We start from the raw sequence: 48487 nt of genomic DNA, 5'->3' as shown, positions 1-48487 counted from the left end.
CTTTCATTGTTTTAGGTATATAAGTTATTATTTTTAGAAGAATACTGAACCATTTTCACTTCTATTGATAAGGTGCTTTTTTATTAAAGAGATAAACGAATTGACAGCCATATATGGTCAACAAAAAAGGTTTCCTCCTAAGGAAACCTTTTTAATATTATTTATAGCGTTTTGTTTTTTTGAATATTCGAATTTTTTATTTTAAAGTCGTAAAAATTGACGTTACTATCTAAAAGTAAGTATGATGCGATTATAGTAAGATTTTTTAGGGGGAAGAAAAATGACAAGTTCAAGTAATAAAGCAGCGAGTATTTATGAAGGAACAAATGTAAATGCTGGGGGATTTTTTGAAAACGTTGAAGAAACAAAGTTGTTTGATCCAATTCAAGTTGGAGCTTGGTCTCTTCGTAATCGTATAGCGATGGCACCGATGACAAGATGCTTTGCAGATAATGAGACTGGAGTAGTTGGTGCGGATGTAGTGGAGTACTACAGAAAACGTGCTGCGGATGGAATTGGACTAATTATTACAGAAGGAATTGTCATTAGTCCGAGAGCAAAAGGAAACCCAGGAGTACCAGGTATTTATACACAAGAACAAATCGATTCTTGGAAACCTGTTACAGAGGCAGTACATAAAGAAGGCGGGACGATTATTGCTCAAATATGGCATGTTGGGCGTATGAGTCATCATGAAATAATTGGTGGTCAAATGCCACAAGCGCCGTCGGCTATCGCTGCAGAGGGAAATGTTCCACGCTTTCGTAAACCGTTTGATATGCCAGAAGCAATGACGTTAGAAGAAATACAAGAAGTGATCGATCAATACGCACAAGCTGCGAAAAATGCGATCGAAGCTGGATTTGATGGAGTAGAAATTCACGGTGCACACGGATATTTAATCGATCAATTTACGTATGAGTTTGCGAATAAGCGAACAGATAAATATGGCGGTGATTTAAAACAAAGGTTAACGTTTATGAAAGAAGTAACGGCAGCTGTAATAGAAGCTGTTGGAGCTAATAAAACACTTCTTCGTTTCTCTGCTTTCAAAGGTGATAATCCTACTTATATGTGGGAAAACCCTGAGTTTGCAATTGAAACGTTCATAAATATGTTTAAAGAGGTTGGATTAACGATGATCCATCCTTCAACGATGAATTATACCCAAGAGATTGCTGACGGAAAGAATTTTCATCAACTAGTAAGAAAATATTGGGATGGTACGATTGTTGGGGTTGGTAATTTAAATCCGAAAGAGGCCGAAGAAGCGTTGCAAGAAGGAACGATTGATGTAGCGGCATTCGGAAGACCGTTAATTGCTAATCCAGACTTTGTTCATCGAATTAAACACGCTGAAAGTTTAGTTGAATATGACGCGAAAGAGCATCTTGTTACGTTAGTATGAATAAAGATAAAAGGAGAACACATCTAGTGTTCTCTTTTTATTATGGAATTTCATAGGGGGAAGCGGGATGAGTGAAACGCTACTCGTTATTATTAGTATATTACTATTTTTAATGTTGCTTTTAATCGTCTTTTTTATCATTACATTTTTTATAAAAAAACGAACACATCATTCTATTTTAAAATTACATCCGTACTTAGGAAGAATGCGCTACTTACTGGAAAAGATAGGGCCTGAATTTCGACAATATTGGTTTGATCATGATACGGATGGAAAGCCTTTCTCACGTTATGATTTTCAAAGTGTTATGTTTTTAGCGAAATATCGCTCTGAAATACTTGGTTTTGGATCAAAACGAGATTTTGAAGCTTCTGGATATTATATTGCTAATACATTATTTCCGATATTAACGGAGGAATTAAGTGTGAATCTCACGCAAGAGCGAGAAGGTAAAAAGTACGTGATTCATAAAGAAGGGTTATTTTCAAGAAGAGAAAAATTGACAGCGGATACAACGAATCTTTGGCTGTACGAAGAAGATGATGCAATTATAGTCGGTGAGAACCGTAAATATCCGTGGAAGCTACATGGCATGTTTGGTGCATCTGCGACTTCTTATGGTGCGATTGGAGAAAATTATATTTTAGCGAGTGGTCTTGGAGCAAAAATGGCAGGCGGGTCGTGGATTAATACGGGTGAAGGTGGCGTTATTCCAGAACATTTACATACAGGAGCGAATATCGTTGCGCAAATTGGTCCAGGGTTATTTGGATACCGTGATGAAGACGGTAATTTTTCAATGGGAAAATTCATGGAGAAAGTGAAAGAAAGTAATATTAGAGCATTCGAATTGAAATTTGGGCAAGGTGCTAAAATACGTGGTGGTCATTTAGAGGGGCAAAAAGTAAATGAGAAAATTGCGTTTGTTCGCAACGTCCGAAAGGGAGAGACGATTAATTCACCGAATCGATTTTCATTTTTAAAGAATGCAGCGGATACACTTTATTTTATTCAACAGTTGCAAGAAAGCGGCGGTAAACCAGTTGGAATGAAAATTGTAATTGGTCAGCAGAAGCCTTTGGAAGATTTAATAAAAACAATGAAAGAACTAAACATTTATCCAGATTTTATTACAATAGACGGTTCAGAAGGCGGGTCAGGGGCAACGTATAAATCGATGGCAGATTGTATGGGACTGCCGCTTATTCCAGCATTACTTACATTTATTGATACAGCAAACCATTATGGTGTTCGTAACAAGTTTAAAGTATTTGCATCGGGTAAATTAATCACACCAGATAAAGTAGCGATTGCTTTAGCGATTGGGGCGGATGCTGTAAGTTCAGCCCGCGGATTTATGATGGCAAGCGGCTGTATTATGGCCCTTCAATGTAATTCTGGCCAATGTCCATCTGGTGTAGCCACGACGAATCCGCATTATCAAAAAGCGTTAGATCCGTATGAGAAGAAGTGGCGAGTCATGAATTATATTATTAGTATGAGATATAGTTTATTTTCATTAGCGGCAGCGGCGGGAGTGAAGAGCCCGCGCCATTTAACTAGAGAGCATATTGTGTTTAAAGACGAGGTGGGGAGAGTAGTTCCTCTTTCGGAATTGTTTCCTATAGTAAATCAAACCTAAAAGTATATTTGATATGTAAGATTTTTTTAAGGAATAATCATATTTTTGGAAAAATTAGGAGTATAATAGGGAAGTATTTTTAAAAATGACTATTTTTAGGGAGAGATTCACTTGCAACAAGGTTCTTACAGTATTACAATTTTTTTACTCGTCATAGGGCTCGTTATATTTAGACGCATGCGCTCTATGAATCGACCAATTAATAATAAAGGAAGACGACTACTATTGCCATTATTTTTCTTATTACCAGGTTTTTCTTTATACGCAGCACCGATACAACTTGCTGGTTGGCAAATTTGTATAGCTGCTGGGATCGGACTGCTATTGTCAATTCCACTTATTATTTTAAGTGGGTATGAAGTCAGAGAAGATGGTCAAATTTATGCAAAAAAAAGTATCGCTTTTATTGCTACATTTTTAGTTATCGTTCTTTTACGTGCTTATTTTAGAAGACATTTACAAGGTCTAGATCCAAAGTCAATCGGCATTCTTTTCTACACTCTTGCGGTTTGTTATATAGTACCTTGGCGTATTGGATGTTATATGAAATTTCGTAAAGTATATGTAGAGAAAGAGAAAATTGAGACGTCAATAAGCTAAAAGTCATACATTTGTATGGCTTTTTTCTTTTAAAATTTATCGGGTAAACGAATGAAAATAAGGTGTGAAAAAACACCGTTTAATTTTCTGAATATTATTACTTTAATTCCTTAAAAAATCATTGTAATCCACTGGGATAAAGGCGTTTATAAAGGTTTTCACATGTAATAAAAAGTGCTCGTTCACTTGAAAGAACAAAAAATGTTTGTTAAGGTAGGGAACCATAAGCGAAAACAAGAAAATAGAAAAAGTCATTTTTCGAAATTTTGAATGGCTTATGGACTAAGGGAGAGATTTGGTGAAGATTGAAATTATGGTATCGCTTGCTATTTATATGGCAGGTATGTTGTATATCGGATATTGGTCTTATAAGAAGACATCCGATTTATCAGATTATATGTTAGGCGGGAGGGGACTCGGTCCAGCAGTTACAGCTTTATCAGCTGGTGCTTCTGACATGAGTGGTTGGATGCTAATGGGATTACCTGGTGCGATGTATGCAACAGGATTATCAAGTGTATGGATTGCGATAGGTTTATTAATAGGTGCGTATGCAAACTATTTAATCATTGCCCCGCGTTTACGAACGTATACAGAAGTGGCAAATGATTCAATTACGATTCCAGACTTTTTAGAGAATCGGTTTAAAGATCGTACGAAAATACTTCGTTTTGTCTCCGCTATCGTCATTTTAGTATTTTTCACATTTTATGCGTCGGCTGGTTTAGTTTCAGGTGGACGTTTGTTTGAAAATTCTTTTAACCTTGATTATAAAATTGGTTTATTTGTAACAGTGGGTGTCGTTGTTGCGTATACACTATTCGGTGGCTTTCTAGCCGTAAGTTGGACGGACTTTGTGCAAGGTTGTATTATGTTTATTGCGCTTGTATTAGTGCCAATTGTTGCTTTTACGGATGTCGGTGGTGTAACAGAAACATTTAATACGATTAAGCAAGTCGATGCATCGCATTTGGATATGTTTAAAGGGACTACAGTATTAGGGATTATTTCCTTTTTAGCATGGGGCCTTGGATATTTTGGTCAACCACATATTATTGTCCGCTTTATGGCAATTACCTCTATTAAAGATTTAAAAACTTCTCGTAGAATCGGTATCGGTTGGATGACGATTTCAATTATAGGTGCAATGCTTACTGGTCTAATTGGTATCGCCTATTATGCTAAAAATAATGCGATATTACAAGACCCAGAAATGGTCTTTGTAACATTCTCAAATATTTTATTCCATCCATACATTACAGGATTTTTATTATCAGCTATTTTGGCTTCGATTATGAGTAGTATTTCCTCACAATTACTTGTTATTTCAAGTGCAGTAACGGAAGACTTTTATAAAACATTTTTCCGTCGTAACGCAAGTGACAAAGAACTTGTATTTATCGGTAGATTATCAGTATTAGTAGTGGCTATGATAGCAGTTGTTTTAGCGTATCATCCAAGTGATACAATTTTAACACTTGTAGGTTATGCTTGGGCAGGATTTGGTTCAGCATTTGGACCCGCTATTTTATTAAGTTTATATTGGAAGAGAACGAACAAATGGGGCGTTCTTGCTGGTATGATTGTCGGTGCAGTAGTTGTTATAGCATGGGTACAAATTCCAAGTTTAAAAGCAATTATGTATGAAATGGTACCTGGATTCTTCTGTAGTTTATTAACTGTTATCGTTGTAAGTTTATTAACGAAAGAACCCGTTAAGGCAGTTCATCGTGAATTTAATGAGATGGAAGCAGTACTGGAAGAAGAAACGAAATGATTTGAAAAGAGAGTAGACGGTGAATAACGTTTACTCTCTTTTCTTTTTAAATGAAATAAGTAACTTATTGACAAAGAAAAGTAAGTAACTTATAATAAGTATTGAGGTTGAGATAAATGACATTCTAAATCAAGTTTTATTATGATTTTAGAGTGAGTAAATGTTTTTTGGAAACTATCTTGAAATCGAGATAATCCCGATAAGTTAGACGCTAATGTGTAATTTTGTAATTAATATCTCGAATTCGAGATAAAATTATTATAACGGATTTTACTTTGTAGCATGGACAAAATGAATAATGAATTTAAATGTAAAAGAATTTTTATAATGAAATAAAAAAGGAGTGGAAGAAATGGAAAAGAAAACAATGGGAATCCATCACATTACAGCGATTGTAGGGCATCCACAAGAAAATGTAGACTTTTATGCTGGTGTATTAGGGTTACGTTTAGTGAAACAAACAGTGAATTTTGATGATCCAGGTACGTACCATCTTTATTTTGGAAATGAAGGAGGAAAGCCTGGAACAATTATTACGTTTTTCCCATGGGCAGGTGCTCGTCAAGGTATTATTGGGGACGGTCAAGTAGGAATTACGTCTTACGTTGTACCAAAAGGTACAATGGAGTTTTGGGAAAATAGATTAGAAAAATTCGATGTTTCGTATACAAAAATGACTCGTTTTGGAGAGCAGTATTTAGAATTTGATGATCCGCATGGTTTGCATATAGAATTAGTTGAAAGAGAAGCAGGCGAATTAAACAATTGGAGTTTTGGAGAAGTTACACCAGAAGTAGCAATTAAAGGGTTTGGAGGTGCTGTTCTTTTATCTGCACAGCCTCAAAAAACAGCTGAATTGTTAGAACATATTATGGGTCTTGAAAAAATTGGAGAAGAGGGCGAATTTGTTCGATTCCGTTCTTCTGCTGACATTGGAAATATTATTGATTTGAAATTATCAACAATCGGTCGTGGCCAAATGGGCGTTGGCACAGTTCATCATATTGCCTGGAGAGCGAGTGATGATGCTGATCAGCTAGACTGGAAAGAGTATGTGTCGCGTTTTGGATATCACGTAACTCCTGTACAAGATCGAAATTATTTTAACGCGATTTATTTTAGAGAACATGGTGAAATCTTATTTGAAATTGCAACAGATCCTCCTGGTTTCGCTCATGATGAATCGTTAGAGACGATGGGTGAGGAATTAAAGTTACCGGAACAATATGAACAACATAGAAAACAGATTGAACAAACGCTTTTACCATTTGAAGTGAGAAATTTAGATTAAAGTGATTGGAGGGGGAACAGGATTATGATGAAACATGTTTTTCAAAAAGGAAAAGATACGTCAAAACCAGTGTTGTTATTACTTCATGGCACAGGTGGTAATGAATTAGATTTACTACCACTTGCAGAAATAATTGATCCGGAAGCGTCGGTATTAAGCGTTAGGGGAAATGTGTTAGAGAATGGGATGCCGCGTTTCTTCCGCCGATTAGCAGAGGGCATTTTTGATGAAGAGGATTTAATTTTCCGTACGAAGGAATTAAATGAATTTTTAGATGAAGCGGCTAAAGAATATAAATTCGATAGAAATAACATTGTAGCTATCGGTTATTCGAATGGGGCAAATATCGCAGCAAGCTTATTATTCCATTACGAAAATGCATTGAAAGGTGCTGTGCTTCATCACCCAATGGTACCAAGAAGAGGAATTCAATTAGCAAATTTAGCAGGGAAATCTGTGTTTATTGCTGCTGGGACAAATGACCCAATTTGTTCATCAGCAGAGTCAGAGGAATTGAAGGTACTATTAGAAAATGCAAATGCGAATATAACAATGCATTGGGAAAATCGAGGGCATCAATTAACGATGGGTGAAGTAGAAAAAGCAAAAGAGTGGTATGACAAAGCATTTTAAAAAAGAAGCATCTGCTAACGATTAGCAGATGCTTCTTTTTTATTTAAGACTGGATTGCAAGATGAGATGAAGAAAGTGGTAGCTCAATATCAACAATCGTACCTTTATTTAATTCGCTTGAAATGTGTAATCTACCATGATGTTCTTCAATTATTTTGTAACACATCATTAATCCTAGTCCTGTGCCTTTTTCTTTTAAACTATAAAAAGGTTCGCCTAGACGGGAGATACGATCTTCAGGAATGCCGCAACCTTCATCGATAATTCGTATTAAGATGAAATTATCCTCTAATGGTTTTGTTTGGATGAAAATATTTCCGCCATTTGGCATTGCTTCTATCGCATTTTTTAATATGTTTATAAAAACTTGTTTTAATTGGTTACCGTCACATTGAATATCATATACGTAATCAAAATGATCCATGATGATATGAACGCTATGCATAATTGCAGTCGGTAAAATAAATGTAACTACCTCTTCAATTAAAGTTTGTATGTTACAAGTTTGGATAGATAATACTTGTGGCTTAGACATCGCCATAAATTGACTCGTGATGGATTCCATTTGTGAAATCTCACTTAACATAACATCGATATACCATTTCTGCTCCTCACTTATTTCAGGGAGGAGCAACGTTAGAAAACCTTTTAGAGAAGTGAGTGGATTTCGAATTTCATGGGCAATTCCAGCTGTCAGTTGTCCGACTACTGCGAGCTTCTCTGATTTTCGTAGTAACTTTTCAGTTTCTTTTAGCTCAGTAACATCTCTCCCCATCACGATAAGACCTTTGCGAGAACCATCAGGATGATAAAGCGGAACTTTTGATATACTTAAGATTAGATCGAAATCATCTCTATGTATAATAAATTCCTCGCCATGAAGAATTTGTCTTTGTTGCCATGCTAGTTCATCGATTTCTTCACAATGTAAAAAAGCTTCTCGGTATGCTTCATTATATTGAATGAGTTCGCTATCTTTTTTCCCGTGGTAAGGTACATGATGGAAATTGAAGCAAGAAAGTGCGTAATCATTTGCCTCAAGCCAGCGCCCTTCATGATCTTTAAAAATAACAAACGCAGGCATGGAGTTTACTAATGTACGTAATCTCTTCTCACTTTCTTTTAGCATATTCTCAATTCTTTCTGATTTTTCAAGCGGCTTCATAATAGCATATACGCCAGTAAGACGATTTTGAACAAAAATAGGAACTAGTTTTGTCACAACATCTAATAAGAATCCATTTTTATGATAAATAGATAAGATATACTCTTGTTGATTATCCGCTTCAGTATTCTTTATATTTTGTAATACTTGCTCAGAAATATGGGCTTCTAAAATAGAGGTAATATTTTTCTGTTCTAATTCTAAAGAAGTGTAACCTAATATTCTTTCGGCAGAAGGATTTATATGTAGAATAACTCCTTCTAAATTTAATGAAATAATACTATCAGGATTGTGTTCGAACAGAGATGCGTACATTTCTGTTAATGAACGATCTTGTATATGGTTTCGCAAACGTCTAGAAATGTTCGGATGACGTTTGTTTTGAGTTGGTGAATATTTTTTACGACTCATAATAGTTCCTCCGTACAAATAGCATCTAAAAAGATTTGTCTATTCATAACTATAATATAGATGTAATGTGTATTTCTATAAAAAATGGAAGTTATAGAATAAATTTTGTTTTTTTTATTTTTTGCAAGGTGAATGCAGGATGGTAATAAGGGGAGCTTATCTTGTTTTATAAACCTTTTGTAAGTTACAGACGGCTGTTTTCCGTATAACATTAGGGTAGAGGAGGGGGAGAGAAAATGAAAAATTATATTCAAGGGATTGATCACGTGCAAGTAGCTGCACCTGTAGGGTGTGAAGAAGAGGCGCGTGATTTTTATGGGAATACGATTGGTATGGAAGAAATTCCAAAGCCAGAAGAGTTGAAAAAACGAGGTGGATGTTGGTTTAAATGCGGAAATCAAGAAATCCATATTGGTGTCGAGCGGAACTTTACACCAGCTAAAAAGGCTCATCCAGCTTTTTATGTGAATGAAATTAATGAATTTAAGCAAACACTTATAGAGCAAGGTGTTAAAGTGATTGATGATTATGCACGGCCAGATGTAATTCGATTTTACGTGTCAGATCCATTTGGAAACCGAATTGAATTTATGCAAAATAAAGACTAGGTGGATTCCCACCTAGTCTTTAACTTCTTCTGAAAAGTCCTAACACTTCTACAGTTTCTGTAATATTAACGAATGCATTCGGGTCGATTTCAGAAATTGTTAGTTTCATACTTGCTAATTCTTCACGAGAAACGACGGTCATAAGTACACGCTTTTTCTCGCTTGAATAAGCACCTTCGCCATCAAGTAACGTTATTCCACGTACAACAGTTGAAAGAAGTTGTTTTTTCATTTTTTCTGCTTCATTTGTTACAATCATAAGTGTAACTTTACGATGTTTTGTATGAACAGCATCAATTACTTTACCAGTTACATAAATTGAAAGTAAGCTTGTAAGTGCAACATCCCAGGTGAAGAAGAATCCTGCGATTATTACAACGACTGCATTTAAAATAATAAGGAATCCGCCAAGTTTAATGTCTCGCTTGCGGGATAAAAGCATACCGATAATATCAAATCCACCAGTGGATCCATTACAGTTAAAAACAAGACCAATACCAGCTCCAGCGATTACACCTCCGAAGATAGAAGATAACAATGGATCTGTTGCTACGACTTTTACTGGAACGTAGTATAATGCAACAGATAATACAACTACAGAGACAACTGTGTTAAAAATTACTTTTTTTCCAAGACCTATGTACCCTAAAATAAGGATAGGTAAGTTTAATACAAAGTTAATAATGCCTGTGTTTACAGGGGTTACAATCCCTAAAATAATAGCAATTCCGCCAATTCCACTACTTAAAATTTTGTGGGGGATAAGGAAAAGATTAAAGGCAACCGCAATAATAATAGAACCGATAATAACACCAAGGAATCTGACCATTTCTTTCCCGTCCTTCACTGAAAAATTCATATTATTTCAAGATTATATATGATATTGAAAGTTTTGGGTAAAAACAGTTTATTTAGGTAAATTAGATTAATCAAAAGAATTTGAGTATTTTATCATTTGAAAGGGGATACAGTTGTGAAGATAAAAACATATCAACAGAAAAGCCCGTTGAAGCAAGAATGTGAGGATTCTTATTTTTGTAATAAAGAAAAAAAGATTTATGGTGTATGTGACGGTGCAACACCACTTGTCCCGTTTCGTGATGAAAAGGGACATAATGGAGCATACATCGCTTCGCATTTATTTGCAAGTTATTTTACTGCATTACGAGAGAATCATAGTTTACAATTTGCAGTTGCCAAAGCAAATGAAGCATTGCAAAGCAAAATGTTAGAATATGAAGTAGACACGAGAAAAAAAGAGCATTTGTGGTGCACATGTATCGCGGCAGTCCAAATAGTTGGTGAGAAAATTGAATATGCGCAGCTTGGGGACTGTATGATTGTCGCAACTTTTCAAAATGGAACGATGCAAGTATTAACGAAAGACACAGTTGAAGGAATTAGTAAAAGAGCAAAAAAGAAGAGGGAAGAAGATCGTAAAAAAGGGTTATCTGTACCAGAAGAATATGTTTTTCAAGATGTTCGAGAACAGTTAAAATACAATCGTTATCTTGCAAATATGCCAAATGGTTATTCAGTTGCAAATGGAATGAAAGAAGCGATACATTATTTACAACATGGTGAATTACATACAGATGAAGTGAGTGGGATTTTTATTTGTTCAGACGGGTTATTTCACCCAGATTGGTCATTAGAACAAACTGTTGCATATATAAGAAAGAATAGTATAAACGAATATATAGCAATTATTGAAGAGCTAGAAGCGGAAAAGAGAATAAGGCCAGATGATAAAACGATTATTATGATTGATTTTTAAGAGGAGGCAGTTCAAATGGAAATTAAACGTGTCAATCTAACATTTCAAGATGAATTAGTTCCTTTAGAAAAAGTAAACAAACTGATTATTCACCATACAGCTGAAGATGGATGGGACGTGTATAAAACGCATGAATTTCATCAAACTGTAAGGGGGTGGAGCGGAATTGGTTACAACTATTTTATCGAAAAGGATGGAACTGTAGTGGAAGGGCGAGGTTTACATATTGGAGCGCACGCGAAAGACCATAACCGTCATACAATTGGAATATGTATGACGGGAAATTTCGATAAATACGATCCCACTCCCCCGCAAGTGAATGCATTATATTCTTTATGCAAAATGTTTATGAAGCAATTTGCTATAAAGAAAGAAAATATACTAGGTCATAGGGAGTTAGAAGGAGTTACAAAAAGCTGTCCTGGTAATCGTTTTTCTATGGTAGAGTTAAGGAAGATATTATCTTAAATATAGAGGAGTAACAACGATGATGAATATAAAAATACCAAATGATAAAAAAGAAGAGCTTGTAGCACAAATTCAGCAATTTTTCATGGAAGAAGATCTAGATGAAATTGGACGTTTCCAAGCAGAGCGTTTAATAGAAGAAATGATTAAATTAGTTGGACCATTTGCATACAATCAAGCAATTGGAGATGCAAGAAAGCTTGTAAGTGAGAAATTAACGAATATGGAAGAAGATTTATACGTGTTAGAGAAAAATGAAGGGAAATAAAAAAAGAGCCGATGGGCTCTTTTTTATTTTTCTTTCTTATGTTCCTTATATTCATGTACTTTTTCTTTCACATTACCAACTGTATCTTTAGCAGTGCCTTTCACCTTATCCCATTTTCCTTCAGCTTGTAATTTCTTATTGTCAGTTACTTTCCCAACAACTTCTTTTACTTCACCTTTTACCTTATCAATGGCACCTTCTACTTTTTCTTTTAAACCATGATCATGTTTAGTCATACATTTCTCCTCCTTGTAGTTTGATTAGAATTCTCTTTTCATATTGCAAGTTGAATGATGTATCTAGTAATATCGTAACAAATCTAGTTTGAATATTCAAATGATTAATAGGATAGAAAAGGAATTGTCATAAAATGTTTAAAAATGTAACGGAAGGAGAAATAAAGTAAATTATAATATGTCTTTTGCGGTCCATATTGATTTTGTATAAGCGATTTTCATGTGAGCACGTTCCATGTTATTTTGACTGCCGCTACCGAACCTTGCTTGTCCAACTATTAAAGTACAATTGGATTCAATAGCTGTCTTAATTCGTTTTTGAATTAATGCAGTATGACAGCCTTTACGCTGAAATTCTGGCAAAGTAGCAGAAGCAGCTAATGATGCGACACCCTTATTTATATACAGGACACCAATACCAGCAGGGATATTTTGAACTTCAGCTATGAAAAAATGCCACCCTGGTTCATTGTAAAGAATTTCATTATTTTGGCGCACGCTATCTTTTGTAAAGGATGGCATATTAAATCCACGTACATAAATGTCTGCAAAAATATCAAACTCATTTTCTTTTAGTTTTCGTATTGTAATATTAGAAGGAAGAAGTGATGAACCCTCTCTCGGTATACTATACAAAGCAGTATGGAAGCTAGATTGATAAAACCCTTTTTGAGATAAGTATTGAAATAATTCAGTTGTACCTTGTGCTGGGGTAATTTCAAAACGACAAGGGATTTGTAGTGATTCATAATAAGAAATGATTGCATCAATCGCATCTGCATTTGTAATACCTTTTACTGTATTAAAAGCAGGACCAGCAATTATTTTTGATGAAAAGGCAGTGGCGCTACCGAATTTTTTCATTTGCACTTGCATTGGGTTTCCGCTTATTGTTTGTAGTCTCTCTAATCTAGAAGAGAGCATGTCAATTTCTGCATTTTCAATTTCTGTTGCTATATCGAGTGTCATAACAGTAGTCATAAAATTCCTCCGTTAATAAATATATTTCATAGTACATATACGATTTTTGTTTTGAGATTCCTGTTGAAATGTGAGAAAATAAGAGTTTTTTTGGAAGGGAAATGGAAGTGAGCTGTCGAAGGGAGTGGAAACAGATTAAAGGTGGTGCTCTCATGAAACAAAAAACCGTGCAGACATGCTCTAATTGTGGTTCTCAAAACATAGGAGAAGGTGAGTTTGTCGGATATGCACAAATACGGAAAAAGGAAACGATGTTCACATCTTCACCGGTGGATGCGTATATTTGTACAGATTGTGGGAATATCCTTCTATTAAAAGTACGACATTATGAAAAGTTTAAGCAGAAGCCGTTATGATCATTGAGAAATGGTCATATCCAACGTTGTATACGAAACGACTTATGTTAAGGAAAATGAATATGAGTGATAGTTTACATATATATGAGTATGCTACAGATAAAGAGATGACAACTTTTACTGTATGGGATGCTCATCGATCGTTATGTGACACATATAACTATGTAGAAGAGATTGTGGGGCAATATAATGAAGGGCAAGTAGCACCTCTTGGAATTGTATTAAAAGAGGAGAAAAAACTTATAGGCACGTGTGGATTTATAAAATATGATTTGGTCACACATACAGCAGAAATTGCATACGCCTTATCTCGAAAATATTGGGGAAGAGGATTAGCCACGGAGGCTGCATTAGCTTTTTTCTACTATGGTTTTCATGAGTTGCATCTTAATAGTATTGAAGCGGGATGTGATTCAGAAAATGAAGCATCTGAAAAATTAATGAAACGTTTGAATATGGAGTACAAATATACAATTCAGAAGGATATGTTTATTAAAGGTAAGAATCGCGATACAAAAAGATATTGTATATCTAGAGAAGGATATATGAATCAATGAAATATCTTACATTGAAAAACTCCTTTAAATAAATCAAGGAGTTTTTTTATTTTGATAACAACAAATCGGAGTTTATCTTTTTGTTCGTGTGTTAGGAGTATGGGAGATATATCGAATTTTAGTAGAAAATAAGGAATACAGTAATCGTTTTATTTTTAAACTGAAAAAGAAAGTAAGAAAAAAGGTAGATAGTTTATCGTTCTGAATTATTTCCAAAGAAATAATTCAGAAAATACAGAAAAATGTCGTAATCATTTGCGGAAGTCTGTTATAATAAACGAAAAAATGAAAACGCTTTAAAGGGGGATGTAACCAATATGATGATGAATGTACCGCTAACAATTAGTTCTATGATGGAAAGAGCAGAAAAGTTATTCTCAAAGAAAGAAATTGTTTCTCGTACACATGATACCATTACGACATTAACGTATAAGCAGCTAGGAGAAAGGACGAGAAGACTTTCTAGTGCGTTAAAAAAGCTTGGGATTAAGGAAGGCGAACGTGTAGGAACGTTAGCGTGGAATCATCATCGACATGTGGAGGCGTATTTTGCTATTCCTGGTATTGCTTCCGTTTTACACACAATTAATATTCGTTTATCTCCTCAACATATTTCATACATTATTCAGCACGCAGAAGACCGAATTCTACTTATAGATGAAGATCTCGTACCGCTTGTTGAAAATATTCAATCACAATTATCAACTGTACAAGCTTACATTATTATGACTGATAAAGATGAACTCCCAAACACTACGCTGAAGCCTGTATATCATTATGAAAAGCTATTAGAAGAAGGCGATCCCAATTTCCAATTTGTAAAAGATATTGATGAAAATACACCAGCTGGTATGTGTTATACGTCAGCGACTACAGGAAATCCGAAAGGTGTTGTATATACGCATCGTAGTACTGTACTGCATTGCATGGCACTCGGTTTAGCGGATACAGCTGCTTTATCGGAAAGTGACGCGGCGATGGCAATTGTACCGATGTTCCATGTGAATGCTTGGGGACTTCCTTTCGCTGCTACTTGGTTTGGATCAAAACAAGTTCTTCCAGGACCGATGTTTACGCCGAAAATTTTATTAGAAATGATCCAATCTGAAAAAGTGACGTTAGCTGCCGGTGTGCCGACAATTTGGCTCGGTGTATTACAAGAGTTAGAAAATAATAGTTATGATTTATCTAGTATGACGAGAATACTATGTGGTGGTGCAGCCGCACCGAAAAGTGTTATTAAAGCATTTGAACAGAAACACAATGTTCCTTTCATCCATGCATATGGTATGACCGAAACAAGCCCACTCGTAACACTTGCACGTTTAAAAAGTTATGAAACAGAATTATCGTATGAAGAGCAATTAGAAATTAGATCAAAGCAAGGGTATCTTGTCCCTGGTGTAGAGATGAAAGTAGTCGGTACAAATGGTGAAGTGAAGTGGGACGGTACGGAGATGGGAGAACTATGTTTACGAGCACCTTGGATCGCTGAAAGCTATTATAACGATGATCGTACTGTCGAAGGTTTTCGCGATGGATGGTTATATACTGGTGATGTTGTCACAGTGGATGAGGAAGGTTGCGTGAAAATTGTTGACCGTACGAAGGATGTTATTAAAAGCGGGGGAGAATGGATTTCTTCGGTCGATCTTGAAAATGCTTTAATGGCACATGATGCTATATTTGAAGCGGCTGTCGTTGCAGTTCCTCACCCTCAGTGGCAAGAGCGACCAATTGCCTGCGTTGTTCAAAAGAAAAATAGTACGGTTACAAAAGAAGAAATATATGAGTTTTTAAAACCACAGTTTGCGAAGTGGTGGTTGCCAGACGATATTGTCTTTATGGAAGAAATACCGAAAACATCTGTTGGGAAGTTTTTAAAACAGGCGCTTCGGAAAGAACTGGAGCATTTGCATAGAGAGAAATAAGTGAACTTCTATTTGTAAACTCTAATACATTAATGGTTGACAAAAGAAGAATGGAAAGATAATATGATTTTTGTGATATGTTACCTAAAATAAATTTTAAGTTTACAAATAGGAGAAGCAAATATGAATACAAAAAACTTAGTTTTTGTCGCTTTATTTAGTTCTATTATGGGAGTGTTAGGGTTAATACCTCCGATTGCTCTTTCTATTACACCAGTTCCAATTACATTGCAATCACTCGGTGTTATGCTTGCGGGTGGGTTGTTAGGATCACGTCTAGGTGCGTTAAGTCAGCTTATTTTCTTACTTATTGTAGGAGTTGGAGCACCATTGCTTGCTGGTGGACGCGGTGGCCTTGGTGTATTTGTTGGACCAAGTGCAGGATATTTACTTGGTTACATCATTGGGGCGTTTGTTATTGGTTATTTAATTGAGCGTTTACGTGAAGTTTCTATTATAAAAGTATTATGTATTAATATAATTGGTGGTATTTTCGTAGTTTATGTATTTGGTATTACTGTACAAGCGTTCTTAATGGATGTTTCTGTATGGGAGACAATGAAAGTGAGTGCTGTGTTTTTACCAGGGGATTGTATAAAAGCAATTATTGCGGCAGTTCTCGTAACAAAATTACATCGTTCATTGAAACATATTATTACGCCCGCTTTAAAGAATGGAAAATATACAAATGCGGGATGATAAAGGGAAGAAACACGTTAATTGCGTGTTTCTTTTTATTATTATTGTAAAGAAAGGACGTCTCATATGGGGATTACAAAAGAATATAAAAAGCATGCCTCTTTACAACCAAATAAAATAGCGATAAAGGAAAATGATAGAGTTTTAACATATAAAGAGTGGTTTGAATCAGTTTGTAAAGTAGCAAGCTGGTTAAATGAAAAAAAATCGAAGAATAAAACGATAGCAATCCTATTAGAAAATCATATAGAGTTTTTACAACTATTTTCTGGTGCCGCTATGGCCGGGTGGGTTTGTGTTCCGTTAGATATAAAGTGGAAACAAGATGAGCTCAGAGAAAGAATTGAAATTAGTAATCCGGATATGATTGTGACAGAACGATATAAGGTGAATGATCTATTGGATGAAGAAGGAAGAGTAATTGAAATTGATGAGTGGAAAAGAATGATAGAGAAATATCTTCCTACATATTCCACTGTAGAAAGTGTACAACATGCTCCTTTTTATATGGGATTTACATCAGGATCAACAGGAACAGCAAAAGCATTTTTACGTGCACAGCAATCGTGGGTTCATAGTTTTGATTGTAATGTACATGACTTTCATATGAAAAGGGAGGATTCAATTTTAATAGCTGGGACGCTCGTTCATTCTCTTTTCTTATACGGGGCAATAAGTGCATTATATGTAGGACAAACAGTGCACATTATGAGAAAGTTCTTTCCAAATCAAGTATTAGATAAGTTAGAAACTGAAAATATATCAGTTATGTATACAGTTCCGACAATGCTTGAATCTTTATATAAAGAAAATAGATTAATAGAAAATAAAGTGAAAATTATTTCGTCAGGAGCGAAATGGGAAGCTGAAGCGAAAGAAAAAATAAAGAATATATTTCCTTATGCGAAAAGATATGAATTTTATGGTGCATCAGAGTTAAGTTTTGTAACAGCACTAGTCGATGCAGAAAGCGAAAGAAGGCCAAATTCAGTAGGAAAACCTTGTCATAATGTGCAAGTTCGAATATGTAATGAAGCAGGCGAAGAAGTACAAAAAGGTGAAATAGGAACTGTTTATGTGAAAAGTGATCAGTTTTTTATGGGATACATAATAGATGGGGTTTTAACACGGGAGTTGAATGCAGAAGGTTGGATGACAGTGCGAGATGTAGGCTATGAAGATGAAGAAGGCTTTATATATATTGTTGGTAGAGAGAAGAATATGATTTTATTTGGAGGAATCAATATTTATCCAGAAGAAATAGAAAGTGTATTACATGAACACCCAGCTGTTGATGAAATAGTTGTAATTGGTGTGAAAGATAGTTACTGGGGTGAAAAGCCCGTCGCGATCGTAAAAGGAAGTGCTACGAAACAACAATTAAAGAGTTTTTGCTTACAGAGATTATCCTCTTTTAAAATACCGAAAGAATGGCATTTTGTAGATGGAATACCTTATACAAATAGTGGGAAAATCGCTCGTATGGAAGCAAAAAGTATGATTGAAAACCGGGAGAAAATATATGAATAGGGCAGTCATTGTAGAGGCGAAAAGAACACCTATTGGTAAGAAGAATGGGATGTTAAAAGAGTATGAAGTTCAGCAATTAACAACGCCGCTTCTTACGTTTTTAAGTAAAGGGATTGAGAGGGAAATAGATGATGTCATATTAGGTAATGTTGTTGGGCCAGGAGGGAATGTTGCGAGACTATCTGCTTTAGAGGCGGGACTTGGCTATCATATTCCTGGTGTAACGATTGATCGGCAATGTGGTGCTGGTTTAGAAGCAATTCGAACTGCGTGTTATCTCATTCAAGGCGGGGCAGGTAAGTGTTATATCGCCGGGGGAGTAGAGAGTACAAGTACGTCACCTTTTCAAAAAAGAGCACGATTTTCACCTGAAACAATTGGTGATCCTGACATGGGAGTAGCGGCTGAATATGTTGCAGAACGTTATAACATCACGAGAGAAATGCAAGACGAGTATGCTTGCCTCAGTTACAGACGAACACTGCAAGCATTAGAAAAAGGATTTATATATGATGAAATATTGTCTTTTAATGGAGTATTAGATGAATCTATAAAGCTAGAAATGAATTATGAACGAATGATTAAAAGAACAAAACCTGCATTTTTACAAAATGGTACAGTAACGGCGGGGAATTCATGTGGTGTAAATGATGGAGCATGTGCCGTTCTTGTAATGGAAGAGGGGCAAGCCCGAAAATTAGGATACAAGCCTGTACTTCGTTTCGTTCGTAGTGCTGTAGTGGGAGTGGATCCCAAGCTTCCAGGGACTGGTCCGATATTTGCGGTGAACAAATTATTAAACGAAATGAATGTAAAAGTAGAGGACATCGATTATTTTGAAATAAATGAAGCATTCGCCTCAAAAGTTGTTGCTTGCGCAAAAGAGTTACAAATTCCGTACGAAAAAGTAAATGTAAATGGTGGAGCAATTGCGCTCGGTCATCCGTACGGTGCATCTGGTGCTATGCTTGTAACACGTTTGTTTTATCAGGCACAAAGAGAGTCTATGAAATATGGAATTGCTACATTAGGAATTGGAGGCGGGATAGGGATTGCGCTATTATTTGAGAAAGTAGAAGACTAGCGAGGTAATTAGTTTTCTACTTTTTGAGGAACATAAATATTGCTACCAGGCTTCGCTTTCATTTCGTTCCAAGCAGCAATCGCATCAGCTTTTGCTTTCCCTTTATTATTTGGATCTTCGAAAAAGTCACGAGTAAAGCGATTGTATTCAAATTGTGTACCGATAGTTGTTTTGTATGTAGGGTCTTTTTTTCGTTCGTTTTCTTCATGCCAAAAAGCTATCGCGTCTTCATATGTTTTTCCAACATTCTCTTTGAAAAATTTTTGAAGAGCTACTGTAAAGCGAAAGTTTGTTCCGATTTTTTCTTTGAAAAAAGCACGAACATCTTCGCTACAGCGGTGATTGTTAGTAATAATCGTTTGAAGAGAAAGGTCTTTATAGGATAGGGAAGCTTTACTCACCTTTTGAACAGAGCTGTTTTTTAATATTTTACCAGTAGTTAAATAATGTGAGATACGCTCGGTTATTTCGATCTTAGAGCCACTAGCTGGCAACTCATTCTCACGACAAAATGTTTGGAGTTCTGCTTTTAACCAATAATAGTTTTGGAAATCTTCAAGTGATATAGACTTTGTTAAAGGTGGACGCATGAATGTAACAACTACTTTCTTCCATAATTTTCTTTAATTATAAAACATATGTTCTTTTTATGGAAGGGTTAATTTGTAAATATAATGGGAAGAGGAGATTGCATATGGAAAATGTAATGCAAGTTCGTGTTACAGGAATTTTAATTGAAGATGAAAAGGTATTGCTAGTAAAGCAAAAAGTGGCTAATCGAAATTGGTCTTTACCTGGAGGAAGAGCAGAGAATGGCGAAACGTTAGAGGAAGCAATGATTCGAGAAATGAGAGAAGAGACAGGGTTAGAAGTTAACATTCAGAAGCTACTCTATGTTTGTGATAAACCAGATGCTCGCCCGTCTTTATTACATATAACGTTTTTGCTTAAAAGGATTGAAGGTGAAATTATGCTACCTTCTAACGAGTTTGATCATAATCCAATTCATGATGTGCAAATGGTGCCGATTAAAGATTTAAGTCATTATGGTTTTTCGGAAACTTTTATCAATCTTATAAGTGAAGGTTTTGTAAATGCAGGGAGTTATCAAGGTTTGAAACAAAATATAGGTCTGTAAATATAGGGGAAGGATAGCCGTTCGCTATCCTTCATAACATGTTTTAAACTGCTGACTGTAAAGAAGAAACAAGCTGATTTAAAAATTCATCTCCGCTCATAATTGCTTTCCCGCCACCGCGAGCACTCTTCTTATTTCCGCCACCTTTTCCTTCGATTGTAGGAAGAGCGTCTTTTAAAAGAGCATTCATATCGAGTGATACTGATTTTCCGCAAGCGAGAATACATTGTAGTTTGTCATCATTTTCGATGACGAAATACGTAATTGCATGCTCTTGTTGTTCTGTAATAATAGCGGAAAGCTTTGCGATTTCTTGCATAGAACGATTTGTAAATACTTTAGAAATAAGTATGCCGGCATGTATTTCCGTAGGGTGTTGAAGTAGTTCATTTGCCTCTGCAAATAATAATTTTTCATTCATTGTTTGTATTGCTTTTTCGTTTTCTTTTTGAGAAGTAAGCAGTTGCGCCACTTTTGTTGGAATATCAGTTTCGCTACTGTTTAATTGTTTGGAAACATTCTTCATAATTTGTTGTTGCTGCCCTATTAATTTAAGTGTGCGCCAGCCAGCGATAAACGTTAGTCGTATGCCACCTTTATTGCGTTCCCAGCTAAGAACTTGAATAGGACCTACTTCACCAGTACGTTTCGGGTGTGTTCCGCCACAGCCGTTATAATCAAAGTTTTCGATCATAACAACGCGTATATTTTCTGTCATAGTCGGTTCTTTACGAAGGGGCAACGTTTTCGCTTCTTCTAAGTTCATCCACTGGATGCGGATTGGATGGTTTTCAAAAACAATTTTGTTTGCAATTTGTATTGCTTTTTCAACCGTTTCTGCATGAAGATTTTCTGTTTCTAAATCAATTGTTACTGTTTCTTTACCAAGATGGAATCCAATTGTAGGCATGTTAAAATGGTCCCAAAAGGCAGCAGATAAAATGTGCTGAGCCGCATGTTGCTGCATATGATCAAAACGGCGCTCCCAATTGATTTTACCTTCTACGTCTTCTGTATGTAATTGTTCTGCAATGTAATGACGAATTTCTCCGTTTATCTCTTCTACATTGATTACATTGATATCATTTAATGTACCAGTATCATATGGTTGTCCGCCACCTGTCGGATAAAATGCTGTTTCATTCAAAACAACGTATAAGTTACCGTCTTTATCATAATCTTGCTTTATAATTTTAGTAGTAAAGTCTTGCTTATAAGCGTCAGTGTAATATAATTTGTGCTCCAATTTTCTTTCTCCTCTCGCATTAACTAGTTTCATTGTAAAGCAATTGAAATTAGTTTCCTAATATTTCAGAAGAAAGAAACTATTTTTAGAATTTTCTTGCTATAATAAGAAAAAGAAAATGCGGGGGTGGAATGAATATGTTATATGAAAACGGCGTAGATAAACTGCTTAGTTTAAGCAGAAATATTTCTGAATTATATCGAGAATTAAATGAAATGACCCGGATTTTAACGGATTGTAATCGAGAAAGTGTGAAGTTTGATCGGTTATATGTAAAAGAGTTACTTTGGAAGAAAGAAGATGTAATAGAGAAATATGACCAGCTACTTGTACAACTTTGTATTAACGAATGCTTTGATCTAAAAAGTGTCATTACAGGGGAATATAAGTATACATATGAAGAAGTAGAAAACATAGTTTTACAATTTAATGAAAAGTATAATGTCGCAATCTTAATTAAAGATGTGTGTAAAGAATTACAGTTCACATATGGAATTGATATGGACATAACGAGAACAACTCGGGTATCAACAGCTCAAGTATAGAAAAAGGAAAAGAAAGCAGATCCTTTGCTTTCTTTTTTTTGTGAAAATAGAGAGAGTAGGTTTAACGATGAAGGGGAAGTTACAGCATATTCATCCGCTTGGAATGAGTATTATTTTAGGGACATTGTTTGCTAGGTTTGCAACTTCAATGAGTATCCCTTTTTTAGCGATTTATTTAACGACTGTTAAAGGTGTATCAGCTGGAATGACTGGTGCTATTATCGGAACGAGTGCACTTGTTGGTGTTTTTGCTAGTTTTATCGGAGGGAATTTATCAGATCGATTTGGCCGGAAAACGATTATGCTCTGGTCCATGATCGTTTGGATTTTTGTGTTTATAGGTTTTTCACTTGCGGATCATGTTTTAAGTTTCTTTTTATTAAACGCTTTAAATGGATTATGTAGGTCGTTTTTTGAGCCAACATCAAGAGCATTATTATCAGATTTAACAAAGCCTGAGTATCGGTTACTCGTCTATAACTTACGATACGGTGCAATAAATGTTGGAGTTGCTATTGGACCAATTGTTGGATTACAGATTGGAAGTGCAAAATCAACAATTCCTTTTTTAGTAGCAGCTGGGGTATATATTCTATATACAGCTATATTAGCGTTCCAATTTAAGAAGTATCCAATGGAAAAAAAGAAAGTGAGTACAGAAAAACCTGTTACAATGTTAAATGCAATGCGTATATTGCGAAAAGATATAGTATTTTTAGTTGCTTTAGTCGGTATTATTTTGAGTAATTGCGGTTTTTCACATTTAACGACGACAGTATCTCAATATTTTGCAAATGCACATATATTTGAGGATGGAGTGAAGCTATTCTCATATATGCTCGCTTTAAATGCAATTGTTGTAGTGATTATCCAATACCCTGTTATTCAAATGTGCAAAAAATACACACCATTAGCATCCATTATGGTTGGAACTTTATTTGTGAGCGGAGGATTGTTTGGATTTGGAGTAGTAGAATCTATGCTAGGTGCTGCCGTCTGTACAATTATTTTTACAATTGGAGAAGTCTTAATGTTTTCAATGACGGATGTATTTATTGATGATATTGCTGTTGCGCATCTAAAAGGAACATACTTCGGTGCGATGGGTTTCTCGGGAATTGGAGCAGTAATAGGTCCGTGGTTTGGAGGAGTACTTCTCGATTACTACGGGTACCAAAATGGGTTTGCAATATTTTCAGCACTAGCTATATTTTCAACTGTGGCATTTCCTGTGCTTTTAGTTACAAAAGGTTTATCGAAAAAAAGATATGATAGAAATTCTAATATAGAAATGCATGCGAAATAACATAAGCCCCAGTAACCAACTGGGGCTTAGTGCGTATTATATTAACTCTTAATTTGAAAAAAGAACTTTCTTTTCATGCTTATCAGCAACTTCATTTTTGGAAATATGAATGGCTAAATATCCATTTTCTAAGCAGGCTAGCATCTTCTTATAAATAATATTATCGGGTAAAGGAATGATCCGCTGTAAAGAAATATTATTATGAAGTATGCAAATGGTTAGGCCTGTCTTCATCTTTTTAATGACTACATTTTGTTCAGTTACATTTGGTACATCTGTTTCCAAAATGTATTCTTGTTCCGTTTCGCAAAGGTCAATATGAATTTGATTTGGGAAACTAAAGTTACTACAAGAGTCAGAACAAAATTGATCCATCCATTCTTCGAAACCATCAACATGAAAAAGACAATCCTTCTTTTTCTTGCCCATGTAAGACACCCTCCGTAAAATCTCAATTCATACTATGTTATGCATGAATGAAGTAGGGGTGAAGAATAAATGGAAAAATATAAACATTGTATGTGGAAAAGATAGCTAGTGTGCACTTTTTGTTTTACATATCATGATGCGCATGATGTTTTTGGCGTGAATGGTTACGGTTTTTTACTTTATGAGATCCGCTTAATGGTTCAGGTTGTCCTTTTTTTTCTTTCGCTTCACGATTGTTTTTTCCCATTGTATGTGACACCTCCTCTTCCTCTTTAGAATGAGAGAAGTTTGCAAATTTATACGAGAATGTTTTTAGAAAAAAAGGTAAAGATAATTGGGACTAACTATTACAGAAAGGGGATTATATAATGCCATATCATAAAGATAAACAACAAGCGTTTCAAGCAGCGCAGCAAGGCGTTACACAAGCAGAAAATGCATTTAACAACATTGTGAAAAATGATCCAAACTACGGTCATGATTTAAAAGAATTACGCCAAGAGGTTCAGGAAGCATATGAACAAATTCAAAATGCACTAGAGGTAGCTTCAGAAACACAACGTCCACAACTTGAGCAATATGAAAATAATCTCCAAAATATAATGCGAAATGTAGATCGATTAGAAAAGTAAATGAGGTTGTTGTTTATTCGACAACCTTGCTGCTTTAGTAAACGTTATGCTAAAACAGAAAATTTTTCTATTAGTTTTTTCTTTGCTATGTGCAGTACATATATTTCAAGTGGAAAAAGTGGAAGCGAAAATGTTGCTCAGAAAAGAGTTAGAACCAACTGGTTATGTAACATGGGAAGTACCTAATAATGAAAAAATTATTGCAATTACATTTGATGATGGACCAGATCCAACGTATACACCACAAGTTTTAGATTTATTACGTCAATATAAGGCTGAAGCGACATTTTTTATGATTGGATTTCGAGTTCAGCGCAATCCATATTTAGTGAAACAAGTGTTAAAAGAGGGACATGAAATTGGAAATCATACGATGAATCATTTGTATGCGAGTAATTCATCAGATGAAAAATTAGAAAATGATATTTTAGATGGAAAGAAATTTTTTGAAAAATGGGTGAAAGAACCTTTGTTATTCCGTCCTCCTGGCGGATATATTAACGACGCTGTATTTAAAACAGCGAAAGAAGCTGGTTATCAAACTGTTCTATGGTCGTGGCATCAAGATCCACGTGATTGGGCAAATCCAGGGGTTGAATCCATTGTAAATCATGTAGTGAAAAATGCTAAAAGTGGCGATATTGTATTGTTACATGATGGAGGAAATGATCGTAGTCAAACGGTAGCGGCACTAGCAAAAATTTTACCTGAGCTGAAAAAGCAGGGCTATCGATTTGTAACGGTTTCGGAATTACTACGTTATAAACATTAGAAAAAATCCCAAAAGGAAAATAGACCTTTTGGGATTTTTCTTTACTGGTTCTTTTTACGTTTCTTATTATTTTGTCGCTCTGCTGGAGTTAAAGGCTCGTTTGCAAATTCTTCATTGTAACCAGTTCCTTGTCCTTGTGCAGATGCAGCATTCATTCCTGAAATAGTATGATTTGCTTTTCTTTTACCCATTTTATTTCACCTCTATAACATTTTTTGTATGTTGAATGATGAGCAGTTCATAGTATGTATGAACTGTAAGTAAACCGCTGATAGAGCACTTTACTTTATGATAATAGTATTCATAAGGAGTATGAAAGCTATTCAAATTTAGAAACATAAAGAAAACTTATGATAATCTATAAGTTTCTTATTATTTACTTATTTAGAAAGTTGTAATAAGATATTATCGTAAGGTATTGAAAAGTTTGTCTACATTTTATATTCAGACAACTTAGTCACGTTTAACAGGGGGGAAACATAATGGTCAAACATAATCCATTTCAATCACGTGCAACTTTTGAAGTAGATGGAAAAACGTATCATTATTATGATTTGAAAGCGCTTGAAAATGCAGGGGTTGGCAACGTATCTCAATTACCATATTCCGTGAAAGTTTTACTTGAATCAGTACTTCGTCAAGTAGACGGACGTGTAATCACAGAAGAGCATGTTACAAATTTAGCGAAATGGGGAACGAAAGATGTGCAAGATATCGATGTTCCATTTAAACCATCTCGTGTAATTTTACAAGATTTCACTGGTGTTCCAGCTGTTGTTGATTTGGCTTCGCTTCGTAAAGCAATGGCAGACATGGGCGGAGATCCTGACAAAATTAATCCTGAAATTACTGTAGACCTTGTAATTGACCACTCTGTACAGGTTGATAGAGCGGGTACGGCAGACGCGCTTGCATTCAACATGGACTTAGAGTTTAAACGTAATGAAGAACGTTATAAATTTTTAAGCTGGGCACAAAAATCATTTGATAACTACCGTGCGGTTCCACCAGCTACAGGTATTGTACACCAAGTAAACCTTGAATATTTAGCACCAGTTGTTCATGCTGTGAAAAATGCTGAAGGTGACTTAGTTGCATACCCAGATTCATTAGTTGGAACAGACTCACATACAACAATGATTAACGGTATCGGCGTTCTTGGATGGGGCGTTGGTGGTATTGAAGCAGAAGCAGGAATGCTTGGACAGCCTTCATACTTCCCAGTACCTGAAGTAATCGGTGTGAAATTAACTGGTACACTTCCAAGTGGTACTACAGCGACAGACGTTGCATTAAAAGTAACACAAGTATTACGTCAAAAAGGTGTAGTTGGTAAATTTGTTGAGTTCTTCGGTAATGGACTAAAGAGCATGCCTTTAGCTGACCGTGCAACAATTTCAAATATGGCACCAGAATACGGCGCAACTTGCGGATTCTTCCCAATCGATGATATTTCATTAGAATACTTACGTTTAACAGGTAGAGATGAAGAACAAATTCGCGTTGTTGAAGAATACTGTAAAGCGAACGGTTTATTCTATACAGCAGACAGTAAAGATCCAATCTATACTGATCTTGTTGAAATTGATTTAAATACAATTGAATCTAACCTTTCTGGACCGAAACGCCCACAAGATTTAATTCCACTTTCAGATATGAAAGATGCGTTCCATAAAGCTGTTGTAGCACCAGTTGGAACACAAGGACTTGGATTTAATGAGCAAGAGTTCGATAAAGAAGTGAAGGTTACATTAGAAGATAAAGAAGTAACGATGAAAACAGGTGCAATTGCAATCGCAGCAATTACAAGCTGTACAAATACATCAAACCCATACGTATTAATTGGAGCAGGTCTAGTTGCGAAGAAAGCAATTGAAAAAGGACTTGTAGTACCTGAGTATGTAAAAACATCATTAGCACCAGGATCTAAAGTTGTTACAGAGTACTTAGATAAGTCTGGTTTAACAACATATTTAGATCAATTAGGTTTCCAAACAGTTGGTTACGGCTGTACGACTTGTATCGGTAACTCTGGTCCATTAGCGCCAGAATTAGAAGAAGCAATCGCAGCAAACGACTTACTAGTAACATCTGTTTTATCTGGTAACCGTAACTTTGAAGGTCGTATTCATCCACTTGTAAAAGCAAACTACTTAGCATCACCACCACTTGTTGTGGCATATGCACTTGCAGGTACTGTTGATATTGACCTGAAAAATGATGAAATCGGTAAAGATGCAAATGGCAATGCTGTTTACTTCAACGATATTTGGCCATCAGCTAAAGAAATTGAAGATGTAGTTCAAAGCGTTGTTACATCTGAACTGTTCAAGAAAGAATATGCACAAGTATTTAACAGCAATGAGCGTTGGAATGAAATCCAAACTTCAAACGAAGCTTTATATACTTGGGATAATGATTCAACATACATTCAAAACCCACCATTCTTTGAAGGTTTATCTAAAGAACCAGGTGAAGTTGAAACGTTATCAGGCTTACGCGTAGTTGGTAAATTTGGTGACTCTGTAACGACAGACCACATTTCACCAGCAGGTTCAATCGGTAAGCACACACCAGCTGGACGCTACTTATTAGAAAACGGCGTACAACCAGTTGACTTTAACTCTTACGGTTCTCGTCGTGGTAACCATGAAGTTATGATGCGTGGTACATTCGCGAACATCCGTATTAAAAACCAAATTGCACCAGGAACAGAAGGCGGATATACAACATACTGGCCGACTGGTGAAGTAACATCAATCTATGATGCTGCTATGAAATATAAAGAAGATGGCACAGGTCTTCTAGTTGTTGCTGGTAAAGATTATGGTATGGGAAGTTCTCGTGACTGGGCTGCGAAAGGTACTAACTTATTAGGTATTAAAGCAGTAATCGCAGAAAGCTTCGAACGTATTCACCGCAGTAACTTAGTGTTAATGGGTGTATTACCACTTCAATTTAAAGATGGCGAAAGTGCTGAAACGTTAGGTCTTGTTGGTAACGAGTCATTTGAAATTCAAATCGACAAATCAGTTAGACCACGTGATCTTGTAAAAGTAGTTGCAACTGATTTAGATGGCAACGAAAAACAATTTGAAGTAGTAGCTCGTTTCGATAGTGAAGTTGAAATTGATTACTACCGTCACGGTGGTATTCTGCAAATGGTTCTTCGTGAGAAAATTGAAGAATCAAAAGTGTCGAACTAAATAATTGAAATGAACAATAAGGAAGCTAACAATAGTTAGCTTCCTTATTTTATGGAAAGGGATGAAACCATTTGGTTTCATCCCTTTCTTTTTACTATAAAAATGGAGGAAACGTCATGACAGAGTATAAAAGAATATTGTTGCCGTTACGACAAGAGAAAATATTAGTAATGGCAGCTGTATGTAGTGGGATAATTGCTGCCATTTAAAATTTATCACGCCCAATTTTCATGGGATTAATTGTAGACAATCTTATTCAAAGGGAGCTAAAAGGTGCGTATTTATATATAGCTTTGTTTGCGGGTAGTCGCTTTTTAATGTGGGCGAACAATCTTTTATTTGATTATATAAGTTCAAAAGCGAGTCAACGTATATTACAAACGAAACGTATAGAATTATTGCGTCACTATTTCTCATTACCGTTTGAAGAGAGTGAGAAGATTAAGCAAGGAGAGTTAGAAACTTTGGTCGTGTCTGATATTCCGAACTGGGTCAGATTATATGGCTCTATATTAATAGAATATATACACGCTATTGCCCAATTTATTGGAGCTTTCATAGCACTACAACATATAGATATACAGTTTATATTGTGGGTAACTCCGTTTTTATTTTTAAGTACAATTGTTCCAATACTGATGGGAGAAAAGGTAAGAGATATTGCAAGCGTTGCTCAAAAAAATCACTCAAGTGTTGTAGAGATGGTGTCACAGTTTGTAAAGGGGATACAAGATTTGCGGAGTTTACAAAAAGAAAAATGGGCCATTCGCTTATTTAAAAGAGTAACGGCACAATCGTATAAATCGGAAGTAAAGAAGACGATGATGCAACATTGTATTGGAGTAGTTGGAACGGTGATTGAAACAGGAGCATATATCCTTGTTCTCATTATAGGTGCACAAAAAATAATGAGGGGAGAAATAGAAGTTGGTTCACTCATTGCAGTGTTAGCGACAATTGAGATGCTCTTTTTCCCTGTCCGTTATGTGGGCGATTTATTAATAATGACACAAGTTGCAGTCGCTTCGGCAAATAGAACTTTTTGCTTTTTAAATAAACGAGCAGCAGATAACAATGTAGAAAGAGCGATGGGTATCAGGATAACAAATGTTTCATTTCAGGAGAATGACGAAGAGAAATGCAGAATTCGTAATATTGATTTGCAAATTCGTCCTGGTGAACTCGTTATTATTGTGGGAGAAAGCGGTGCAGGAAAAACAACGCTTTTAAAGTTAATAACGGGCTTGTATAAACCATCTAACGGTAGCATTGCTTATTATGGTAATGAAGCTCGTATGACTACAGTTTGGCAAGAACCACGTTTTTTCCGAACGACGGTAACAGAGAATATGTATTTCGGGGAAGAGTGTTTAGAAAATCAGTTAGAAAAAAATAGTGAACTTATAAATGTAACGCCGATTATTAGAGGGTTACCTGAAGGGAGTCAAACTTGTGCTACATAAAAGCGGTGAAGAGCTTTCAGGAGGCGAAAGAAAACGTCTCGCATTATTGCGAGCGATTGTATCAAATCCAACTCTTATTATTTTAGATGAACCGACGGCTGGGTTAGATCCAGGCAATCAAGAACTGGTTTGGAATATAATTGAAGGGATAGGGAGAAATGTAACGAGAATTGTGGCAACACATAATGTAGAGAGAGCGATGATAGCAGATTGTGTTGTTGTCATAAAGAATGGGACTATTGTGGAATGTGGGAATCCTAGAGAATTATTAAATTGCAACTCATTGTACAAAGAGTTGCAAACAAAAAGATAAGAGATATGTAATGCCCTTATCTTTATTCCGCTATTTGCCGGGCAGCCCGATTGGTGAGGGCTGATTAAAGTTTCACTTTATTCGTTCTCATTAAGTTGATAAGTATAAGAATTCGGATCACTAGAATTAACTTCTTTGACGAGAGTAAGTTGATTTGTATCTGGATTATATTTGAAAATCTTAATTGTATGTTCGCTACTTAGTAATGGATTATATTCTTGAATAGCGAATGTATTTTCCGCAATTTGTGTCATATTACTGGTGGGAACATTTTCTATGGAATCATGATTTGTAGAAATTTCAACGACTTTTTCACTGTTGAAAAATAAAAGAACGATTACTAAAATAACTAAGCATATTCGTATATAGCGTAGCTCTTTGGTGATAGGGTGTTCTCCCAAAATAATCATCCTTTCTATAACTATTCTATAGTAGTAATGGTAGTCATCGTGAAAAAAGTAATAATGCCGAGGCCTGCCCAAAGGATAAATGAGATTAATGCGATATAGAGACAAATACGTCCAACTTGTTTTTTTTCAGGATCTTTACTAAATAGTGAGATAATCCATGTGATAATTCCGATTGGGGAAAATATAAAACTAAGAATATATAGAAGTATTTTTTCAAATAAATTCATGAGAGCTCCTTTCATTGTAAAATATTATATTTATTTCTAATTATATGATGGAAAGGTAAATATTTCATCATAGTTATAAAAATTCTGATTATTTAGAATGTGAATATTTCCAAGCTTGTCCGTATAAGCTAAAATAAGATATATAGTATTTTGATGAATGTGTTAAAAGAAGATAATACGTTAGGGTGATATAAAATGTGGCGGAAGCTTACGATTATTGTAGTGTTACTTTGTTTAGCGGGATATGCAGCTTATGAACAGTTTGGTAATAAAGAGCAGGCGGTAAAAGTGAAGCAAGAAAAAAGTGAAGCTGCGATGAAAGAGATTATCGCAAGGAATGGTATTGAGATAGGGAAGAGCGCACCAGACTTTGAATTAACTAAGTTAGATGGGACAAATGTAAAGTTATCGGATTTAAAAGGAAAGAAAGTAATTTTAAACTTTTGGGCTACGTGGTGTGGACCATGTCAGCAAGAAATGCCTGATATGGAGGCTTTCTATAAAGAACATAAAGAAAACGTAGAAATTTTAGCGGTCAATTATACGCCTTCAGAAAAAGGTGGGGGGGAAGAAAAGGTAAGCAATTTTATTAAAGAAAAAGGAATTACTTTTCCTGTTTTATTGGACAAGAACATTGATGTGACAACAGCGTATAAAGTAATTACGATTCCAACTTCGTATTTTATAGATACAAAAGGTGTCATTCAAGATAAGTTTATTGGGCCGATGACGCAAAAAGAGATGGAGAAAAGGGTTGCTAAATTAAAATAATGGTGAAAAGGTAGAGGTGGAGAGTTCCCATTTCTGCCTTTTCTTTTTCAAGTAGTAATCACTTCATGATATGATGTAAGAAATATAACCGTTTAGAGATAAAGGAGTGTATGGAGTGGGGAATGTATCCTTACCGTTAGATTATGTTGTAATTGATTTTGAAACAACAGGATTTAACCCTTATAATGATAAAATTATTCAAGTTGCAGCAGTGAAATATCGTAATCATGAATTAGTAGATCAATTTGTTTCATACGTGAATCCAGAGCGGCCAATTCCGGACCGAATAACGAGTTTAACAGGTATTACTAATTATCGCGTTTCAGATGCTCCGACGATTGAAGAAGTGTTACCTTTATTTTTAGCATTTTTACATACAAATGTTATTGTGGCCCATAATGCTTCTTTTGATATGCGCTTTTTGAAAAGTAATGTAAATATGCTTGGGTTGCCTGAACCTAAAAATAAAGTAATTGATACTGTATTTTTAGCGAAGAAATACATGAAGCATGCGCCTAATCATAAACTTGAAACGTTAAAACGAATGCTTGGAATTCGTTTAAGCTCTCATAATGCATTTGACGATTGCATTACGTGTGCTGCTGTTTATCAAAAGTGTGCAGCTATTGAAGAAGAAGGGAAACGAAAAGTAAATAAGGCTATGCTTGATGAAACTGCGGTATATGAAGCGGTGAAAGAAATACTTGCATGTAATAAACGGAATGTAGAATGGCTACGTTGTATGAACGTAGGAAGTTATTTAGATATAAAAGCTTTTTATCCAGTTATGAGAGTAAAGGTAAAAGGGCGAAAGAAATATGTATTAACAGAGATATTAGAAGAAGATGTGAAAGAAATATGTACAAGCTTAAAATGTGAACCAGCGTTAAAAAGTGAAGTTGGTAATACGAGAATTATGCTTAATAGCTTAGAGGATGTTATGAGATTAGAAAGTTATATTTTAGAACAGTATGATTTTGTATTACAGGCGCTTCATGATTATAAAGAAAATGAAATGAATGCAGATGAAAAGTTGAAAGAGTATTTAAATATTATGGTATGAAAAACTCCGTGTGCAATATATTGTACACGGAGTTTTTTTAGGAGTACTAAAACATAAAATTTTCTTGCAAATCTGATTAAAGAGTTTTTTGTTTGCTCATACTATGTAATAAGAAAGCGAAGGAGAGAGGGTGAACAACATGAGAAGAAGTCGCCGTAAATCGTTTGAAGAACTTGTAAATGAAAATAAACAACAATTATTAAGCGATCGTGAGGCAATTGATCGCATTGAAGAGCGCATTGAAAAACGTTATGAAATGAAACTTTTTAAGCAAGCTGAATAATTCTTAACACTAGTACGATACTAGTGTTAAGGAGGCGATAGTAATGGGTAATCCGAAAAAAAATTCAAAAGACTTTGCACCGAATCATATTGGAACACAATCAAAAAAAGCTGGTGGAAATAAAGGAAAGCAAATGCAAGATCAAACAGGTAAACAACCGATTGTTGATAATGGTTAAAGAAAAGGAGAATATTACATTCTCCTTTTTTATGTATAAATTTGAGGAAAGATAGGTAATTTAAGATGGTGTGTATATACAATATTAGGAGGGAAGTACATGCCAAATCCAGATAATCGAAGTGACAACGCTGAAAAGTTACAAGAAATGGTGCAAAATACAGTTGATAACTTTAATGAAGCAAAAGAAACAGCGGAACTTTCTAATGAAAAAGATCGTGCTGCTATTGAAGCAAAAAATCAAAGACGTTTAGAAAGTATTGACTCATTAAAAAGTGAAATCAAAGATGAATCTTAACAAAATGTACAAAAAGGGCTGACTTTTGTCAGCCCTTTTTCGTAATCGTAAAGTTTTCAACAAGTAAACGCCAATTTTGTGGGAATGGTAAACCGATTTTCCAGTAACTAATACCACCTATACCTTGTTCTTTCATTAAATTGAATTTACTTTGAACAGACCGTGAATCTTCAAACCAAACTTCGTGTTGCACGCCGTTTTCATCAAAATAATTAAAATGAGGAGCTTGGGCTGTGAAATCATAACGAATAGGGACATTATATTTACGAGCTAGTGCAACAGCTGCGACAGAGCTAATTGCTTTTGCGGGTGGATTTCCTTGTTTAAATGGAAGCTTCCAATCAAACCCGTATAAATTTTGCCCCATCATAATTTTTTGGGGAGGCATTTGAGATTTTGCATATTGAAGTACTTCTTTCACCGGACCGATAGGAGAAATCGCCATCGGTGGCCCGCCCTGCCATCCCCAGTCATATGTCATAATGACGACGAAATCAACAATTTGCCCTTGCGCTTTATAATCGTGAGCTTCGAAAAATTTTCCCTTTTGATTTGAACTTGTTTTCGGTACGAGAGTTGTGCTCAATGTGTACCCGCTAGGTAAGCGTGTTTTTACATTTCGTAAAAAGCGATTATACGCCTCGCGGTCTTCAGGTGCTACACTCTCGAAATCGAAATGAATGTCTCGCATGCCATATTTTTGAGCTGTTTGCAAAATGTTAGTAATAAATTTGTTTTGAATCGTTGCGTCGCGTAAAATAACCGATGTTAGATCGGCACTGAAATTACCATTTTCAATATTTGTAATAACGAGCATAGGGATTGTTTTACCCTGCGTTGCAATATTAGCGATTTTAGCTGTTTCAGTAGGTTCTTTTAATGTGCCATCTCTTTTTGCCTCAAAACTAAAATAAGCTAAGTATGTTAAAAATGGATTGATGGCACGTGTAGCATTAACTAAACTCTCTTTAATCGGTATAGTGGAAGGCTGTAAATAAGCGATGGATTCTACAGCTCGTTTTGTACCTTTTGGTACGTATAATTGTTGTCCGACATGGAGAATAGATTTTAAAGATAAATTATTAACTTTAGCTAAACTAGCGAGGGGGACATTATATGTTTGAGAGATTCGATATAGGCTGTCACCAGGCTGTACATAATAATTATTCCCTTTCGTATTAACGATAAGTGCCTGACCAACAACGAGCGTTTCAGCTGGATTTAATCCATTGTCTTTTACTATTTCGTCAGGTGTTGATCCATATTTTGATGCCAAGCTATATACGCTATCACCACTACGAACCGTTACAATTTGAATCATATGCTTGCTCCTTTCGGGAAAAGATTCACTATTTTTATTTTATTTTTGATGTCACTGTATTATGATTAAATGTATGCAAGGTAGCAGAAGTGAAAGAAGGCGAATACATATGTTTGTAGCAGAACATGAAGTTGAAATCCGTTATGCGGAAACAGATCAAATGGGTGTTGTTTACCATTCAAACTACTTAGTGTGGCTTGAGTTAGGTCGCACGAAACTTATACAAGATTTAGGTTTTTCATATGTTGAAATGGAGAAAGAAGGAATTATTTCTCCTGTGTTAGATTTACAAATTTCATACCGTAAAGCGATGCGTTACGGAGAAAAAGCAAGCGTAAAAACATGGGTAGATACTGTGAGCCCACTTCGCGTTGTATATGGATATGAAATATATAATGGTGATGGTGAACTTTGTATTACTGCAAGCACAACGAATATTTGTGCGAAAAAAGAAGGGTTCCGCCCTGTATCATTTAAAAAGTTATATCCTGAGTGGTATGCGAAATATGAGGAAATTAAGAAAAAATAAAAAAGCGTGGCAGAAGCCACGTTTTTTTATTTTTCATAATTAAATTGTGGGAAGTCGTCACCTTCGTTAAGTGTAACAGATAAATTATGTCCATCGAAGAACCATTCATCATCGCCTTCAATAAAGAAATTAATACCTTCTTCTTGAATTTGAACAGCAGGATGTGCAGGATCATCTTTACGAATACCTAAAGAAAGTCCTTTTTGCACAGTACTGCAACCACCGTATTGTACGAAAAAGCGTAGTGTTTCATTTGATTGTAAGTTTAATTCAGTTTTATACCATTGTGCTGCTTCTTTTGTTACGGAAAGATTCATGTATAGTTCCTCCAAATTATGTTGCTTTTTCTTTAGTATAAAAAATAACGCAAAAAGACGCTATTAATATGCTTCACGTTTTCTTTTTGCGTTATGTGGGTTACGATCTTATTTTTGCTTTTTTGAAAAGTTTGCTTTTGGTTCAGTTTTATTTATAATTCGTCCGATATTTGCACGGTGTTTATAAATAACCATACCTGCTAATAAACACATCGCAATAATGAAGATTTTATCCCCGCTAACAATGGATGCAATAACAGCAACAACTGCTGTTACCATAGAAGAAAGTGATACGTATCTTGTTGTAAATAAAAGGGTGAAAAATACAACAGCCAATATTGCAAAAACAACTGGTGAATAGCATAATAGCACCCCAGCAGAAGTTGCAACTGCTTTACCACCGCGGAATTTCGCGAAGATTGGATAGACATGTCCAAGAACAGCCGCTAACCCGAACCATAGTGGATGAATATCTAATCCGAAAATCATTGGTAGACTTGTTGCTAATGTCCCTTTTAAAATGTCAGCAATTGTAACGGTAAAACCTGCTTTTTTCCCTAATGTGCGGAATGTGTTTGTTCCGCCTAGATTACCGCTCCCGTGCTCACGAATATCGATTCCGTAGCCGATTTTTCCAACAACTAGTGCAAATGGAATCGAGCCAAGTAAGTAGGCAACGATAAATAAAAGATATGTAGTAACCATAAGTTCAGTCTCCTTTATTCAAATGTGTTGATAAAGGGTAAAAAGAGTTTTTCCCGTATATTGTACCATACATTTGTAAAGAGCACATTTCTTTTTTGTAAATGAAAAATTCATTATTTCGTGAAAAAAATTTCACAGTAATGTTACATTTCTCACAGAAACAGTAAGACTATATGTAGTAACATTTTAATCAAAAGATAACAACATATTGGTGGAGGGTTATAAATGTTACAAAATAATACACGTGGAGAAGAAGAATTAATGAAAGTGTTTGAGACAATAGTCCACGGCAATGAACAAGATTTGATGCAAGAAAATGCAAATGTAGACGGCCGCTCTCCAATGGGCGTAATGGGAACGTTCGCATCTGAGAGTGCAAAATATTATGCTGTTGAGAATTTATTGTCAGATCAAGTGAAAAAAGCGATAAATGAAAATATATTATATCCACATGATTTAGATTTTTATGCAACAGGAACGACGACTTGTTCACAAATTCCGTTAGCGCAAATGCTTGCTAATGGTTTTCATACTGGACATGGACATATGAGACAACCGCAAGACATTAAAAGTGCATTGGCTCTTTCGTCTATTATTTTTCAAGCGAATCAAAATATGCAGCATGGTGGTCAATCGTTTGCACTCTTTGATATTGATTTAGCACCTTATGTACGAAAAACAATTGAGAGACATAAAAAACGATTACAATCATATCCGCTTACGAAAGAACAAATAGAAGAATTTTCATGGAAAGAAACGGAAAATGATACGTATCAAGCGTGTGAGGCTTTCGTTCATAATTCGAATAGTATGCATAGTAGGGGCGGAGGACAAGTACCGTTTATTTCTATTAATTATGGAACAGATACATCGAAAGAAGGAAGAATGTTAATTAAACAACTTTTAAAAGCGACACAAGCTGGACTTGGTAAAGGAGAGACACCGATTTTTCCGATTCAAATTTTCAAGATGAAAAAAGGTGTGAATTTTGAAGAAAGTGATCCGAACTACGATTTATTTGAATTAGCATTAGAGACAACCGCAGAGCGATTATTCCCTAACTTTTCATTTTTAGATGCTCCGTTTAATGCAGTGCATTATGACGGAAGACCAGAAAGTGAAGTATGTTACATGGGATGTCGTACTCGTGTTATGTCTAATATACATGGAGAAGAAACAGCGATTGGTAGAGGGAATTTATCATTTACGTCTATTAATTTAGTGAAATTAGCGTTAATTAGTGGTTCAAAAGAAGCGTTTTTTGAAGCGCTAAACTATTATTTAGATTTAGGAATTAAGCAGTTATTAGAAAGATTTGCGTATCAATGTACGAAGCGAGCAAGAGATTTTCAGTTTTTATATTCACAAGGTGTATGGCGTGGTGGAGAAACGTTGCAGCCTGAAGACTCCGTAGCCTCGATTTTAAAACAAGGGACGTTAAGTATTGGTTTTATCGGTCTTGCGGAATGTTTAGTAGCTTTAACAGGAAAGCATCATGGGGAAGATGAAGAATCATGGAAACTTGGGTATGAAATTATTTCCTTTATGAGAGATAGAATGGATAAAGCGACAGAAGAACATCAACTGAATTTCTCAGTAATTGCAACTCCAGCAGAAGGATTATCAGGGAAGTTTGTGAAAAAAGATAGAAAAGAATTTGGCGTGATTAGCGGTATAACGAACCATAATTACTATACGAATTCATTCCATATTCCAGTTTATTATAACATTCAAGCGATAAATAAAATCCGTTTAGAAGGTCCGTTCCATGCTCTATGTAACGGGGGACATATTACTTATATTGAACTAGACGGAGCAGCAATGCATAACAAAAAGGCATTAAAACAAATTGTACAAGCCATGGCAGAACATGGCGTTGGATACGGTTCAATTAATCATCCTGTTGACCGTTGTAAGTGCTGTAGTTATCACGGGGTTATTGGGAATGAATGTCCAAGTTGCGGGAATGAAGATGAGGCTAATATAGAAAGAATTCGCCGTATAACAGGCTATCTTGTAGGAGATATGTCAAAGTGGAATAGTGCGAAACGTAGTGAAGAGATAGATCGGGTGAAACATAAATGAAAGTGATGAATATTATTCATGATAGTGTAGTAGATGGAGAAGGATTGCGGACAGTCGTGTTTTTTGCGGGCTGTCCGCATCGTTGCGTTGGTTGCCACAATCCGAAATCGTGGAATATTTGCAACGGAACGGAAATGACAGTAGAAGAAATTGTGAAAGAGATTGCAAGTAATCCATTAACTGATGTAACATTTTCAGGTGGAGATCCATTTTTTCAAGCTGCTGAAGTGAAAATGGTAGCAAAAATCGTGAAAGATTTGAAAAAAAACCTATGGATATATACAGGTTATACGTTAGAAGAGATACAGAGTTCTCAAAATAATGATATGATAGAGTTGTTACATTATGGGGATGTTTTAGTCGATGGAAGGTTTGAAATTGAGGAAAAAGATTTAACACTTCCATTTCGCGGAAGCTCCAATCAACGTATTATTCGATTGAAAGAGTAAAAAGGCGGGATAGATTATATGAACAAAACGGTATTGCTTGTTGAAGATGAAAGAAGATTACGTGAAATTGTTAGTGATTATTTTCGTAATGAAGGCTTTGAAGTAATCGAAGCAGAAGATGGAAAAAAAGCGTTAGAGTTATTTGCAGAGCATGAAATTGATTTAATTATGTTAGATATTATGTTACCGGAAATAGATGGATGGTCTGTTTGTAGAAGAATTAGAAAAGAATCAGCAGTACCAATTATTATGTTGACAGCACGTTCGGATGAGGATGATACATTGCTAGGTTTCGAATTAGGTGCAGACGAGTATGTAACGAAACCATTTAGCCCGAAAGTATTAGTAGCTCGTGCAAAGACGTTATTGAAACGTGCGGATGGTGCGGTAGGAGTAGCGGAAGAAAATGCTATGTCTTTAGCTGGAATAGAAGTGAATCGTCTATCTAGAACTGTTTTAGTAGATGGAGAAGAAATTATATTGACACATAAAGAATTTGAACTTCTTGTGTATTTAATGGAGAACAAAGGAATTGTGTTATCACGTCAACATTTATTAGACCAGTTATGGGGATATGACTATTACGGTGATGACCGAACGGTTGATACCCATATTAAAAAACTTCGAAATAAGCTAGGAGATAAAGCGAAGCATATCGGTACTGTTATTCGAGTTGGTTATAAATTTGAAGAATAATCTAGAACGATTTGTGTAATTTAGCCTAGGGAAATGGTAATTTTATACTCTCTTTTGAAGGTAAAATGTACAAAAATACTTTTTTTGTCTACAATGTTAGATAAGTGTATTTTTTTAATTGGATTTCACGATGAGTTCACAAGAAGGACACAAAACGTGACTATACTGAAAATACGAATTCACCAGAGAGGGGAAATAAAACATGGGATATTACGACGGACCAAATTTAAATGAAGAGCATAGTGAAACGAGAGAAGTGAGAAAATCAGGTAGTAAAAAAGGCTATTTCTTCACAGGTTTAGTGGGAGCTGTAGTCGGAGCGGTTTCGATTAGTTTTGCAGCACCATATATGCCATGGGCTCAAAATAATGGAGCGCCAGTATCATCATTTAGTTCGGATTCAAAAGTAGAAGGTACTGTAGTTCCTGTTGTAAATAAAGCGAAAAATGAAACTGATTTACCTGGTATGATTGAAGGGGCGAAAGATGTTGTTGTAGGTGTTATTAATATGCAACAAAGTGTTGATCCATTTGCAATGCAACCGACAGGTCAAGAACAACAAGCCGGTTCAGGATCAGGTGTTATTTATAAAAAAGCAGGAAATAAAGCATATATTGTAACAAACAACCACGTAGTAGATGGAGCAAATAAACTTGCTGTGAAGCTGAGCGACGGAAAGCAAGTTGATGCGAAATTAGTTGGTAAGGACCCTTGGTTAGACTTAGCGGTTGTTGAAATTGATGGATCTAATGTAAATAAAGTTGCCACTTTAGGTGATTCAAGTAAACTTCGTGCGGGTGAAAAAGCCATTGCAATCGGTAATCCACTTGGATTTGATGGAAGTGTAACGGAAGGTATAATCAGTAGTAAAGAACGCGAAATTCCGGTTGATATTGATGGGGATAAACGACCAGATTGGCAAGCACAAGTTATTCAAACGGATGCAGCGATTAATCCAGGTAATAGTGGTGGTGCATTATTTAACCAAAATGGTGAAATAATTGGGATTAATTCAAGTAAAATTGCACAACAAGAAGTTGAAGGAATTGGATTTGCTATTCCAATTAACATCGCAAAACCAGTTATTGAATCTCTTGAAAAAGATGGAGTAGTAAAACGTCCAGCTCTTGGAGTAGGTGTTGTTTCACTAGAAGATGTGCAAGCTTATGCAGTCAATCAATTGAAAGTACCGAAAGAAGTAACAAACGGCGTTGTATTAGGTAAAATTTACCCAATATCACCAGCTGAAAAAGCTGGTTTAGAGCAATATGATATTGTAGTAGCATTAGATAATCAAAAAGTAGAGAATGCTCTTCAATTCCGTAAATATTTATATGAAAAGAAAAAAGTAGGCGAGAAAGTAGAAGTTACATTCTACCGTAACGGTCAAAAAATGACGAAATCGGCTACTTTAGCAGATAATTCAGCTACAAAGAATCAATAATCGAAATAAAAGAAAGTCTCTTTCATATTGAAAGAGACTTTCTTTATCGGCTATACTAAAGGAATAGGAGGGATTAATTATGACAATTGAAAACCCAACTCGTACGGAAATTGGTGAAGTGTTAAAGAAAAGCAAAACAATTGCGGTTGTTGGATTATCAGATAAGCCAGAACGTACATCGTATATGGTTTCAAAAGCAATGCAAGATGCTGGATACCGCATTATTCCAGTTAATCCAACAGTAGATGAGGTGCTCGGAGAAAAGGCAGTTTCTTCACTAAAGGATATTAAGGAACACGTTGACATTGTAAATGTATTTCGTCGCTCAGAGTTTTTAATGGATGTTGCAAAAGAATTTGTAGAGATTGATGCAGATGTTTTTTGGGCACAATTAGGAGTACAAGATGAGGATACATATAAACTTTTAAAAGAAAAAGACTATACTGTAATAATGGATCGTTGTATTAAAGTAGAACATGCGATGACAAAATAGTATAGATTTAAAGGTAGAAAGATTGATTCAGCCCTCATTATAGATAAGTAGGGCCGATGAACGAGGTGTTCATCATGAGATTTTTTAAAGGCTGTTTTTGGGGATTGTTATTTGTAATCCCATTTTGGATCTTGATCATTTGGATCATAATAAAGGTTTGGAATGTGTAATCTTGGAATACATATCCATTTCTCGTTGACAAACGATTATTTTTCTGAAATAGTAGCCTAGAGGAATCCTTGTGAGAAAACAAGGATTTTTCTATTGAAGATGGTATATAAAAGAGATAAGATAACTTGCCAAAACTATAGTCGAGGCGTTATTCTATAATAGAAACATATGTTCTGATTTTGGATTAGGAAAGGGGCAAGGAGTTTGGCAAAGCATCAGTTCCAATATAATGAAGATGCGATTCAAGTGTTAGAAGGACTTGAAGCCGTTCGAAAACGCCCGGGTATGTATATCGGGAGTACGGATAGCCGTGGATTGCATCATTTAGTATATGAAATAGTAGATAACTCCGTTGACGAAGCGTTAGCGGGATTTGGCGACGAAATTTCAGTCGTAATACATAAAGATAATAGTATTAGCGTTATAGATAAAGGGCGAGGAATGCCTACGGGAATGCATAAACTTGGGAAACCTACACCTGAAGTTATTTTAACTGTACTTCATGCAGGTGGTAAGTTTGGTCAAGGTGGCTATAAAACGAGTGGTGGTTTACACGGTGTTGGGGCATCAGTTGTAAACGCTTTGTCAGAATGGTTAGTAGTAACAATTAAGCGTGATGGTAACATTTATGAACAACGTTTTGAAAATGGTGGCGTTCCTGCAACAACGTTAGAGAAAATCGGGAAAACAAAAGAGTCTGGTACGACAATGCACTTCAAACCAGATACAACGATTTTCAGCACGACAAATTACAATTATGAAACATTATGTGAGAGATTACGTGAATCTGCATTCTTATTAAAAGGAATGAAAATCTCGATAAAAGACGAACGTAATGATTTAGAAGATATATTTCATTATGAAACAGGAATCGAAGCTTTCGTTTCATATTTAAACGAAGAAAAAGATTCAATTCACCCGGTTGTATATTTCACTGGTGAACAAAACGGGATTGAAGCAGAACTAGCATTCCAGTTTAATGATGGTTACTCAGAAAATATTCTTTCGTTTGTAAATAACGTACGTACAAAAGATGGTGGAACACACGAAGCTGGATTTAAAACAGCGATGACGCGTGTGTTTAACGAGTATGCTCGTAAAGTAGCACTATTAAAAGAAAAAGATAAAAACTTAGAAGGTACAGATATTCGTGAAGGTGTAGCGGCTATCGTTTCGGTACGTGTACCAGAAGAAGTGCTTCAGTTTGAAGGGCAAACGAAAGGGAAACTAGGTACAAGTGAAGCGCGTTCTTCAATTGATGCCATTGTATCTGAGCATTTAGCATACTTTTTAGAAGAAAACCCTGATGTAGCTACACTTCTTGTGAGAAAAGCAATTAAAGCAGCACAAGCCCGTGAAGCAGCCCGTAAAGCAAGAGAAGAAGCGCGTAGTGGTAAGAAAAAGAAAAAATCAGAAGGTACGTTAAGCGGGAAATTAACACCTGCACAATCACGTAACCCGCAAAAAAATGAACTGTACCTAGTAGAGGGTGACTCTGCCGGTGGTTCTGCGAAACAAGGACGAGACCGACGTTTCCAGGCCGTATTACCGTTACGTGGTAAAGTAATTAATACAGAAAAAGCAAAGCTTGCTGATATCTTTAAAAATGAAGAGATTAATACAATCATTTATGCGATTGGCGGCGGTGTAGGAAATGAATTTGATGTTGAAGATATTAACTACGATAAAGTTGTAATTATGACCGATGCCGATACGGATGGGGCTCATATTCAAGTATTGTTATTAACGTTCTTCTACAGATATATGAAGCCACTTATCGAAGCTGGTAAAGTATTTATCGCACTTCCTCCTTTATACAAAGTAAGTAAAGGAAAAGGTAAGAGTGAGGTAATTGAATACGCTTGGTCAGATGAGGAATTAGACGGTGTAACGAAAAAAGTTGGAAAAGGCTATATGTTACAACGTTATAAAGGACTTGGTGAAATGAATGCGGATCAATTATGGGAAACAACAATGAATCCTGAAACGCGTACATTAATTCGCGTGAAAATTGATGATGCAGCAAGAGCAGAGCGTCGCGTTACAACATTAATGGGCGATAAAGTAGAACCGCGCCGTAAATGGATTGAACGTAATGTACAGTTTGGTATGCAAGAAGAAGGAAATATTTTAGAAAATGAAATGATTATGGAGACGGAGGTGGAATAACATGCAAGCAGAGAAGTTTCATGACCTCCCGCTTGAAGACGTGTTAGGTGATCGCTTTGCACGTTATAGTAAATATATTATTCAAGATCGTGCACTTCCAGATGCACGTGATGGCTTAAAGCCAGTACAAAGACGTATTTTATATTCCATGTATGTAGAAGGTAATGTACATGATAAAGCGTTTCGTAAATCAGCTAAAACAGTAGGTAATGTTATCGGTAATTATCATCCACATGGTGATTCCTCTGTATATGAAGCAATGGTACGCTTAAGCCAAACTTGGAAAGTACGTAATGTTTTAGTTGAAATGCATGGTAATAACGGTAGTGTTGATGGGGACCCAGCGGCAGCGATGCGTTATACGGAAGCTCGTTTATCACCAATCGCATCTGAATTATTACGTGATCTTGATAAAGAAACAGTTGAATTCGTGTCAAACTTTGATGATACGAGTGAAGAACCAGTTGTATTACCAGCAGCGTTCCCGAATTTATTAGTGAACGGATCTACAGGGATTTCCGCTGGTTATGCAACAGAAATTCCTCCGCATCATCTTGGAGAAGTTATTGATGCTACAATGATGCGTATCGATAAGCCAAATAGTACTGTTGACGATTTATTAACAGTTATGAAAGGACCAGATTTCCCAACAGGTGGTATTATTCAGGGGATTGATGGTATTAAAAAGGCGTATGAAACAGGTAAAGGTAAAATTATTATTCGCGGAAAAGCAGAAGTTGAAACAGTGCGCGGTGGGAAACAACAAATTGTAATCACTGAAATTCCTTACGAAGTGAATAAGGCAAACCTTGTAAAGAAAATGGATGAATTACGTCTAGATAAAAAGTTAGATGGTATTGCTGAAGTGCGTGATGAGACAGATCGTACTGGTTTACGAATTGTTGTTGAATTAAAGAAAGAAGCAAACTCCGAAGGTATTTTAAATTATTTATATAAAAATACAGATTTGCAAATTCCATATAACTTTAATATGGTAGCGATCAATAATCGTCGTCCAACACTTATGACATTACCGAAAATTTTAGATGCTTATATTGGACATCAAAAAGAGGTTATTACGAGACGTTCGCAATATGAATTAAGAAAAGCAGAAAATCGTCAACATATTGTAGAAGGTTTAAAGAAAGCATTATCGATTTTAGACCAAGTAATTGAGACAATTCGAGCTTCAAAAGATAAACGTAACGCGAAAGATAATTTAAGTGCAAAATTTGGCTTTACAGAAGCACAGGCAGAAGCAATTGTTTCCTTGCAATTATATCGCTTAACGAATACAGACATTACGGCGTTACAAGAAGAAGCAGATGAGCTTAATAAGAAAATTATTGAGCTACAGGCAATTTTACAAAGTGAAAAAAGATTACTTCAAGTAATTAAAACAGATTTAAAGAGAGTTAAGAAAACATATAGTGATGATCGACGCGCGATTATTGAAGATCAAATCGAGGAAATTAAAATCGATGTAGAAGTGATGATCCCACAAGAAGATGTCATCGTTACTGTAACGAAAGAAGGATATGTGAAACGTACTGGATGGCGCTCACATAATGCCTCAAACGGCAAAGACTTCGGTATGAAAGAGGGTGACATCTTACTTGAACGATTCGATACGAATACGACAGAGACAGTCCTCTTATTTACGAATAAAGGAAACTATATATATCTGCCAGTATACGAAATGCCAGATATTCGTTGGAAAGATTTAGGTCAGCACGTTGCTAATATCGTTTCACTCGACCGGGATGAAACAATCATTTGGGCAACGGTTGTACCGAACTTTGAGGAAGAAAAACGATTTATCGTATTTGTAACACGAAATGGTATGATAAAGAAAACAGAATTAAATCAATATAAAGTTCAGCGTTATTCAAGGGCATTCGTTGCTGTAAACTTGAAAAAAGATGATGAAGTTGTCGATATATTTGCGACAGATGGAACGAGTGATATTGTTCTTGCTACACACGGTGCATATGCACTTATTTTCCATGAAGATGAAGTAAGTCCAGTCGGTGTAAGAGCTGCTGGTGTTAAAGCAATTAATTTAAAAGAAGATGACTATGTCGCTTCTGGTAAACCGTTAAATGGTGACAAAGATCAACTTATTCTCGTAACACAGCGCGGTGCTGTAAAACGTCTAAAAGCATCAGAAATTGAAAAGTCAACGAGGGCGAAACGCGGTCTTGTTATTTTCAAAGAATTAAAACGTAATCCGTACCGCATTGTCGGTATTGAAATTGTTCGGGACGATGAATTAGTTTACATGAAGACAGAGAAAAACATTGTAGAAGAGATTGATCCGAAAGCGTATCGAAATAAAGACCGGTATAGTAATGGTAGCCTTGTGCTAGATGTTAATGATACTGGTGAAGTAGTAGAAACGTGGACGAAGAAAAGACCAGAATAAAGAGGGCATCTTGCTATGAATAGTAGCAAGATGCTTTTTTCTAGGCAATTTATTATGTAAATAATAATAATCTTGTTATAATAACTGAATGAAATCGTTCTCATAAAGTGAAACTTTAATCAATGGGGAGTTTCTTCATCCTCACTGATTATTAGTTGAACCAATCGGGCTTTAACAAGCAGTTGATTCCTCACCTAATTCCTTAGCTTTCACTGAATTTTGAGTTAGGAATCTTACTGTCCGTTAAAGCGGGACAAATGGAGGGGCAACATGAAAAAAATAGGTGTAGGGATTGTAGGATTTGGTTTTTCTAGTACGACATTTCATATCCCACTATTACAAACAATAGAAGAATATGATATTCGTGCTGTATTATCCTCAAAAGAAGAGGTAGTAAAAGACACATTACCAAACGCTAATGTTGTTAGTACAATTGATGAATTGGTGAAGCGAGCTGATGTTGACTTAGTTGTTATTACATCACCTAATACAACTCATTTTCCATATGTAAAAGAAGCAATTTTAAAAGGTAAGCATGTTGTTGTAGAAAAACCATTTGTTGTCTCAATTGAAGAAGGGGAAGAGCTTATTTCATTAGCAGAGCAGCATAATGTAATGTTAAGCGTATATCATAATCGTCGTTTTGATAATGATTTCTTAACAATTAAGAAATTGTTAGGAGAAAACAGAGTAGGGAATGTATACGCATATGAATCGAATTTTGATCGTTTCCGTCCACATGTACGTGATCGATGGAGAGAAAAAAATCTACCAGGCTCCGGTATATTATACGATTTAGGATCGCATTTAATTGACCAAGCGTTATCAATATTTGGGAAACCAGATGCGATAAGTGCAGATGTAATAAAACAACGACCAGGTGCAGAGGTGGATGATTATTTCCACATAGTACTTCATTACGGAGTTAAACGTGTCATTTTACGTAGTAGCAGTTATGTGAAAAAAGCTGGACCGCATTTTATAGTGCATGGAGAGAAAGGTTCTATCGTGAAGTACGGTATGGATTCGCAGGAAGAGCAATTAAAAAATGGAATGAAGCCAGGTGATAACGGTTATGGAGTAGACGATGAAGAGAATTTTGCTACTTTAGAAACAGAAGAAAGCTTAGAGCGTATTCCAACAGAAGTCGGTTGTTATGACAATTATTATAAAGGTGTACGAGATAGTATATTAAATGGTGAGGAACTACCTGTAACAGCAAAAGAGGGTTTAGATGTTATTAAACTGATTCAATTAGCGATTGAAAGTAGTGAAAAGGGTAGAGTCATTTCTATAAAATAAAAAAGACACGAAATTCGTGTCTTTTTATTTTTGTGGAACAGAAAGACCATAGAAGAACATCGTAACGATATCTTTTATATGTTTTTCCCGATCTCCTTCAAGAAGTTGTGCTCCAAATTCATCACCTAATTTTGTAAACATTTGAATGTAAAGTAACATCATTTCTTTAGTAAGGTGTGGATTAATTTCGTTTTTGCGCTGAGCTCGTTCTAATATTTCTAAATACCAGGGTAGGATTTTTTCATTTTGATAACTATAAATAAACTTACGGAGTTCTTCGTCCCTTTGCATCATTTGTAGTAACATATCAGGTTGAAATAATCCGCCAGTATTCATTTTTCTTACAATCATTTTTTGCATCATATCATGAAAAGGTAATTTTTCTTCTGCAAGCTCTTTATAATATTGAAATTCAGATATGATAAATTCTTGTATAAGCTCCCTAAATAACGCATCTTTACTTCCGAAATGATTATAAATTGTAACTTGAGAAACGTTTGCTTCTTTTGCGATATGTTCTATTTTCACTTCATTAAATCCACGTTCTGAAAATAATACGAATGCTGCTTCTTTAATGGCACGCTTTTTCTTTTCTTTTACTCTTTCAAAGCCGTTCAATGCAATCACCTCACTTAAAATATACAAGAAAAAATAATGGAAAACAATAATTTTGAAATATG

At 35.6% G+C, this 48487-nt stretch carries 51 protein-coding genes and 2 pseudogenes; 38 read left to right on the top strand and 15 right to left on the bottom strand.

Translation table 11 applies throughout. The features are described 5' to 3' along the window. Window positions 1-280: 280 nt before the first annotated feature. From MR107_RS17255 to MR107_RS17230, 6 genes are all read left to right on the top strand, one after another. Complete coding sequence (locus tag MR107_RS17255) at window positions 281-1408, top strand: alkene reductase (RefSeq protein WP_000204580.1); 1128 nt, start codon at window positions 281-283, stop codon at window positions 1406-1408. Window positions 1409-1475: 67 nt separating this feature from the next. Beyond that, window positions 1476-3050, top strand: coding sequence for an FMN-binding glutamate synthase family protein (locus tag MR107_RS17250; RefSeq protein ID WP_000005167.1), 1575 nt, complete (start codon window positions 1476-1478; stop codon window positions 3048-3050). A 111-nt stretch (window positions 3051-3161) separates the two neighbouring features. After that, on the top strand, window positions 3162-3650 hold the full coding sequence (locus MR107_RS17245; RefSeq protein WP_001183921.1) for a CcdC family protein: 489 nt from the start codon (window positions 3162-3164) through the stop codon (window positions 3648-3650). Between the two features lie 298 nt (window positions 3651-3948). Next, window positions 3949-5427 (top strand): sodium/proline symporter PutP, encoded by a 1479-nt coding sequence (gene putP / locus MR107_RS17240; RefSeq protein WP_000687595.1) that lies wholly within the window; start codon window positions 3949-3951, stop codon window positions 5425-5427. Between the two features lie 352 nt (window positions 5428-5779). Beyond that, window positions 5780-6718, top strand: coding sequence for a ring-cleaving dioxygenase (locus MR107_RS17235; protein ID WP_000412739.1), 939 nt, complete (start codon window positions 5780-5782; stop codon window positions 6716-6718). A 24-nt stretch (window positions 6719-6742) separates the two neighbouring features. Next, complete coding sequence (locus tag MR107_RS17230; protein WP_242292563.1) at window positions 6743-7351, top strand: alpha/beta hydrolase; 609 nt, start codon at window positions 6743-6745, stop codon at window positions 7349-7351. Window positions 7352-7394: 43 nt separating this feature from the next. On the opposite strand, the gene MR107_RS17225 is transcribed toward MR107_RS17230, so the two are convergent. Then, window positions 7395-8927, bottom strand: coding sequence for a BA3702 family sensor histidine kinase (locus MR107_RS17225; RefSeq protein WP_000087662.1), 1533 nt, complete (start codon window positions 8925-8927; stop codon window positions 7395-7397). Between the two features lie 236 nt (window positions 8928-9163). Between MR107_RS17225 and MR107_RS17220 the strand changes: the two genes are divergently transcribed. Then, complete coding sequence (locus MR107_RS17220) at window positions 9164-9535, top strand: VOC family protein (protein WP_000800772.1); 372 nt, start codon at window positions 9164-9166, stop codon at window positions 9533-9535. 19 nt (window positions 9536-9554) lie between these two features. Here the strand turns inward: MR107_RS17220 and MR107_RS17215 are convergent, their stop codons facing one another. Further along, complete coding sequence (locus MR107_RS17215; RefSeq protein WP_000251344.1) at window positions 9555-10364, bottom strand: YitT family protein; 810 nt, start codon at window positions 10362-10364, stop codon at window positions 9555-9557. 126 nt (window positions 10365-10490) lie between these two features. Here MR107_RS17215 and MR107_RS17210 point away from each other — a divergent pair, with 126 nt between their 5' ends. Genes MR107_RS17210 through MR107_RS17200 form a run of 3 tightly spaced genes read left to right on the top strand, consistent with a single transcriptional unit; the run spans window position 10491 to window position 12048 of the window. Then, complete coding sequence (locus MR107_RS17210) at window positions 10491-11312, top strand: protein phosphatase 2C domain-containing protein (protein WP_002041632.1); 822 nt, start codon at window positions 10491-10493, stop codon at window positions 11310-11312. A gap of 15 nt (window positions 11313-11327) precedes the next feature. Next, window positions 11328-11780: a peptidoglycan recognition protein family protein gene (locus MR107_RS17205; protein ID WP_000404002.1), complete on the top strand. Its 453-nt coding sequence runs from the start codon at window positions 11328-11330 to the stop codon at window positions 11778-11780. Between the two features lie 19 nt (window positions 11781-11799). Continuing rightward, window positions 11800-12048, top strand: a complete 249-nt coding sequence (locus tag MR107_RS17200; RefSeq protein ID WP_000981066.1) for a DUF2164 domain-containing protein — start codon at window positions 11800-11802, stop codon at window positions 12046-12048. Window positions 12049-12071: 23 nt separating this feature from the next. Here the strand turns inward: MR107_RS17200 and MR107_RS17195 are convergent, their stop codons facing one another. After that, complete coding sequence (locus MR107_RS17195; RefSeq protein ID WP_000160410.1) at window positions 12072-12284, bottom strand: CsbD family protein; 213 nt, start codon at window positions 12282-12284, stop codon at window positions 12072-12074. A 171-nt stretch (window positions 12285-12455) separates the two neighbouring features. Beyond that, window positions 12456-13265 (bottom strand): GNAT family N-acetyltransferase, encoded by an 810-nt coding sequence (locus tag MR107_RS17190; RefSeq protein ID WP_000214343.1) that lies wholly within the window; start codon window positions 13263-13265, stop codon window positions 12456-12458. 152 nt (window positions 13266-13417) lie between these two features. Between MR107_RS17190 and MR107_RS17185 the strand changes: the two genes are divergently transcribed. The 7 genes and pseudogenes from MR107_RS17185 (at window position 13418) to MR107_RS17155 (ending at window position 19422) form a co-directional block, all read left to right on the top strand. Then, window positions 13418-13621: a hypothetical protein gene (locus MR107_RS17185; RefSeq protein WP_000810948.1), complete on the top strand. Its 204-nt coding sequence runs from the start codon at window positions 13418-13420 to the stop codon at window positions 13619-13621. Continuing rightward, a complete protein-coding gene (locus MR107_RS17180) occupies window positions 13618-14178 on the top strand; it encodes a GNAT family N-acetyltransferase (RefSeq protein WP_000582845.1) in 561 nt (186 codons plus the stop codon). The genes MR107_RS17185 and MR107_RS17180 overlap by 4 nt, the downstream gene beginning before the upstream one ends. 64 nt (window positions 14179-14242) lie before the next feature. Then, window positions 14243-14383: pseudogene (locus MR107_RS17175) on the top strand (helix-turn-helix domain-containing protein); the annotation flags it as partial. 112 nt (window positions 14384-14495) lie between these two features. Further along, complete coding sequence (locus MR107_RS17170) at window positions 14496-16109, top strand: long-chain fatty acid--CoA ligase (RefSeq protein WP_000980172.1); 1614 nt, start codon at window positions 14496-14498, stop codon at window positions 16107-16109. A 123-nt stretch (window positions 16110-16232) separates the two neighbouring features. Further along, the gene (locus tag MR107_RS17165; RefSeq protein WP_001093334.1) at window positions 16233-16808 is read left to right on the top strand and encodes a biotin transporter BioY; all 576 of its coding nucleotides are present in this window, start codon (window positions 16233-16235) and stop codon (window positions 16806-16808) included. 66 nt (window positions 16809-16874) lie between these two features. Then, a complete protein-coding gene (locus MR107_RS17160) occupies window positions 16875-18338 on the top strand; it encodes an acyl-CoA synthetase (protein WP_242292562.1) in 1464 nt (487 codons plus the stop codon). Then, window positions 18331-19422, top strand: coding sequence for an acetyl-CoA C-acyltransferase (locus MR107_RS17155; protein ID WP_001078009.1), 1092 nt, complete (start codon window positions 18331-18333; stop codon window positions 19420-19422). Before MR107_RS17160 ends, MR107_RS17155 begins: the two co-directional genes overlap by 8 nt. 8 nt (window positions 19423-19430) lie before the next feature. Here MR107_RS17155 and MR107_RS17150 read toward each other — a convergent pair whose 3' ends face one another. After that, entirely contained in the window at window positions 19431-20012 is a 582-nt protein-coding gene (locus MR107_RS17150; protein ID WP_001247746.1) for a DUF6434 domain-containing protein, read from the bottom strand. 104 nt (window positions 20013-20116) lie between these two features. On the opposite strand from MR107_RS17150, the gene MR107_RS17145 reads away from it, so the two are divergent. Continuing rightward, on the top strand, window positions 20117-20560 hold the full coding sequence (locus MR107_RS17145) for an NUDIX hydrolase (protein ID WP_000432568.1): 444 nt from the start codon (window positions 20117-20119) through the stop codon (window positions 20558-20560). 43 nt (window positions 20561-20603) lie between these two features. On the opposite strand, the gene MR107_RS17140 is transcribed toward MR107_RS17145, so the two are convergent. Further along, entirely contained in the window at window positions 20604-21806 is a 1203-nt protein-coding gene (locus MR107_RS17140; protein ID WP_162900596.1) for an alanyl-tRNA editing protein, read from the bottom strand. Window positions 21807-21943: 137 nt separating this feature from the next. Between MR107_RS17140 and MR107_RS17135 the strand changes: the two genes are divergently transcribed. Both MR107_RS17135 and MR107_RS17130 read left to right on the top strand, forming a co-directional pair. Next, window positions 21944-22351 carry a hypothetical protein gene (locus tag MR107_RS17135; protein WP_000965149.1) on the top strand — a complete coding sequence of 136 codons (408 nt, stop codon included), beginning with the start codon at window positions 21944-21946 and terminating at the stop codon, window positions 22349-22351. Window positions 22352-22418: 67 nt separating this feature from the next. Continuing rightward, window positions 22419-23657 carry an MDR family MFS transporter gene (locus MR107_RS17130; RefSeq protein ID WP_000676811.1) on the top strand — a complete coding sequence of 413 codons (1239 nt, stop codon included), beginning with the start codon at window positions 22419-22421 and terminating at the stop codon, window positions 23655-23657. 48 nt (window positions 23658-23705) lie between these two features. On the opposite strand, the gene MR107_RS17125 is transcribed toward MR107_RS17130, so the two are convergent. Together MR107_RS17125 and MR107_RS17120 are read right to left on the bottom strand one after the other, a co-directional pair. Beyond that, window positions 23706-24086 carry an Hsp20/alpha crystallin family protein gene (locus MR107_RS17125; RefSeq protein ID WP_000516748.1) on the bottom strand — a complete coding sequence of 127 codons (381 nt, stop codon included), beginning with the start codon at window positions 24084-24086 and terminating at the stop codon, window positions 23706-23708. 124 nt (window positions 24087-24210) lie between these two features. Then, on the bottom strand, window positions 24211-24333 hold the full coding sequence (locus MR107_RS17120) for a small acid-soluble spore protein P (protein WP_000517649.1): 123 nt from the start codon (window positions 24331-24333) through the stop codon (window positions 24211-24213). A 121-nt stretch (window positions 24334-24454) separates the two neighbouring features. On the opposite strand from MR107_RS17120, the gene MR107_RS17115 reads away from it, so the two are divergent. Both MR107_RS17115 and pdaB read left to right on the top strand, forming a co-directional pair. Beyond that, window positions 24455-24718, top strand: a complete 264-nt coding sequence (locus MR107_RS17115; RefSeq protein ID WP_001146296.1) for a hypothetical protein — start codon at window positions 24455-24457, stop codon at window positions 24716-24718. A gap of 46 nt (window positions 24719-24764) precedes the next feature. Then, complete coding sequence (gene pdaB / locus MR107_RS17110) at window positions 24765-25490, top strand: polysaccharide deacetylase family sporulation protein PdaB (RefSeq protein ID WP_061665781.1); 726 nt, start codon at window positions 24765-24767, stop codon at window positions 25488-25490. Window positions 25491-25531: 41 nt separating this feature from the next. Here pdaB and sspO read toward each other — a convergent pair whose 3' ends face one another. Further along, on the bottom strand, window positions 25532-25681 hold the full coding sequence (gene sspO, locus MR107_RS17105; protein ID WP_000518057.1) for an acid-soluble spore protein SspO: 150 nt from the start codon (window positions 25679-25681) through the stop codon (window positions 25532-25534). Between the two features lie 291 nt (window positions 25682-25972). Between sspO and acnA the strand changes: the two genes are divergently transcribed. Continuing rightward, on the top strand, window positions 25973-28696 hold the full coding sequence (gene acnA, locus MR107_RS17100) for an aconitate hydratase AcnA (protein ID WP_000238564.1): 2724 nt from the start codon (window positions 25973-25975) through the stop codon (window positions 28694-28696). Window positions 28697-28812: 116 nt separating this feature from the next. Next, a pseudogene (locus MR107_RS17095) lies at window positions 28813-30472 on the top strand (ABC transporter ATP-binding protein). 77 nt (window positions 30473-30549) lie between these two features. Here the strand turns inward: MR107_RS17095 and MR107_RS17090 are convergent. After that, the gene (locus tag MR107_RS17090) at window positions 30550-30882 is read right to left on the bottom strand and encodes a YmzC family protein (protein ID WP_074555548.1); all 333 of its coding nucleotides are present in this window, start codon (window positions 30880-30882) and stop codon (window positions 30550-30552) included. 11 nt (window positions 30883-30893) lie between these two features. Further along, on the bottom strand, window positions 30894-31109 hold the full coding sequence (locus MR107_RS17085; protein WP_001047912.1) for a hypothetical protein: 216 nt from the start codon (window positions 31107-31109) through the stop codon (window positions 30894-30896). A gap of 195 nt (window positions 31110-31304) precedes the next feature. On the opposite strand from MR107_RS17085, the gene MR107_RS17080 reads away from it, so the two are divergent. From MR107_RS17080 to tlp, 5 genes are all read left to right on the top strand, one after another. Then, window positions 31305-31880, top strand: coding sequence for a redoxin domain-containing protein (locus tag MR107_RS17080; protein ID WP_000269085.1), 576 nt, complete (start codon window positions 31305-31307; stop codon window positions 31878-31880). A gap of 115 nt (window positions 31881-31995) precedes the next feature. Beyond that, on the top strand, window positions 31996-32943 hold the full coding sequence (locus MR107_RS17075; RefSeq protein ID WP_000528757.1) for a 3'-5' exonuclease: 948 nt from the start codon (window positions 31996-31998) through the stop codon (window positions 32941-32943). Window positions 32944-33082: 139 nt separating this feature from the next. Next, a complete protein-coding gene (locus MR107_RS17070; protein ID WP_001254703.1) occupies window positions 33083-33226 on the top strand; it encodes an FbpB family small basic protein in 144 nt (47 codons plus the stop codon). A 43-nt stretch (window positions 33227-33269) separates the two neighbouring features. After that, window positions 33270-33404, top strand: a complete 135-nt coding sequence (gene sspN, locus MR107_RS17065) for an acid-soluble spore protein SspN (protein ID WP_000527987.1) — start codon at window positions 33270-33272, stop codon at window positions 33402-33404. Window positions 33405-33503: 99 nt separating this feature from the next. Further along, window positions 33504-33701: a small acid-soluble spore protein Tlp gene (gene tlp, locus MR107_RS17060; RefSeq protein WP_001133511.1), complete on the top strand. Its 198-nt coding sequence runs from the start codon at window positions 33504-33506 to the stop codon at window positions 33699-33701. A gap of 28 nt (window positions 33702-33729) precedes the next feature. Here tlp and MR107_RS17055 read toward each other — a convergent pair whose 3' ends face one another. Continuing rightward, entirely contained in the window at window positions 33730-35022 is a 1293-nt protein-coding gene (locus tag MR107_RS17055; protein ID WP_000614858.1) for a glycoside hydrolase family 18 protein, read from the bottom strand. Between the two features lie 109 nt (window positions 35023-35131). On the opposite strand from MR107_RS17055, the gene MR107_RS17050 reads away from it, so the two are divergent. Further along, entirely contained in the window at window positions 35132-35551 is a 420-nt protein-coding gene (locus MR107_RS17050; RefSeq protein ID WP_000495817.1) for an acyl-CoA thioesterase, read from the top strand. Between the two features lie 26 nt (window positions 35552-35577). On the opposite strand, the gene MR107_RS17045 is transcribed toward MR107_RS17050, so the two are convergent. Further along, complete coding sequence (locus MR107_RS17045) at window positions 35578-35868, bottom strand: HesB/YadR/YfhF family protein (RefSeq protein WP_001054455.1); 291 nt, start codon at window positions 35866-35868, stop codon at window positions 35578-35580. A 108-nt stretch (window positions 35869-35976) separates the two neighbouring features. Then, a complete protein-coding gene (plsY, locus tag MR107_RS17040; protein WP_000258974.1) occupies window positions 35977-36573 on the bottom strand; it encodes a glycerol-3-phosphate 1-O-acyltransferase PlsY in 597 nt (198 codons plus the stop codon). Window positions 36574-36798: 225 nt separating this feature from the next. On the opposite strand from plsY, the gene MR107_RS17035 reads away from it, so the two are divergent. From MR107_RS17035 to MR107_RS17000, 8 genes are all read left to right on the top strand, one after another. Continuing rightward, complete coding sequence (locus MR107_RS17035; RefSeq protein WP_046392948.1) at window positions 36799-38658, top strand: anaerobic ribonucleoside triphosphate reductase; 1860 nt, start codon at window positions 36799-36801, stop codon at window positions 38656-38658. Then, a complete protein-coding gene (nrdG, locus tag MR107_RS17030; protein ID WP_242292561.1) occupies window positions 38655-39107 on the top strand; it encodes an anaerobic ribonucleoside-triphosphate reductase activating protein in 453 nt (150 codons plus the stop codon). The genes MR107_RS17035 and nrdG overlap by 4 nt, the downstream gene beginning before the upstream one ends. 18 nt (window positions 39108-39125) lie before the next feature. Next, window positions 39126-39803 (top strand): response regulator transcription factor, encoded by a 678-nt coding sequence (locus MR107_RS17025; RefSeq protein ID WP_001044679.1) that lies wholly within the window; start codon window positions 39126-39128, stop codon window positions 39801-39803. Between the two features lie 202 nt (window positions 39804-40005). Continuing rightward, on the top strand, window positions 40006-41247 hold the full coding sequence (locus MR107_RS17020) for a S1C family serine protease (RefSeq protein ID WP_000542646.1): 1242 nt from the start codon (window positions 40006-40008) through the stop codon (window positions 41245-41247). Window positions 41248-41326: 79 nt separating this feature from the next. Beyond that, the gene (locus MR107_RS17015) at window positions 41327-41740 is read left to right on the top strand and encodes a CoA-binding protein (protein WP_000151390.1); all 414 of its coding nucleotides are present in this window, start codon (window positions 41327-41329) and stop codon (window positions 41738-41740) included. A gap of 375 nt (window positions 41741-42115) precedes the next feature. Next, window positions 42116-44080 carry a DNA topoisomerase IV subunit B gene (gene parE, locus MR107_RS17010; protein WP_001062194.1) on the top strand — a complete coding sequence of 655 codons (1965 nt, stop codon included), beginning with the start codon at window positions 42116-42118 and terminating at the stop codon, window positions 44078-44080. Between the two features lies 1 nt (window position 44081). After that, the gene (parC, locus tag MR107_RS17005; RefSeq protein ID WP_001147470.1) at window positions 44082-46505 is read left to right on the top strand and encodes a DNA topoisomerase IV subunit A; all 2424 of its coding nucleotides are present in this window, start codon (window positions 44082-44084) and stop codon (window positions 46503-46505) included. A gap of 270 nt (window positions 46506-46775) precedes the next feature. Next, the gene (locus MR107_RS17000) at window positions 46776-47807 is read left to right on the top strand and encodes an oxidoreductase (RefSeq protein ID WP_000719746.1); all 1032 of its coding nucleotides are present in this window, start codon (window positions 46776-46778) and stop codon (window positions 47805-47807) included. Between the two features lie 24 nt (window positions 47808-47831). On the opposite strand, the gene MR107_RS16995 is transcribed toward MR107_RS17000, so the two are convergent. Beyond that, window positions 47832-48434 carry a TetR/AcrR family transcriptional regulator gene (locus tag MR107_RS16995; protein ID WP_002024578.1) on the bottom strand — a complete coding sequence of 201 codons (603 nt, stop codon included), beginning with the start codon at window positions 48432-48434 and terminating at the stop codon, window positions 47832-47834. Window positions 48435-48487: the final 53 nt, after the last annotated feature.

Source organism: Bacillus cereus group sp. BfR-BA-01441, assembly GCF_022663075.1.
In the GTDB taxonomy this organism is placed as follows: domain Bacteria; phylum Bacillota; class Bacilli; order Bacillales; family Bacillaceae_G; genus Bacillus_A; species Bacillus_A cereus.
This window is presented reverse-complemented; position numbering and strand designations above follow the sequence as displayed.

Coding starts and splice junctions, on each gene's coding strand:
- MR107_RS17255 (WP_000204580.1), top strand. CDS start 281: ATGACAAGTTCAAGTAATAAAGCAGCGAGTATTTATGAAGGAACAAAT.
- MR107_RS17250 (WP_000005167.1), top strand. CDS start 1,476: ATGAGTGAAACGCTACTCGTTATTATTAGTATATTACTATTTTTAATG.
- MR107_RS17235 (WP_000412739.1), top strand. CDS start 5,780: ATGGAAAAGAAAACAATGGGAATCCATCACATTACAGCGATTGTAGGG.
- MR107_RS17230 (WP_242292563.1), top strand. CDS start 6,743: ATGATGAAACATGTTTTTCAAAAAGGAAAAGATACGTCAAAACCAGTG.
- MR107_RS17225 (WP_000087662.1), bottom strand. CDS start 8,927: ATGAGTCGTAAAAAATATTCACCAACTCAAAACAAACGTCATCCGAAC.
- MR107_RS17220 (WP_000800772.1), top strand. CDS start 9,164: ATGAAAAATTATATTCAAGGGATTGATCACGTGCAAGTAGCTGCACCT.
- MR107_RS17215 (WP_000251344.1), bottom strand. CDS start 10,364: ATGGTCAGATTCCTTGGTGTTATTATCGGTTCTATTATTATTGCGGTT.
- MR107_RS17205 (WP_000404002.1), top strand. CDS start 11,328: ATGGAAATTAAACGTGTCAATCTAACATTTCAAGATGAATTAGTTCCT.
- MR107_RS17200 (WP_000981066.1), top strand. CDS start 11,800: ATGATGAATATAAAAATACCAAATGATAAAAAAGAAGAGCTTGTAGCA.
- MR107_RS17195 (WP_000160410.1), bottom strand. CDS start 12,284: ATGACTAAACATGATCATGGTTTAAAAGAAAAAGTAGAAGGTGCCATT.
- MR107_RS17190 (WP_000214343.1), bottom strand. CDS start 13,265: ATGACTACTGTTATGACACTCGATATAGCAACAGAAATTGAAAATGCA.
- MR107_RS17185 (WP_000810948.1), top strand. CDS start 13,418: ATGAAACAAAAAACCGTGCAGACATGCTCTAATTGTGGTTCTCAAAAC.
- MR107_RS17180 (WP_000582845.1), top strand. CDS start 13,618: ATGATCATTGAGAAATGGTCATATCCAACGTTGTATACGAAACGACTT.
- MR107_RS17170 (WP_000980172.1), top strand. CDS start 14,496: ATGATGATGAATGTACCGCTAACAATTAGTTCTATGATGGAAAGAGCA.
- MR107_RS17165 (WP_001093334.1), top strand. CDS start 16,233: ATGAATACAAAAAACTTAGTTTTTGTCGCTTTATTTAGTTCTATTATG.
- MR107_RS17160 (WP_242292562.1), top strand. CDS start 16,875: ATGGGGATTACAAAAGAATATAAAAAGCATGCCTCTTTACAACCAAAT.
- MR107_RS17155 (WP_001078009.1), top strand. CDS start 18,331: ATGAATAGGGCAGTCATTGTAGAGGCGAAAAGAACACCTATTGGTAAG.
- MR107_RS17150 (WP_001247746.1), bottom strand. CDS start 20,012: ATGCGTCCACCTTTAACAAAGTCTATATCACTTGAAGATTTCCAAAAC.
- MR107_RS17145 (WP_000432568.1), top strand. CDS start 20,117: ATGGAAAATGTAATGCAAGTTCGTGTTACAGGAATTTTAATTGAAGAT.
- MR107_RS17135 (WP_000965149.1), top strand. CDS start 21,944: ATGTTATATGAAAACGGCGTAGATAAACTGCTTAGTTTAAGCAGAAAT.
- MR107_RS17130 (WP_000676811.1), top strand. CDS start 22,419: ATGAAGGGGAAGTTACAGCATATTCATCCGCTTGGAATGAGTATTATT.
- MR107_RS17125 (WP_000516748.1), bottom strand. CDS start 24,086: ATGGGCAAGAAAAAGAAGGATTGTCTTTTTCATGTTGATGGTTTCGAA.
- MR107_RS17120 (WP_000517649.1), bottom strand. CDS start 24,333: ATGGGAAAAAACAATCGTGAAGCGAAAGAAAAAAAAGGACAACCTGAA.
- MR107_RS17115 (WP_001146296.1), top strand. CDS start 24,455: ATGCCATATCATAAAGATAAACAACAAGCGTTTCAAGCAGCGCAGCAA.
- pdaB (WP_061665781.1), top strand. CDS start 24,765: ATGCTAAAACAGAAAATTTTTCTATTAGTTTTTTCTTTGCTATGTGCA.
- sspO (WP_000518057.1), bottom strand. CDS start 25,681: ATGGGTAAAAGAAAAGCAAATCATACTATTTCAGGAATGAATGCTGCA.
- acnA (WP_000238564.1), top strand. CDS start 25,973: ATGGTCAAACATAATCCATTTCAATCACGTGCAACTTTTGAAGTAGAT.
- MR107_RS17090 (WP_074555548.1), bottom strand. CDS start 30,882: ATGATTATTTTGGGAGAACACCCTATCACCAAAGAGCTACGCTATATA.
- MR107_RS17085 (WP_001047912.1), bottom strand. CDS start 31,109: ATGAATTTATTTGAAAAAATACTTCTATATATTCTTAGTTTTATATTT.
- MR107_RS17080 (WP_000269085.1), top strand. CDS start 31,305: ATGTGGCGGAAGCTTACGATTATTGTAGTGTTACTTTGTTTAGCGGGA.
- MR107_RS17070 (WP_001254703.1), top strand. CDS start 33,083: ATGAGAAGAAGTCGCCGTAAATCGTTTGAAGAACTTGTAAATGAAAAT.
- sspN (WP_000527987.1), top strand. CDS start 33,270: ATGGGTAATCCGAAAAAAAATTCAAAAGACTTTGCACCGAATCATATT.
- tlp (WP_001133511.1), top strand. CDS start 33,504: ATGCCAAATCCAGATAATCGAAGTGACAACGCTGAAAAGTTACAAGAA.
- MR107_RS17055 (WP_000614858.1), bottom strand. CDS start 35,022: ATGATTCAAATTGTAACGGTTCGTAGTGGTGATAGCGTATATAGCTTG.
- MR107_RS17050 (WP_000495817.1), top strand. CDS start 35,132: ATGTTTGTAGCAGAACATGAAGTTGAAATCCGTTATGCGGAAACAGAT.
- MR107_RS17045 (WP_001054455.1), bottom strand. CDS start 35,868: ATGAATCTTTCCGTAACAAAAGAAGCAGCACAATGGTATAAAACTGAA.
- plsY (WP_000258974.1), bottom strand. CDS start 36,573: ATGGTTACTACATATCTTTTATTTATCGTTGCCTACTTACTTGGCTCG.
- MR107_RS17035 (WP_046392948.1), top strand. CDS start 36,799: ATGTTACAAAATAATACACGTGGAGAAGAAGAATTAATGAAAGTGTTT.
- nrdG (WP_242292561.1), top strand. CDS start 38,655: ATGAAAGTGATGAATATTATTCATGATAGTGTAGTAGATGGAGAAGGA.
- MR107_RS17025 (WP_001044679.1), top strand. CDS start 39,126: ATGAACAAAACGGTATTGCTTGTTGAAGATGAAAGAAGATTACGTGAA.
- MR107_RS17020 (WP_000542646.1), top strand. CDS start 40,006: ATGGGATATTACGACGGACCAAATTTAAATGAAGAGCATAGTGAAACG.
- MR107_RS17015 (WP_000151390.1), top strand. CDS start 41,327: ATGACAATTGAAAACCCAACTCGTACGGAAATTGGTGAAGTGTTAAAG.
- parC (WP_001147470.1), top strand. CDS start 44,082: ATGCAAGCAGAGAAGTTTCATGACCTCCCGCTTGAAGACGTGTTAGGT.
- MR107_RS17000 (WP_000719746.1), top strand. CDS start 46,776: ATGAAAAAAATAGGTGTAGGGATTGTAGGATTTGGTTTTTCTAGTACG.